This window comes from Mycetocola sp. (genome assembly GCF_046716805.1).
Lineage (GTDB): Bacteria > Actinomycetota > Actinomycetes > Actinomycetales > Microbacteriaceae > Mycetocola_A.
The window spans coordinates 1-42,716 of the sequence record NZ_JBKJWH010000047.1; the positions used below are offsets into that span (position 1 = coordinate 1).

The following is a 42,716-nucleotide window of genomic DNA, read 5'->3' on the forward strand; positions in this document are numbered from 1 at the left end:
GGAACGACAACGGATACGACCGGCTCCCACTCGCGGTCCGGCCGACAATCATCATCTCGCTCATGTTCTACTTCGCTTTCCCCACACCCTCACCAGATGTCTCACGACCATCCTGGCAAGCAGCGAACTTCACGCGCGCTCGGCGGATTCACCCGCGCGAGCCTTCGCGGGCGAGACATCGTCGGCCCCGGCCGGACGAGTGCGGCGCTTCTGCCCGGAGAGAGCCGGCAACGAGATCGGCGAGGTGAACGCGATCTGCTCGGAGAAGTCCTCTGGCACGATCGATGACACCGGCAGCGTCCTGCCGGCGTGCGTGACGACGAGCCGCCACCGGGAGTCCGGGTGCAGCTGCACCCGCAGGTTCCGTGCCATCACTGCCCAGGTCAACGCGAACACGCAGGCGAGCAGGGCTGCGACGCCCGCCGCGGCCAGCGCCCAGCGCGGTCCCCAGGCGTTCGCGATACCACCGACGATCGGCGCCCCGAACGGTGCGCCACCCATCAGCACCGCCATGTAGAGAGCCATCACGCGGCCGCGCACCGCGGCATCCGATGTCGTCTGCACGAAGGCGTTGGCGGTGGTGAGCATGGTGACCGTGGCAAAGCCGATGAAGATGAGGGCGGCGGCGAAGGTCCAGAACGTCGGCATGACGGATGCCACGAACGCGGCAACCGCGAACAGGCCGACGGCCCCGATGATGACGCGCATGCGGGCCCGGTCACGCCGGGCGGCGAGCAGGGCGCCGGTGAGCGAGCCGATCGCGAGGATGGAGGAGAGCAGGCCGTAGCTGCCGGCGTCTCCGCCGAGCTCGACCGCCATCGTCGACGCGAAGATCGGGAAGTTCATGCCGAACGCGCCCATGATGAAGACGATGATGAAGATGACCAGGAGGTCAGGCCGCGACCGCACGTAGCGGAACCCCTCGGCGAGCTGACCCCGCTGGCGCGGTGCCCGGGGGTGGGTTCGCAGCTCGCTTGTGCGGAGCTTGTACAGGGCGAAGAGCACGGCAAGGAAGGTGGCGGCGTTGACGATGAACACCCAGCCCGAACCGATGACCACGATGAGCAGGCCGGCGAGAGCGGGGCCGATCATCCGGGCGGCGTTGAATGAGGCCGAGTTGAGGGCCACGGCGTTCGACATGTTGTGCTCGTCGACGAGGTCGGAGACGAAGGTCTGCCGCGCCGGGCCGTCGAGGGCGTTGACGATGCCGAGCAGGAGGGCGAAAACGTAGAGATGCCACAGTTCGGCGTGGCCGAGCAGCAGCAGCAATCCAAGGCCGACGCCGAGGAGCATCAGCGCCGACTGGGTGAGCATGAGAATCTTGCGCCGGTCGAACCGGTCGGCGATGAGGCCGGTGATCGGCACGAGCAACAGCTGGGGGCCGAACTGCAGGGCCATGGTGATGCCGACGGCGACGGCGTCGTTGTCGGTCAGGACGGTGAGCACCACCCAGCTCTGGGCGGTCGACTGCATCCACGCGCCGATGTTCGACACGAGCGCGCCGATAAACCACAACCGGTAGTTGTAGCTCGAGAGAGAACGGAACATTGCACTCACTGGGTGGCGAGTCTCCTCATCAGGTCTGCGGCTTTCGCCAGGGTTTCTCGGTCGGTGGGGTCGAGGGCTCGCAGCTGGTGGTGAAGCCAGGCGTCTCTCTTCTTGACGGTTTCCTTGACGATCGCCGTGCCGGCATCCGTCAGTTCGATGGTGACCCGGCGTTTGTCTGCCGGGTCGGTGATCCGGGTGAGGTAGCCCTCTTCCTCGAGGCAGTTCACCGTGCGGTTCATCGACGGCGCCGAAACGTGGTCACGTTCGGCCAGGCCGCTCAGGGTGTGGGGTCCGTGCGTGTACAGGCCGCCGAGCACCGAGAACTGCCCGTCGCTCAGTTCGTCGTTCGCACGTTCGTTGCGAAGGCGTCGAGCGAGCCGGAAGGTTCCCATGCGCAGGTCTGCCGCCTGCTCCGCGATTGTTTTTGCCACGGAAGCCAAGTCTAGCAAATTCATTAGCAAAGGTAAAGGTGTGCTTAGCGATGCTAATTAAGCACCGGATCTGCCGGTCGACGTGGCCGGTTCACTACGCTGGGGGAATGGCCGATGACGATCAGACAGGGGCGGATGCCTCGGCGCCCGAAACCCGGACCCTCACCGACGCGCACGGGGTCACGATCTACTACTACCTGTGGCCGACGGTCGACGCGAAAGCGGTCATCCACCTGAGCCACGGCGTCGGCGAGCACGCCCGCCGGTATGCGGCGCTCGCCGCAGACCTCAACGCCGCGGGGTACACCGTCGTCGCCGACGACCACCGCGGACACGGCCTGACCGGGCTGAACCATCTCGGCGTCGGCAAACTCGGCGAGCAGAGCACCAAGGCCGCGATCGCGTCGGTCCAGCTGGTCGGCGAGCGGCTTCGGGCCGACTACCCCGACACGCCCCTCGTGCTTCTCGCCCACAGCTGGGGTTCGCTGATGGGCCAGAAGATCATCAACCGCACGAGTATCTACGACGCCGTCGTGCTCAGCGGGTCATCCCTTGCGGTGCCCGGCGTCATCGGCACGGGCAACTACAACAAAAAGTGGACCTCTCCGACGGCTACCGGCCTGGAATGGCTGAGCCGCGACGAAGCGGTCTGGGCTGCGTTCACGGCGGACGAGCACAACTTCGACATCGCCGTGACCCCGGCGTGGACCCCGGTGCAGGCGTTCGCGTTCCTCGGGCGTCCGCCGAGAACGATGCCACGCGACATCCCGATGCTCATCCAGGGCGGTGCTGAGGACCCGCTCGGCGGCACCCGTGGCTTGACCCTGCTGCGCGACGCCTACATGAAGCGGGCGAAGCTCAGTGATGTCACCCTCAAGATCTACCCGGGCTGCAGGCACGAGATCTACAACGAGACGAACCGCGACGAGATCATCGCCGACCTCGTGGACTGGCTGGATCGGCACACGGCGCCGCAGGCTTGAACCGGCGCCGGTCCGATCAGTACCGGTGGGCGGCGACGTCGGCAGGCACGTTGAACGCGTACAGCCGGGCCGCGCCGTCGATGTAAGAGATCGCCGTCACCGCACAGTTCTGCACAGCGGGCATCAGGTCGCGGTAGCGGTTCGGGTCGATCCCGAGCAGCGCGCAGAGGGTGAGCCGCAGCGCAGTGCCGTGGCAGGAAACGAGGACGCGGCCATCGGGGAAGGCCGCTTCGATCCGATCGAAGGCCCGCAGGTAACGGGTGATCCCGTCCACACCGCGCTCACCTCCCGGCAGGACAGCTTCCGCCGGGCGCGCGACGAACGCGTCCACGGCATCCGCATACTCCGGCCGCAACTCGTCGAGGGTCCGCCCTTCACCGACGCCGAAGGCGACTTCGCACAGATCCGGGTCGGTTTCGACGATCTCGCCGAGCACCCGTGCGCTCGGTTCCGCCGTCAGCACAGCGCGGCTCAGGGTCGAAGAGTACACCGCGTCGAGTCGCGCGTCTGCCGCCCACAGCGCGAGGGCCTCAGCCTGGCGCACCCCGTCGTCGGTCAGTTCGACGTCTGCCATCCCTGCGTACCGGTGTTCTGCGTGCCAAACGGTTTCGCCGTGCCGGGCCAGGAAGAGTGTCGTCATGTACCCATTCTGCTCCCGTCCGGCCCGGTCCCGCCCGGAGCGGCCGAGACTAGGCTGAACGCATGCATGGTGAGTATAAGGTTCCGGGCGGAAAACTCGTCGTCGTCGACCTCGACATCGTCGACGGGCGAATAAGCAATTTCCGGCTCGCCGGTGACTTCTTCCTCGAACCGGATTCCGCACTCGACGCGATCAACCGCGCCGTTGAAGGACTTCCGGTCGAAACGGATGCCGCGTCGCTGGCGTCCGCGATCCACCGGGGGCTCCCCGACGGGGCGACGTTGCTGGGCTTCAGCCCGGAGTCGGTCGGCACGGCCATCCGCCGGTCGCTCGCCGGCGCTGCGGACTGGAAGGATTTCGACTGGCAGCTGATCCACTCAGAGGCTGTCTCTCCACGGGTCCACCTGGCGCTGGACGAGGTGCTCACGGCCGAGGTGGGTGCCGGAAGGCGCGGGCCGACGTTGCGGATCTGGGAGTGGGACGAATCCGCTGTGGTGATCGGCAGCTTCCAGTCGGTGAAAAACGAAGTCGATCTCGAGCAGGCCAGAGAGAACGGCTTCGAGGTCGTCCGCCGGATCTCCGGCGGCGGCGCCATGCTCATGAAAAAGGGGCAGGTGATCACCTACTCGCTCTACGTGCCCGCCGAACTGGTGCAGGGCATGACCTTCGCCGACAGTTACGCCTACCTCGACGACTGGGTCCTCACCGCGCTGCAGTCCCTCGGGATCGACGCGCACTACCAGCCGCTCAACGACATCACCAGCACCGCGGGCAAGATCGGTGGTGCCGCCCAGAAACGCCTCGGCAACGGAGCAGTGCTGCACCACGTCACGATGAGCTACGACATGGACGGCGAGCTGATGGCTCGGGTGCTGCGGATCGGCCGTGAGAAGCTCAGCGACAAGGGCACAAAATCCGCGGCCAAGCGGGTCGACCCGCTCCGCAGCCAGACCGGACTCAGCCGGGCGGAGATCATCGACCGGATGAAGAACACCTTCGTCTCGCTCACCGGGGCGACGAGCGGGGAGATAACACCCGAGGAATATGCTGCCGCTGAGGGCCTCGCCGAGTCGAAGTTCGCCTCCGAAGCCTGGCTGAATCGGGTTCCGTGAGCGAAGATCTGATTCCGGACGAGAAACTTCCGGAGGAGTACACCCCGAAGGCGCGAAAGCGCCCAAGAGGCACCACAACCGGTAGCGCGCTCGGCGTGATCGACGAGGTCTTCGCCCCGACCCGGCAGGTGGCGCGGATCGAACGGGACCGCGAAACTCGCGCCCCGGCGCCCGCCCCGATCCCCGGGGACGGACCCGGAAGCATCCTCGACCCGACCGTGTCGATTCCCGCGGACCTGCCGGCCACAGCTTCGGCCGTGAACGTCGTGTATGTCGGCGACAACCTGGACATTCTGCCGACGCTGCCCGACGAATCCTTCACCCTCGTCTACATCGACCCGCCCTTCAACACCGGGCGCCAACAGCAACGCCATGAAACCAGCAGCGTCCGCGCCGAACCGGGAGCCGGTGGCACCGTCGGGTTCAAGGGCCAGAGCTACGAGCGCATCCGTGGCGCGCTGAAACGCTACGACGACGCCTTCGACGACTACTGGGCGTTCCTCGAGCCGCGGCTTGTCGAGGCCTGGCGTCTGCTCACCGACGACGGCACCCTGTACCTCCACCTCGACTACCGCGAAGCGCACTACGCGAAGGTGCTCCTCGACGCGATCTTCGGTCGCGACGCGTTCCTCAACGAGCTGATCTGGGCCTATGACTACGGCGCCAAGTCCCGCAGCCGCTGGCCCACCAAGCACGACACGATCCTCGTCTACGTGAAGAATCCGAAGCGGTACTACTTCAACTCGGATGCTGTCGACCGCGAACCGTACATGGCTCCCGGCCTGGTCACCCCAGAGAAAGTCGAGCGCGGCAAGCTGCCGACCGACGTCTGGTGGCACACCATCGTCTCGCCGACCGGCAAAGAAAAGACCGGGTATCCGACGCAGAAGCCCGTTGGGGTGCTTCGACGGATCATCCAGGCCTCCAGCCGTGAAGGCGACCGGGTGCTCGACTTCTTCGCCGGGAGCGGCACCACCGGGGCAGTGGCTGCCGCACTCGGGCGCGAGTTCGTCCTCATCGATCAGAACCCTGAAGCGATCACCGTCATGCAGAAGCGGCTGGCCGGCATCCCGGTCGAGTGGATCGAGGCGCCCGAGCCCGAGGAGGAACCGACCGCGTGAGGTTCCGGATCTTTTCCGAACCCCAGCAGGGTGCCAGCTACGACGAGATCCTCGCTGTCGCGCAGGCCGCCGAGCGGCTCCGCTTCGATGCGTTCTTCCGCAGCGACCACTACATGCTCATGGGCGACCACTTGCTACGTGTGAGGCCATCGAGCGCAACCCGGACGAGCTGGTCTACTCGGCGCCCTTCGTTGCCGCCGCCGGGGTGAACGAGGCGGAGTACGTATGCCGGGCCGGGGCGATCGGTCGTGAACCGGCCGAGCTGCGCCGAACGGGCTCGCCGGGACGGCGTCTGAGGTCGTGGACCGCCTGGCTGCATTGCAGGACGATGGCGTCGAGACCGTCTACCTGCCGATCCTCGACCTCAGCGACCTCGACCACCTCGAGTTCCTGGCGGCGGAGGTTGTGCCGCACCCCGGCTGAGCGGCGCCGAGTGCGTTCGCGCGGGTGGATTTGCCGCCCGCGGGTGCCGTGACACCAGCGCGAGGCAAAACCTCCCGCGCGAGAAGCTGAGTTCGGCTGCCGACCAGGTGTGCGGCGGGCTGCGCCGCCGTGCCTAGGCGGCGTCGAGCTGCGCCAGGTCGGCCTCGAGCGCCACCCAGGCGAGCATCGCGCACTTCACCCGGGCCACGTATTTGGAGACGCCCTCGAGCACGATGGCATCTCCGAGGAGTTCGTCCTCATCCTCGACACCGGCGCCGCGGGACTGCATGAGCTCCCGGAAGAGGGCGATCCGTTGCCGCGCATCGACGAGGGTCAGCCCTGGCGCAAGATCGTGAAGGAGCGACGCGGAGGCCATGGAGATCGAGCATCCGGCGCCTTCCCAGGTCACCGAGCTGATCACGCCGTCGGAGACGTGCAACTGCAGCGTGAGTTCATCGCCGCAGGTCGGGTTGAGCTGGTGGCTCGAGGCATCCGCGGAGGGTGCCAGACCGAAACCGTGCTTCTCCTTCGAATGGTCGAGAATCACCTGCTGGTACAGACCCGCCAGGTCGCCGCTCATGACGTCACCCCGAAGAACGAACGCACCGCGGCCATGCCGTCGATGGCGGCATCCACGTCGGCGGTCGTGTTGTAGAGGTAGGCGCTTGCCCGCGTCGACGCGGTTACGCCGAATCGGCGGTGCAGCGGCTGGGCGCAGTGGTGCCCGACGCGCACGGCGATGCCGCGGTCGTCGAGGAATTGGCCGACGTCGTGCGCGTGCACACCGTCGACGTCGACGCTCACAAGCCCGGCACGGTGCGCACCGGCCGCTGGGCCGAGCACGCGAATGCCGGGGATCGCGCTGAAGCCGTCGACCAGCCGGGCGCCGAGCTCCGACTCCCACTGCTCGATCCGGTCCATACCGACGGCTGAGAGATAGTCGACGGCGGCAGCAAGGGCGATGGCCTGTGACACCTTCTGGGTGCCGGCTTCGAATCGCTGCGGAGAGGGCAGGTAGCCGGATGCCTCCAGCGTCACGGTCGTGATCATCGACCCGCCGGTGAGGAAGGGCGGCAGCGCGTCCAGGAGTTCGGCACGGCCGTACAGCACGCCGATTCCGGTCGGCGCGAGCATCTTGTGGCCGGAGAAAACGGCGAAGTCGACGTCGAGCGCGGCCAGGTCGAGAGCGCGGTGCGGCGCTGACTGGCAGGCGTCGAGCACGACGAGCGCCCCAACGGCGTGGGCTCTTCGAACAAGATCTTCGACCGGGTTGATCACACCGGTCACGTTGGAAACGTGCGTGAATGCGACCAGCTTGGTCCGCTCGGTGATCAGCTTCTCGGCCTCGTCCATCCGGAGACTGCCGTCGTCGGCGACGGGGATGTGGCGGAGGGTCGCACCGGTCCGGGCGGCGAGTTCCTGCCACGGCACCAGGTTGGCGTGATGCTCTCCCTCGGTGGTGAGGATTTCGTCACCCTCTCGGAGGACGAAGCGCGCGGCATCCGCCCCACCGCGACCGAGGCTTGCGTTCGACATGCCGTAGGCGATCAGGTTGAGGCCCTCTGTGGCGTTCGAGGTCCAGACGATCTCGTTCTCACGGGCGCCGACGAACCGGGCGACGGTGGCTCGTGCGTTCTCGAACAGCTCGGTGGCGTTCGCCGCGAGGGTGTGAGCGCCGCGGTGCACGGCCGAGTTGTCGTGCTCGTAGAACGAGCGCTCGGCATCGAGGACGCTGACGGGCTTCTGCGAGGTGGCACCGGAGTCGAGGTAGACGAGGTCGCGGCCGTTCACCTGCTGGTTCAGGGCGGGGAAGTCGCGGCGCAGAAGCAACACCTCGGCGTCTGCCAGCGGGCGTGCCAGCTCCGTTGTCGTTCCGGTCGGATGGGGCATTGCGCAACTCACGATCTGTTTTGGGGGAACGGATGTCGCCGGGGCGGTCACATCCGTTCGCCAGGGGCTCCTCCACTTCAAGAGCGGAGCGCCGTGGGGTATTCCTCCATTCTCCTCTGCTTAGCCGTCCCCCGCCACGCGATTCGCTGACTTTGAGGCGGTCCAGGGTGGGTGAAACCGCTGTAAACAGAGCAACTCGCGGCGGAAGCTAGGCCGACTCCCGCACCACGAGCTTCGTCGGCATGATCGTCGCCGTGTCGACCTGTTCGCCGTCGATGAGCCGCACGACGATCTCCGCCATTTTGGTGCCCATCTTGACGGGGGCCTGGTTCACGGTGGTGAGGGTCGGGCTCACGGCGGCGGCATACCGGTCGTCGTCATAGCCGACGACGGCGATGTCGCCGGGGATCGAGAGTCCCGCTTCGCGGATCACCGAGTAGGCGCCGGCGGCGAGCTGGTCGCTGAACACGAACAGCCCGTCGATCGGGACCTGTCGGTCCAGCAGTCGTCGCATCGCGGCTGCTCCGTCGGCCGGTGAGTAGTCGCCGTACTCGACGAGGGAGTCGTCCAGACCGGCCGCGGTGACGGCATCCCGCCACCCCACGAGCCGGTCGATGCCCGCGGGCATGTCCTGTGGGCCGGCGATGGTCGCGATGGACCGGCAGCCACGTTCGATCAAGTGCCGGGTGGCGAGCTGACCGCCGAAAACGTTGTCCACGTCGACGTAGTGGCCGGGCGTCGAGTTCGAATTGAGAGGCCGGCCACCGAACACGATCGGGAGTTTCTGGCCCAGGTGGGTGTACGAGTGGTCGCCGGAGTGGTGGGAGACGACGAGGGCGCCGTCGACGTTACCGCCGAGCAGGTAGCGCCTGGTCTTGTCCGACGTCATCTCGGATGCGATGAGCAGGTTGAGTGTGTAGTCCGTGTCAGCGAGATACAGGGCCACGCCCTGCACCACCGAGGCGAAGAACGGGTCGGCGAACACCTTGGCCGTTGACTCAGGCACGACGAGCGCGATCGCCTGCGTCTTGCGGCTGGCCAGCGAACGCGCCGCCCGGTTGGGGACGTAATTCAGTTCGGAGATCGCCGCACGAACGACCGCCGCGACCTCAGCAGTGACGGTGGGCGAGGCATTGACGACGCGCGACACGGTGGCACGCGAAACGCCGGCGCGCGCTGCGACCATCTCGAGGGTTGGAGACTTCGCCGGTGTGTTCATCGTGCCGCCCCCTTTACGGCATCACTTCATTGGGCCGGGATGCCGGTTCTCGCGTCGGCGATAATTCGCGCGTAGGCGAGCCCGGAGTCCTTGATCGTGCGTTTTTGGGTGTCGTAGTCGACGCGCACGATGCCGAAGCGCTTGTCGTATCCCCAGGACCATTCGAAGTTGTCGAGCAGCGACCAGACGAAATACCCACGCACGTCGGCGCCGTCAGCGATGGCATCCGAGACGGCCTGCACGTGGTCGACGATGTATTTCGTGCGTTCGGTGTCGTGCACGTGGCCGTCCTCGGAGACGTCGTCGTATGCCGCGCCGTTTTCGGTGACGAACAGCGGTGGCAGGTTCGGGTATTCGCGGCCCAGGCGCACAAGCAGCTTGTGCAGTCCCGACGGGTTCACCTCCCAGTTCATGGCGGTACGAGGCAGCCCGCGGCTGGGGAAGGTGATGTATTCGGAACCGATCCAGCAGGACCGGGTTTCCCTTTCGGTGGCTCCGGAGTGGCCGTCGGCTCCTGAGTCGTCCGGGTGCCCCGAAACCTGGTCGTCGTGGTAGTGGTTGACGCCCAGGAAGTCGATTCTCGTGCCGATGACTTCGAGGTCGCCCGGCTGGATGAGTTTGCGGAGTCCGAACTGCTCGAGGTCGGCGAGGGCGTCCTCCGGGTAGGCGCCGGTGACGATCGGGTCGAGGAAGACCCGGTTCTGCAGCACGTCGAACCGGCGGGCCGCCTCAATGTCGACCGGGTCGTTGGCGTCGAGTGGGATCGCGTTCGAGAGGTTGAGGGTGATGCCGATCTGCTCCGCGCCGAGCTCCCGCAACCGGTTCACTGCCAGACCGTGGCCGAGATGCTGATGGTGGATGGCGGCGACCGCCGCTGCCGGGTCCTGCCGGCCGGGCGCGTGCACGCCGGCGGCGTAGCCGAGCAGTGACGAGCAGAACGGTTCGTTGAACGTGGTCCAGTTCTTCACCCGATCGCCGAGCGTGCCGTACACCGTTTCGGCGTAGTCGGCAAAACGCAGGGCGGTGTCGCGGTTCGCCCAGCCGCCCTTCTCTTCGAGGGCCTGCGGCAGGTCCCAGTGGTACAGGGTCAGCCAGGGCAGGATGCCTGCACCGAGCAGCTCGTCGACAAGGCGCGAGTAGAAGTCGAGGCCGGCCGGGTTCGGTTCGCGGTCGCCGGGCACGATGCGGGCCCAACTGGTCGAGAAGCGATACGAACCGAGGCCGAGCTGCTTCATGATCGCGACGTCACCGGCGTAGCGGTGGTAGTGGTCGACCGCAGTCTCGAGGTCGTCGCCGTTTGCGATCGCCCCTGGGACCCGAGCGAAGGCATCCCAGATCGAATCCTCTTTGCCGTTCTCGTGCGCTGCGCCCTCGACCTGGGCGGCAGCGGTCGCCGACCCCCAGAGGAAGGTGGAAGGAAAGTTGGAGGTCACGGACGCAGCTCCTTTGCATGGGGTCCCGACAGGCTGAGAGCGCTCTCAAGAATTCCCGCACACGCTACGGCGCGAACCCGCTCGTTGTCAAGCGAGTCATCAGGAACAGTCCACTTCCCTCGCCTACCATGGAGATTCACCGCAGTTTCTTTGAAGGATGTACCGTGCCGAGTAGCGCCCGCAGACCAATCAGCCCCCGGGTTCGATCCCGCCGCACCGCGGCTGTGGCCATCGTGGCGAGCTCGGCGCTGCTCTGGGCGGGATGCTCAGCATCGGTCGCCCCGGAAGAACCACGGCCGACGGCGAGCAGCACGTCCACCCCCGCCGAGGTGAGCACAGTGACCGCGATCTCACCGGCGAGCGGATCGGTGACCGGCGGAACGCCGATCACCCTCACCGGAACGGGGCTTGCGGATGTCACGAACGTCACCATCGGCGGCGTCCCGGCCTCGGACGTGACCGTCACCGATGATGGCACGGTGACCGCGGTCGCGCCTGCCGCCCTGCACTACCAGCCGACGGATGCCGCCGTCGTCGTCTCCAGCGACGACGAGGTGATCGAACAGGCCGCCCCGCTGAACTACGGCTACGCCGTCGAAACCGGAGTGGACGCACAGATGCAGTACGCGCTGAGGCACTGGAACGACTACAACTCGGACGAGTGGGGCAACCTCAACCCGGTCGGCGGGGACTGCGCCAACTTCGTCAGCCAGACGCTGATCCAGCGGGGCTGGACGCAGAACGACACCTGGTTCAACAAGAACGCCGCCGCCACTCTCGCCGACTGGAGTCCCGCCTGGGGATATGTGCCGGCGATGGACAAGTGGCTCGCCAGCGACGCGAGCCTCGGCCTGACGAAGCTGACCATCGACCAGCGCGATCAGGTGAAGGTCGGAGACATTGCGATCTTCGACTGGAACCTCAACGACATCCCGGACCACGTGATGCTCGTCTCAAGTGTGCAGGTTGTCGATGGCGAGACAAAAATCGCCTTTGTCAGCCACAATAAAGACGGCGATTACCGCGACCTCGACACCGTCATAAACGCCGAGCACCCGGGTGGGACCGCCTGGTTCTGGAGCATTCCCGCGTAATCGGTGCCTCGGCGCCCACCTCAGAACGGAACGGGAGCGAAATCGCATGGCGGCACCTGCAGCAACCCGGCTCCTGGCCGCGCTCGCGCTCGCACTCGCAACGTCTTCGCTGGCCGCCTGTTCGCTGAGCGGCCCAGACGACGGTGGCGGAGCGTCTCGCACACCGGGGCAGCCGGTCGCGGCGTTCTACGGCGACTCGTACACGCGGGGCACCGGCGTGAGCGACCCCGCCTTCCGGTGGTCGACGCAGGTCTCGAAGGATCGAGGCTGGGCCGAGGTCAATCCGAGCGTGGACGGGCTGGGCTACGTCATCAACCGCGATCTGCTCGGGGACGACCTGGTCGACCTCATCGTCGCCGAAGATCCCGACATCGTGCTGGTCACCATGGGTCTCAATGACAACTTCGCGATGCCGGGCCAGGCCTCGGAAATTGAGACAGCCATCCGCGATGACCTGGACACCTTCGCCGACGAACTGCCCGACGCACGTCTCGTCGTCGTTGAGCCGTTCTGGTACACGGACGAGCGGCCGGCATCCGTCGACACGATCATCGGCTGGGTCCGGGATGCCGCTTCCGACGTCGGCGCGGATTACATTCCGGGAGCCTCACGCTGGCTCGAGGGGCACCCCGAGTGGATCGCCGCAGACGGGATCCACCCGAACGACGCCGGGCACACCGAGATCGCTGAACGGATGGACGAGGAGCTCGAGAAGCTCCGGCTGTGAGCGGCTGCCCTGAGCGCCAATTTCGCTGCACGGGCTGTCGCGCACGCGAAAAGGGGCCCGCCTTCCGGCGGACCCCCTTCGTGTCACGGTCAGCGCGTCGAAACGGCCTCGGCGACCACCGGGTCGCCCGTCTTCCAGGTCTCCCAGCGGCCTGATTTCTCGAAATCGATCGACAGTGGAATGTCGTTGCGCTCCTTCAGCAGCAGCGTGCCGATCACAGAGATGACGACGGTCGCGAGCAGATAGCCGATGATCGCCCACGTGGAGCCGGTCGCCTGCAGCAGCGCCTGGGCAATCGTCGGCGCGAAGGCGCCGCCGATGACCGCACCGATCGCGTAGGCGATCGAGACGCCGGAGAAGCGCACCGATGCGGGGAACGACTCCGCGTACCAGGCGGCCTGTGCGCCGTAGGTGAGACCGAGGCCCGCGCCCAGCAGGATGGTCCCGAGGGCCACACCCCAGACGCCCTGCTGAACGAGCAGGAACAGCGGGACGGTGCACACCGCCAGCACGCCCCAGCCGATCAGGTAGAGCTTCTTGCGGCCGATGCGGTCGGATGCCCAGCCGGCCACGAAAGTGAACGCCAGCCAGGAGAGCGAGCCGGCGAAAGCGGCAAGCTGGACGCCGACGGGGTCGAATCCGAGGCCGGGCGGGGTTGCGTCGACGGGGCGGGATGCCATGCCCTGCACGAAACCACCGGTCGTCATGTAGCCGATGGCGTTGTTCGCCATGAACACCAGCGCGCAGAAGATCACGACCTTGCCGTACTTGCGGAAGACCTGCTTGATGGGCGCTGACGCCTGGTGAGCGGTTTCCTTGATTTCCAGGAAGACCGGAGACTCGTCCACCGAGCGACGCACGATGTAGCCGACGACGACGAGCAGGATCGACACGAAGAACGGGATGCGCCAGCCGAACTCGAGGAATGAGTCGCCGGGGAACAGCGCGCGGATCGCGGCGAGCACGCCGGTCGCGAGGAGCATGCCGAGCGGCACGCCTGCCTGCACGAACGAGCCGAAGAGGCCGCGGCGGCCCGTGGGGGCGTGCTCGATGGCCATGAGCACAGCGCCGCCCCACTCGCCGCCCGCCGAGATGCCCTGCAGCACGCGGAGAAGGATGAGGAAGATCGGCGCGAACCAGCCCGCCTGCTCGAAGGTGGGAAGGAAGCCGACGAGCGTCGTTGCGAGGCCCATGAGCAGCAGCGTCAGCACGAGCATCGGGCGACGCCCGATCTTGTCGCCGAAGTGGCCGGCGAGGACGGCGCCGAGCGGGCGGAAGAGGAACGAGATGCCGATCGTGATGAGCGAGAGGATCTGCATCATCGCGGGGCCAGCCGGCTGGAAGAACAGCTGCGCGAAGACAAGGTTCGCCATGAAGGCGTAAATGAAGAAGTCGTACCACTCGATCGTGGTGCCGACGACGACGGCGCCAAGAACCTTGCGGCGTTCGTTCTTCGCTGGGGGATGCGTCCGGGACACGCTGACTCCTTCGTCAGAAAGGGCGGGTCGACGGTTCGACCCGGTAGGTTCCTCGAACGTATATGATTTCGTCTACGACAGCAACACCGCTCTCCGGGAAGCGAGCCGAGCCGCTACCCGCCGAGGGCCGCGTCCACGATCAGCTTCGCCTCGGCCTGGACCTGCTTGAGGTGCTCCTGGCCCTTGAACGACTCGGCGTAGATCTTGTACACGTCCTCGGTTCCGCTCGGCCGAGCCGCGAACCAGGCATTCGCGGTGACGACCTTGACGCCGCCGACGGCCGCTCCATTGCCGGGGGCCTTGCTGAGCTTGGCGAGGATCGGATCTCCGGCAAGCTCCGTCGCCAGGATCGCTTCGCCGTCCAGCTTGCCGAGCGCCGACTTCTGCGCCGGTGTCGCCGCGGCGTCGACGCGCTCATAGACCGGGTCGCCATACTTCTCGGTCAATTCCCGGTACAACTCGGACGGGGTCTTGCCGGTCACAGCGAGGATCTCCGCCGCGAGAAGGCAGAGCAGGATGCCATCCTTGTCGGTGGTCCAGACGGTCCCATCCTTGCGGAGGAAGCTCGCCCCGGCGCTCTCCTCCCCACCGAACGCGACCGAGCCGTCGACGAGCCCGGGTACGAACCACTTGAAGCCGACAGGCACCTCCTCGAGCCGGCGCCCGAGCGACTCGGCGACCCGATCGATGATCGAACTGGAGACGAGGGTCTTGCCGATGGCGGCATCCGCTCCCCACCCGGAGCGGTTGCGGTACAGGTAGTCGATCGAGACGGCGAGGAAGTGGTTCGGGTTCATCAGACCACCGTCGGGCGTGACGATGCCGTGCCGGTCGGCATCCGCGTCGTTGCCGGTGAGGATGTCGAACTCGTCGCGGTGGGCGAGAACGGATGCCATCGCCGACGGCGACGACGGATCCATCCGGATCTTGCCGTCCCAGTCCAGCGTCATGAACCGCCAGGTCGGATCCACGTGAGGGTTCACCACGGTGAGGTTGAGGTTGTACCGGTCGGCGATGGCCTGCCAGTAGCTCACACTTGCGCCGCCGAGCGGGTCGGCGCCGATGCGGATGCCTGACTCGCGGATGGCATCCATGTCGATGATGGTGCCGAGGTCCTCGACGTATCTGCTGCGGAAGTCGTAGGTCTCGACGGCGCTCGGCTCGGCCATGTTGACGTCGATCAGGCCCGCTTCGATGATCTCGTTGGCACGGTTGGCGATCCAGCTCGTGGCGTCGCTGTCGGCAGGGCCGCCGTGCGGCGGGTTGTACTTGAATCCGCCGTCCCCCGGCGGGTTGTGGCTGGGCGTGACGACGATGCCGTCGGCCTGCTCTTCGACGCCCGAGTTGTTCCAGGCCAGGATCGCGTGGCTCAGCGCCGGCGTAGGAACGTAGTCGTCGAACTCGTCGACGAGCACCCGCACATCGTTGCCGACGAGCACTTTCAGGGCGGTGGTCTGTGCGGGGTGACTCAGGGCGTGGGTGTCTGAGCCGATGAACAGAGGCCCGGTGATGCCCTGGTCGGCCCGGTATTCGACGATCGCCTGAGTCGTGGCGGCGATGTGGTGCTCATTGAAGGCGGTGTTGAGCGAGGAGCCGCGATGCCCGGATGTACCGAACACCACTCGTTGTTCAGGGATCGAAACATCCGGCTTCAACTCGAAGTATGCATGGAGAAGAGCGGGGACGTCGACGAGGTCGGACTCGGCTGCTGGGGTTCCTGCGCGGTCAGTCATGCACCCATTGTGGCATCACGCCATCGGCATCGGTCGGGGAATTACTTCGCAGCGGAGGCGAGGATGGTCGAGCCGGTCGACGGCGGTGCGACGGGGGCGACGTCGTACTGCTGGCCGGTGACGATTTTGCGGATGCCGTAGAGGCTTTCAGTGCCGTCGCCCAGGTACTTCTCTGAGTCGGCTTCGTGATCCGCGCCGACGACATCGTGGGCTTGCACGGCCGCGAGGATCGTTCCGTCGGCGAGGGTGGTCCCGTTGCTGCTGAACAGCTGGGCGCCCCACTCGACCGACGCCGGGTTCGTGCGCCCCGACCAGAACTGGCCCTTTGCGGCGAGCCCGTCGGCCGTCGCTTCGGACGCATAGACACGTCCAGCCGGCACCTGGAGGTCCCCGACCCTGATGTGGGAGGGGACGCCGGCCGAGCCGATCATCACGAACGAGCTCACCGAGTAGTCCGCGCCGGCGAGGGCGATGGCTGCCGTGGTCGAACCGTAGGAGTGGGCGAGGACGGTCAGCTCGGAGTCGAGGCCGACGGCGTTTCGGTAGGCGTCGTATCCGTCGAGAGCGGCGCCGAGCAAAACGGCCCCGGCCTCTGCGCGCGCCGTCGATACGGTTTCGACGGGGCCGGGGCTCTCATAGCCGAGCCACAACACTGCGGCGCTCGCCGCGGAGGCCTGCTGGATCCGCGTGACGCCGCGCAGGTAATCTTCGGCCTGGAGCACGCTGCTGTTCATTCCGGGCACGAAGTAGGTCGTGTACAACGCCGTGTCGGGGTTGCCGACGGAGATCGCGGCGAGGGGCGGGCCGTCGACGGAGGCGTCGAGGCTGAGCAGGTAACGGCGGGCATCGTTCGATGGTGCGTCGCTGAACAGCCCGAGCAGCACGTCGATCGCTTCGACCCGCGCGGATGCCTCAGCTACCGTCAACGCGGAGGCGTTCCGTAAGGAGGGGGAGCGAAGCTGCGAGAGGGCCAGCTGCTCGGCTGCGACAGCGTCTCGCTGCACCGTGGCCAGGCGGCGGATGTTCGCGCGGTCCCGGTCGGCGTAGCTTGCCCCCTCGAGATTGCCGATGACATCCGGCCGTTCCTCGATCAGCTCGCCGGCGAAGTGCCGAGGCAAGTCGGTCCACAGCGCGGCAACCTGAGCGGCCGGCAACGTAGCGAGGATTTCGGCGGCGGCGGATACCCGACCGCCGAACTGAACAGCGAAATCCGTGCCGGTCGACGGCACCTGTTCCGTGGCGACGAGGGCCGAAGGGGCGTCAGAGGCTCCGGGATCCGGCAGCATTCCGAGCGCGGCAGTTCCGACAGCGAGCGCCGTCGCAGCCCCGCCGAACGCACGCAAAATCGGGGCGATACGGTGCGAAACCGTCCCCCTGGCTACCCCCCACAAACTCACCGAGTTCCACCCTCAGTTCCACGACGCCCGAATGTCGCTCCCGCCGTTCAAAGATTCGGCGGGTACACTCCCGCAACTCTACCGGTCGGAGCCCCGCACGCACACTCCCCATTCGGGCGTGACGAGTAGGCTGAAGTCCATGCCAGAGACCCGCCCCGCGCCCCGTACCTACAGCTATCTCGGACCTCGCGGCACATTCACCGAGGCGGCTCTCGCCCAGGTCCCTGAGGCGGTCGGCCAGAACTGGCGGTCAGTGAACAACGTGGGAGAAGCGCTCGACGATGTTCTCGAGGGTCGCAGCGACGCTGCAGTCATCGCCATCGAGAACTCGATCGAGGGCGGCGTGTCCGTTGCCCAGGACGCCCTCGCCACCATGCCGGGGCTCCGGATCATCGGTGAATACCTCGTGCCGGTGAACTTCGTCCTCGTTGCGCGCCGCGGCACGGTGCTCGCCGACGTCAAGGTGGTCAACGCCCACCCGGTCGCGTACGCGCAATGCCACGCCTGGATGGATGCGACCCTGCCGGAGCACGGGCACATCCCCGCGACGAGCAACGTGGCCGCAGCATCCGCTCTGCTGGAGAACGACCTCGCGGATGCCGCCATCGCGCCGCCCGGGATCGTCGCCCACTACGACGTCGACGTGCTCGCCGAAAACATCGGTGACAACCCGAACGCGGTGACGCGGTTCCTCCTCGTCAGCAAGACGACCCAGCTGCCTGAGCCGACCGGTGCCGATAAGACCAGCCTGATCGCCGAACTGCCGGTTGACCGTGCCGGCGCCCTGCTGGAGCTCCTCGAACAGTTCTCGACCCGCGGCGTCAACATGAGCCTCATCGAATCGCGTCCGATCGGCGACGAGCTTGGCCGGTACCGGTTCATCATCGACGCGGACGGCCACATCCGCGACGAACGAGTCGCCGACGCGCTGCTCGGCGTGCGCCGCTTCAGCCCTGGGGTGATCTTCCTCGGGTCCTATCCCCGGGCAGACAAGGCATCGATCAGTTTCGATCCGAAGTACTCCGACGACGTGTTCGTCGAGGCCCGCGACTGGCTGCGGGGCCTGATCACCGGCGAACCCGAGGCCTGAGCGCTCGCCGCGGCTGCCCCTGTTCGCTAGGCTCCAGACAGATCGTCGAAGGAGCATCGGATGGACCGCGCAGGTTTCGACCCCCGCTACAGCCCCGAATTCCAGCGCGGCTTCGACCCCTCCGTACACGACGGGATCTCAGCCCCGACCGAGCCCCACGAGCGTATCGAGCCTGTCCCTGATCCGATCACGCCCGTTCCAAAACCGGTCGTGCGGCGTGTTCCACCGGCACCGACGGATTCCTCCGATCAGTCGGCCATGGCCTGGGCGGACGACATGTTCCGGTCCGCGGACGTGCCCGCTTCCGAACGAAACGGCGAGGAGCCCGGGCCTTCGGCTTTGCCCGTGTCACCCTGGCGGAACCCCTACCTGGTTGCGCTCACCGTTGCCGGTGTGGTGCTCATCGCCGGCGGCATCGGTGCCTTCCGGTGGGCGGTCAAGCAGGTCTTCGGCGGCGCGGTCTACGAGAGCGGAGCCACAGAGGAGGACATGCAGGAGGCCATGCTCGCGGCCCAGTTGGCGTGGGGACTCTCACCGCTACTGGCGCTGGCCGGCGCGCTCACCCTCCTCGGCGTGTTTTTCTTCGCCGCCTGGCGGTGGCGGCCGCGGCGCCGGCACGCCGACGATGACCCCGATGCTGCTCCGAACGGGAACTCGTCGAACTGATGCTCGCATCGCTCCGACGCTGGGGTCTGGCAGGGCTGGCCGCCGCCGTCGGCGCGCTCCTGCTCGTCTGCGGGATCGCCGTGGCGGTCGTGGACGCCCAGCTGCGGAGCGACGCGGCTACGGCGGCGGTGACACCGACCGCTGAGCAGCGCAGGCAACTCGAGGAGGTGGGGATCGATGAGTCCGTGGCGGCGGACGCAGGCTACTTCCGCCGATCGCTCATCATGCAGAACCTCTCATCGGGAGGCGACATGCCCGAGCAGGCCTTCCAGATCGATGAGAGGGAAGACGGGAGCGTGTCCCTGTCGTGGGGCTGGTTCAACGAAGGGTTCACCGTCAGGTCGTGGGGCGGATGGCAATTGCAGCCGATCGGCATCCTGAGTTTCGCCGGACTTGCCCTGATTCTCGGGTCCGTTTTCGCTGGTGCCGCACGCTGGGAATCGAAGCATCCGCTGGGCTGAAATTGACGGATGCCTCCCCCGCAAGTCAAACTGTCGGGGGCCGCACAACGGCCTTTCTGCGCGTCGCGCCACGATGAATCCCGAAATCGAGCGCCCGCGTTCCCTGCGTTCAGCGTCGTTCGCGATTTTCACGCTCCCAGAAAGTTCCTCAGTGCCCTCATCGTCCACGCCGTCCGAGCTCGTCCACACCGTTTACGAAACCGCTGTTTCGCGTAACCCGGGGGAGCCGGAATTCCACCAGGCCCTGCACGAGGTGCTTGAGTCGATCGAACCGGCACTCGCCGAGCATCCGGAATACGGCGAAGCAGGAATCCTCGAGCGCCTGGTCGAGCCGGAGCGCCAGATCATGTTCCGCGTTCCGTGGACCGATGACAACAACCGGGTGCAGGTCAACCGCGGATTCCGGGTGCAGTTCAACTCGGCGCTGGGCCCGTACAAAGGCGGCCTGCGCTTCCACCCGACGGTGAACCTGTCGATCATGAAGTTCCTCGGCTTCGAGCAGATCTTCAAGAACGCGCTCACCGCGCAGGGCATCGGCGGCGCCAAGGGCGGCAGCGACTTCGACCCGCACGGCAAGAGCGAAGCAGAGATCATGCGTTTCTGCCAGAGCTTCATGAACGAGCTGGGACGGCACCTCGGTGAGCACACCGACGTTCCCGCCGGCGACATCGGTGTCGGCGCGCGCGAGATCGGGTACCTGTTCGGTCAGTACCGCAAGATCACCAACCGTCACGAGTCCGGAATGTTCACGGGCAAGGGCACCGGTTGGGGTGGTGCGGAGGTTCGCACCGAAGCAACCGGTTACGGCGCCGTCTTCTTCACCGAAGAGATGCTCGCGACGAAGGGTGCGGCGATCGACGGCAAGACCGCTATCGTCTCCGGCTCCGGCAACGTCGCAACGTACGCCATCGAGAAGGTGCACCAGCTGGGCGGGCGTGCGATCACGGCATCCGACTCATCCGGTTACATCGTCGATGAGAAGGGTGTCGACCTCGAACTGCTCAAGCAGATCAAAGAGGTCGAGCGGTTGCGGATCTCCGAGTACGCCGAGCGGCGCCCCTCTGCCCGATTCATCTCGGGCGGGAGCGTCTGGGATGTTCCCGGCCAGATCGCCCTGCCGAGTGCGACGCAGAACGAACTCAACCTCATCGACGCGAAGGCACTCATCCGCAACGGTGTCGAGGCCGTCGCCGAGGGTGCGAACATGCCCTGCTACCCGGATGCGGTTCACGCGTTCCAGCAGTCAGGCGTGCTCTTCGGGCCGGGCAAGGCGGCGAACGCCGGCGGTGTCGCCACGAGCGCCCTTGAAATGAGCCAGAACGCGTCGCGTCAGCGTTGGAGCTTCAGCGACAGCGAAGACCGACTGCACCACATCATGCGGGGCGTGCACACGTCAGCGTATGAGGCTGCCGAGAAGTACGGCCGCCCCGGTGACTACGTCGTTGGCGCGAACACCGCCGCGTTCGTCAAGGTTGCGGATGCGATGCTCGCGCAGGGCGTCATCTAGGCTGCCGACTTTCCGCCGGGTGGAGTTCGCGGCATCCGTTTCGTTGCGGCGCCACAAACGGTTGGACTTTCGCAAAAATCACGACCCATCGTGGCGAGGCAAGACCGATTGCGACCGTTTGCGGCAACGCAAGGGCTGCGGCGGCGGATGCTGCGGTGCAGCGGTGGCGTGCCGGCTGCGAGTGGGCACTCGTTTCGTTGCTGTGCCGCAGACGGCCGGACTTTCGCAGAATGCAGGACCGATTCTGGCAATGCGGGGCCGGTTATCACCGTTCGCGGCACAGCACCAGGCCGAGCAAAAGACGCGCCATCGCTAGCCGTTCCATCCGAGTGATCGCAGGCGTCGCTCAACCCGGCGCCGTAGGCCGGGGAGATCAGCGAGGTCGTCGCCTGTGAACTGCAGCGTTTGCCACCCCTCGTCGCCGATGTCGTTAGCTCGCCGCACATCACTGCGCCATTGCCGAACGTCGGTGCGGTGCTGGTCGCCGTGGTACTCGAGCTCGAGCTTGTATTTCGGATACGCAAGGTCGAGGTAGACCGTTCGACGCGCGATCGTCAAGTACACCTCGTGGTTGGCCTGAGGGGTCGGCAGGCCGCTGAGCGCCAGGTCCACGCGCACGAGCGATTCTGGTCGGGAACGCGAGTGATCCGAGCTGAGGGAGAGGCTCCGACGAAGCACACGGCGACCCGCCCGGGACGAATAAGAATCGATCGCGGCGGTCAGCCGCTCGGCTGTCGTTCGCGGTGCCTCGTGCCAGAGGAGGAAATCTGCCACCGCTACAAGGTCGGGCAGATCGAGAACCATCGCGAGGTCACACCACGTCCGTTCGACGGTTGTGACCCGTAACGGCCCGAGCAACTCGATCTCTTCCCCCACCATCAGCGCTCGGTGCCCCCGAGTCCCGCGGTGGCGGATCGCTCGCCCTGGCACCGGCGTCGTTACGTCGAGCGGCCCGCCTACCTCACGCAGCGGAAGCGGCATCCCGTGCAAGAGGGCAGCCGTTCGATGGCTGAAGGTCGCGCCAAGTGGGATCCGTGTGGCGAGTGCGCGGCACCTCAGTTCGAAATCGATCGCGTTCGCGGCGGCGACCCGTGTGCCGTGGAAAGGAGCGGCCAGAGAACGATTGCGCATCTGGCCCCTGGTAAATCCGCGAGCGTAGGCATCCGCAACGGAGAACGCCGCGGGAAGCGGAAGCGGCAGAGGCTTTCGAAACGTCACCGCTCGAGGATGTCGCATCCACGCATCCCCTATCGTCGTTGTCCACAGGGCTGCGCGCCTGTGCGCGGGCGCTGCATTGCCGCATTTGGCTCTGATGCCCGTCGATGTGCGGCCGTTTGTGGCAACGGAACCAGAGTTTCGGCCATCTGTGGCACAGCCAAGGGGGTTTGCGGAGGATGGGGCGTGCCCGATTATGCGTACCTGTGGAGGGTGTTCCAGTGCAAAAGTGACTGCCTGGCGTCGCGTTGCCAGATTTGGCTGTGGTTTCTGTCGATGAGCGACCGTTTACGACAACGCAACGAGGACTTCGACAGTTTGCGGCACAGCAACACGACGGCGCTGCGGGAAGGAACGAGCGTGCGAGGGTGCGCTACCGCACCCGAACCGCGAGCGCACCGGCATCCGCCGCGAAACGCACTCCAGCGATCACGCCGAACCCGTCGCCGTCGAGCTCGACGGCGCGCGGCTTGTCGAGCGACACGGTGACGCCGCTCGAGCGCAGGTAGGTGATCGTCGACGCGTTGCCCGAGGTCGCCCGGATGATGCGGCGCCCGATGCTCGACCGGCGCAGGAACCCGTTCTCCCAGCGCAGCTTGCGCCAGATGTCGATCCAGCCCAGTGTGCCCTTCGGCTGCAGCACCGCGACGTCGAGCTGTCCGTCGTCGACGATGGCATCCGGCATCATCTCCAGCCCGCCGGTGAGCGTTCCGCAGTTGCCGAACAGGATGCCGGAGACGTGGGCGCTGTGGCTCGGTTTATCGTCGAGCTGGTATCGAATGCGGAACGGGCCCGCGTTCGGGATCACACGGATGCCGGCATCCACGTAAGCGAGCCAGCCGACGGTTCGCTTGAGGGTCTCGTTCGTGTTCGCCATGATGTCGGCGTCGATGCCCATCCCGGCCATGACGAGGAAGCCGTGTTCTTCGATCGTGCCGTCGACGCGGCTGAGCGTGGCGATCCCGAGGTCGATGTGACGCGTGCGACCGGTGAACGCGATGGCGACGGCATCCGCCACGTTGCCGACCGGGAGGTTGAGGTTCCGCGCCAGGAGGTTTGCGGTGCCCAGGGGAAGAAGAGCGAGCGCTGCCCCGGAATCCCGGAGGCCCTCGGCCACGGAACGAACGGTGCCGTCGCCGCCGGCCGCGAAAACCATGTCTGCCCCGGCGCGAATCGCCGCCCGGGTCAGGTCCTTGCCCGAGTCGTCGATCGTCGTCTCGAACCAGAGCGTCGGGCCCCAACCGGCGTCAGCTGCTGCTGGATCGATGATCGCGCGCAGTGTAGCCGCGGTGACCCTGGTGGGGTTGTACACGACCGCCGCACGCTTGGGGCCGGACTTGCTCATACCTGCAACCGTACCCTGCGCGGTTAGACTTGCTCGCGTGATTGATCCAGTGCTCCTCCGCGAAAATCCAGACCTCATCAGGCGTTCGCAGGAGGCGAGGCGATCGCCTGTCGACCTCGTCGACCGGGCCCTCGACGCCGACCGTGACCGCCGTGCCGCGATCACGTCGTTCGAGGAGCTCCGCGCCGAGCAGAACGCCTTCGGCAAGCGGGTGGCGAAGGCTGCGAAAGAGGAGAAAGCCGCCCTCGTCGCCGAGGTCAAGGGACTCTCCGACCGGGTCAAACAGGCGCAGCAGCAGGTGACGGATGCCGAAACCCGCTTCTTCGAGATCGTCGGCGCCATCCAGAACCCCATCCTCGACGGCGTCCCAGCCGGTGGCGAGGACGACTTCATCACCCTGCGCGAGGTCGGCGAGAAGCCCGCCTTCGACTTCGAACCCAAGGACCACCTCGAACTCGGCGAGATTCTCGGCGCCATCGACATGCAGCGCGGCACCAAGGTCTCCGGCTCGCGCTTCTACTACCTGCGCGGCATCGGCGCGCGGCTCGAACTCGCGATCATGAACATGGCACTCGACCGCGCACTCACCGAGGGTTTCATCCCGCTGATCACGCCGACCCTCGTCAAGCCGGAGATCATGGCGGGCACCGGGTTCCTCGGCGCGCACGCCGACGAGGTGTACTACCTGCCGGCCGACGACCTGTACCTCACCGGCACGAGCGAGGTCGCGCTCGCCGGCTACCACGCCGACGAGATCATCGACGTCGCGGATGCCCCGATTCGGTACGCCGGATGGTCCACCTGTTACCGCCGCGAGGCGGGCTCATACGGCCGGGACACCCGCGGCATCATCCGCGTGCACCAGTTCAACAAACTCGAGATGTTCGTCTACACGACGCCGGAGGAATCCGAGGCCGAACACCTGCGTCTTCTCGGCTGGCAGGAGGGAATGCTGCAGGCTCTCGGCCTCAGCTACCGCGTGATCGACACCGCCGCCGGCGACCTGGGCTCGAGCGCTGCCCGCAAGTACGACGTCGAGGCGTGGGTGCCGACCCAGGACGCCTACCGCGAACTCACCTCCACCTCGAATTGCACCACGTACCAGGCGAGGCGGCTGAACATCCGTTACCGTGCGGGCGAGGACGGCAAGACCACGCCGGTCGCGACCCTCAACGGCACGTTGGCCACCACACGCTGGATCGTCGCCCTGCTCGAAACGCACCAGCAGGCCGACGGCTCGGTGCTCGTCCCCGAGGCGTTGCGCCCCTACCTTGGCGGGCTCGACGTCATCACGCCGCTGTGACCAGGGACGGGCTGCTCGTCGCGCTCGACATCGACGGCACGCTGCTGCACGAGGACGGGACGATGTCGGATGCCGTGATCGAGGCCGCACAGGCGGCATCCGTTCGCGGTCATCACCTGATGCTGGCGACTGGACGGAGCTGGGAGACCACGCACCACATCCTGCAGCAACTGGACATCGCGCCTGAGTACGTCGTCTGCGCCAACGGCGCGCTGGTCATGCGCCGCGACGATGCCGAGCCCACCGCGTACCGCCGGCATCTGATCGAGACGTTCAACCCGCGCGAAGTGCTGACGCGAATCCGGTCGCACCTCTCCGACGGCCGGTACATGGTCGAGTACCCGAGCGGCTACCGCCGGTACACCCAGGGCATGACCGACTGGAATCTCGAGAACGCCGAGGAGGTCGAGTTCGAGCACCTGCTGTCAGAACCCGTCACTCGCGTCGTGGTCGTCTCTCCGGAGCACGACGAGGTGGATTTCCTCGACATCGTCGAGAAGATGGGGCTGCACTCGGTCACCTACGCCATCGGCTGGACCGCGTGGCTCGACATCGCGCCGCTCGGCGTCAACAAGTCGACGGCCCTCGAGCGAGTGCGCGAATGGCTGAAGGTTCCCGCGGAGCGGCTCGTGGCGGTCGGTGACGGACGCAACGACATCGAGATGTTCCAATGGGCGGGGCGGTCGGGCCGCGCCGTGGCGATGGGGCAGGCTCCGGACGAAGTGAAAGCAGCGGCGACCGAAGTCACCGGCAGTGTCGACGAAGACGGTCTTGTGACGGTTCTCCGGTCTCTCTGACCATTCAGCCTCCTGTCAGGCCATCCTGTCAGTCTTGTCGAGTCCCCATCGGCTACAATCGAGCGTTGCCTGCTGTTCTCGTCAGTACGCATGGAGGGCTGTCCGAGCGGCCGATGGAGCCAGTCTTGAAAACTGGTGGGCAGAAATGTCTCGTGGGTTCGAATCCCACGCCCTCCGCTCCGCAAGGATGGACGTGGAACAACTGGGGCACGGATTGCATAAGTGACAGGTGCGGTTCGAATCCCACGCCCTCCGCTCCGATTCCACACCTGCCTGCCGCGAAAGGAACGTAGCTTGAGCGAACCCGTCCGCCGCTCCCGGCGTTCCTCCTCGACCGCGAGGCACGGCCGGCTTCGCAAGTCGAGCACAGCGGGAGTGATCGCGAGGTTCGTCGCGGCAATGCTCGCCGTGGTTCTCGTCAGTGGATCCGCCATCGCCGCATACGCCGTGTGGGACATCGCGTCGAGCGTCGCTCCGCCCGTCACCCTCGCAAATGAGGAACCCGGGGCTGACGCTCCGAACATCGACGCCATCGAAGGTGGCGTGAACCTGCTCCTCGTGGGCAGCGACAGCCGCTCAGGGCAGGATGCCGTTTTCGGCGATGAGAAAGAGGAAACCGCAGTCCTCAACGACGTGACCATGCTCCTGCACATCTCCGAGGATCACACCTCGGCGACCGTCGTCAGCTTCCCTCGCGACATGTTCGTTCCGATTCCCGCCTGCCCGAAAGAGGACGGCGGAATCTACGAGGCGAGGACCGCCGCCAAGATCAACACGACGCTCTCCTACGGCGGGCTGGCGTGCACCGTTCTCACCGTCGAGAAACTCACCGGACTGAGCATCCCGTTCGCCGCCGAGGTCGAATTCAACGGAGTGATCGAGCTGTCCAACGCCGTCGGCGGCGTCGACGTCTGTGTCGCGGAACCGATCAAAGACGACTACACCCAGACGTACCTCGACGCCGGCACCCACACCCTTGAGGGCATGGCAGCGTTGCAGTTCCTGCGCACCCGCCACGGTGTCGGTGACGGTTCCGACCTCGGTCGCATCAGCAACCAGCAGGTTTTCCTTTCATCGCTCGTGCGCACGCTCAAGAGCAGTGACACGCTGACCGACCCGTCGAAACTCTTTGGCATTGCCAAGGCGGCGGCGAGCAATATGACGCTGTCGACGAGCCTGTCGAACATCAACACGATGGTGTCCATTGCGATGGCGCTGAAGGACATTCCCCTCGACCAGGTGGTCTTTGCGCAGTACCCGACCGAATACGGCGACATCAACGGCTATGAAGGCGTGCTCCCGTTGAAGGGTCCGGCTGAAGAGCTGTTCGACGCTCTTGCCGCCGACGAACCCCTGTCGCTCAGTGGCGAGACCGGTCCCGGTTCGGTGATCGACCCGAACGCGCCCGTGACGGAGGCCCCGGCGCCAGAGACGGCTCCCGCTCCAGAGGAGACGACACCCGTGCCAGAGGGCACGACCCCGCCGACAACCGAAGCGACCGCGCCCGGCGTCGTCCTCGACGAGTCCGTTCAGGGTCAGACCGCCGGTGACTACACCTGCTCGAAGGGCAACGAGTAATACCTCCTCCCGGGGGATTCCGCTGCGCGCTCCGCGCTCTAGAGTGGCTCTGTGAGCAGGTCGGCACCAGCTGGGAAGGTAATCAGGCATGGTCGCCAGCCGCGCCACGGCGCTGTTGCCGTGTTGCTTCGCAGCCTCGCCATCGCGCTGGTCGTCGTGTTCGTGAGCGGAGCATCCGTCGCCGCGTGGGTGTTCTGGGACCTGACCTCGAACGTGAACTCCAACGCCATCGACATCAGCCGCCCGGACGGCATCCCGCTGCCCACCGCCCCGAACATCGACGCATTCGAGGGCGGCTTCAACCTCCTCGTCGTCGGTGCGGACAACGACCCCGAGCAGGGGAGCGCGTTCGGGGAGCGGGAAGTCACGCTCAACGACGTCAACATGCTCCTGCATGTCTCCGAAGACCACTCCAGTGCGGTGGTCGTCAGCTTCCCCCGCGACCTCGTCATCCCGCACCCGACCTGCACCGACCTCGAGTCCGGTGAAATCCATGAGGCTCGACGCGCCCTCGCCCTCAACGCGGCCTTCGAGCGCGGCGGTCTCGCCTGTGTCGTCGCAACGATTTCGGATCTCACCGGCCTCGACATCGAATACGCCGCGCAGATGTCATTCGCGTCCGTGGTTCGCATGACGGATGCCGTCGGCGGCGTCCCCGTCTGCCTCACCGCTCCGATCAAGGACTCCCTGTCCGGACTCGACCTTCCCGCCGGCACCAGTGTCATCTCCGGAGCGAGCGCGCTCGCGTTCCTGCGGAACCGTCACGGCGTCGGCGACGGCAGCGACCTCTCCCGGATCGCCAATCAGCAGCAGTACATCTCCTCCCTGATCCGCAAGATCAAGAGCGATGACACGTTGACGGATGTGACGAAGCTCTACTCGCTTGCCCAGGTGGCGGCGAAGCATGTGTACCTTTCCACGTCGCTGACGAACATCACGCAGATGGTCGCGATGGCGCGCACACTCCAGACCATCGACCTCGACAAGCTGAATCTCATCCAGTACCCGGTGATGTACGACCCCGACAACCCCAACCGTGTCATCCCGTTGCAGGATCTCGCCGACGAGCTGTTCGAGCGGATCGCCGCTGACCGGCCATTCCTCCCCGATCCCAACACCGAGCGTGAGGGCGTCGAGCAGAACCCTGACGCGGCAGCCCCGACGATGCCGCCGGAGACCGCCCCAGCGACGCCTCCAGCGACATCCGGTCCGGTGCCGACCGGGACCCCCGGCGCCACGCCGGCTCCCGCCCCGACGACGGATGTGATCGAAGGCCTCCAGGGGCAGACCGCCCTCGACGAGACGTGTTCGGTCGCGAACTGAACGACTCAATTCGGTCGCTGGCGATTTGCCCGTTATGATTAAGCCCGTGCATCCGCCAGTCGGTCGCGCATGGAGACGTCGCATAGTTCGGCCTAGTGCACCACCCTGCTAAGGTGGAGTCCTCGTAAGGGGACCGCGGGTTCAAATCCCGCCGTCTCCGCCACTTACGAAATGGTTGCGGATCGCAGTAGCCTCCCCGAGATTACCTTGGTTGGGGCTGCCGCCTTTCGCGGAGCTTCGCTCCGCGCGGGTTCAAATCCCGCCGTCTCCGCCACTTAACCCTCGCTGATCAGCGAGGGTTTTTTGTGTTTCAGAGCGCTGTTCCAATGGTTCGAGTTTCGCGGTGCTCGGAGCGTTCTTCGTCCCAGCACGGACTTACCCGACCCGCCGTCCACGGAGGGAGTATCCCGCATCGGAGCGTGCGTGAAGCCCGATCGGGGGCTCACTGCGCCGCGAGCGGGCCGCTACGTTAAGGGTCTGAGGGCCTGCAAACCACTCCAGGAGTGTGAACGATGACTGAACAGTTACCGCGTTTATCGCACGGCGAGTTCCCGGCCGTGTACGGGTCGAGGTCGACGAGGACCGGACGCAACCCCTACTTCCGGATGCTCACACTGCTGTCAGCGTTCCTCCTTGCGCTCGGGTTGATGCTTCTGTTCATCGGCGAAGTGTCGACCGGCGGTATCCTCCTCGGTATCGGATTCTCCGCCCTGATCGCCGTTCTCATCACTGGGGCGATCACCTGGCAGATCCGTCAGACCGCAAGCAGTCACGATTAACGCCTGACACTTCTCGGCCGTTTCTCACCGGCGGCAGCGTTCTCAGGCAAGCCCCGAGCAGGTATGGCAGACTGGCCGCGTCCGTCCTGGCATCGTCGGAGTTGTCGTTGCCGCAGTCCCAACCACTGTGGAGACAACGTCCATGCCTTTGCTTTTCCGTACAGACGTCATCGTCGCGGCCTCAGTGGACCCCACCTCGGCTGGCATCGCTGACGGCATCGCCCAGTGGGCGATCCAGATCATGGAAGCACTCGGTCCGGTCGGGGCCGGCCTCATCGTCTTCCTCGAGAACGTGTTCCCGCCCATCCCCAGTGAAATCATCCTGCCGCTGGCCGGATTCACCGCCAGCCAGGGCTCGTTCACCATCGCCGAGGCAATCTTCTGGACGACACTCGGATCCGTCGTCGGCGCGTTCATCCTCTACGGCCTGGGCCGCTGGCTCGGCCACGACCGTACCGTCTGGCTCGCAACCCGCATCCCGTTCGTCGACCCGGACGACATTCTCAAGACCGTCGCGTGGTTCGGCCGCCACGGCAAGAAGGCCGTCTTCTTAGGACGGATGCTTCCCATCTTCCGCAGCCTGATCTCCATTCCCGCAGGGATCGAGAGGATGAACATGGTGGTTTTCGGGCTGCTCACCGCGGCCGGCTCCCTCATCTGGAACAGCATCTTCGTGATCGCGGGCTTCCTCCTCGGCGAGAACTGGGGCGCTGTGCTCCAGTACGCCGATGTGCTCAAATACGTCGTCGTCGCGGGTGTCGCGCTGCTCGTCGGATGGTGGGTCGTGCGCACCGTTCTGCGGCACCGGGCACGCCGGCGTGCGCGCGACCTCGAGCGCGTCGGATAACCCCAGCTTCGCCGGCACTGTCGGCCGCGTAATCACTCGTTGCGGACCAAGACACTCGGCGCACCGGATGTTTTCGTCCGGAGCGTGTGAGTGGACACGCGAGATGCCCGCCCGCCCGGCGGCATCTTTCGCGCACCCTAATGGTGCCGTGCGTGACCGTCGAGAGGCCCGCGAGCGAACATCGGACGAACTTCTGTCGATCGTCCCTCGTTCGGGGTTCACCGTCCCCTAGGTTGGGAAACACTGTATTTCGCATGATCAGCAAGAGGCGACCCGGGGGGTCTGTCGTTGCTCGAAAGGACTGACCATGAAAAAGCGCAACCTGAGATCAGCGGCTCTCGCCGCCGTCGTCGTAGGATCCATCGGACTGGCCGGATGCTCCGCTGCGGCGGCACCGTCCTCCTCCGAGAAGCCGGCGGAGTCGACAGGCACCCTGATCGTCTATACCAACTCCAACTCCGACGGCCGCGGCGAGTGGATCACCGAAAAGGCAGCCGAAGAAGGAATGACAATCGAGATCGTCGGTCTCGGTGGGGCTGACCTGGCCAACCGCATCGTCGCAGAGAAGAACAACCCGGTCGGGGACGTCGTCTTCGGCCTCAACAACATGTTCTTCGAAACGCTGAAAGCCGAGAAAGCCATCACGGCGTACGAGCCGTCCTGGTCTGAGGAGGTCGACAAGAACTCCGGCGACCCGGACGACGGCGCCTTCTGGCCGCTCGTCGAGCAGGCGATCGTCACGGTCTATGACACGAACAAGGTCTCCGAATCGGATGCTCCCACCGACACCAGCGAGCTGTGGAAGGACGACACCTACAAGGGGCGCTACGAGGTCAATACAGCCCTTGGCCAGGCGACCCCCCAGCTGATCCTCGCCGGTCTGCTCACACAGCACCTCGACGAAGACGGCGACCTCGGTGTCTCTGACAAGGGCTGGGAAGAAGTGAAGGCGTACTACGCGAACGGTTCACCGGCCGTCGAAGGTACCGACCTGTACGCCCGTATCAGCCGCGACGAGGTCGACTTCGGCGTGATCCCGTCGAGCGGCATCACCGCCCGTGACGCAGAGTACGGAACCGCAACCGGCGTGATCAGCCCCAAGGTCGGCGTGCCATACGTCACCGAGCAGATCTCGGTGATCGCCGGAACGAAGAAGCAGGACCAGGCAGAGAAGTTCATCGACTGGTTCGGCAGCGCTGAGGTCCAGGGCGAGTTCGCCCAGGAGTTCTCGGCATACCCGGTCAACGAGAAGGCCCGTGCTGTGGCTCTCCCCGAGGTCGTCGAACTCGTCGAATCGCTGAAGAAGCAGGACATCGACTTCGGGTTCGTGCGCGAGAACATCAGCGGCTGGGTCGAGAAGACCGAGCTCGAGTACCTGCCCTGACCACGAAGTAATCCCCGGCTTTGGCGGTCGCGGGGCGTTGTGCCCCGCGACCGTCACCGAACAGAAGTCTGCCGTTCACCGCCGAACGGACCGGCTGGAGCGCAATGATCACATACGACAACATCGAAGTCCGCTTCGGGGAGCACGCTGCCATCCCGGACCTCAACCTCGAGATCACGGAGGGTGAGTTCTTCACCCTGCTCGGCCCGTCCGGCTGCGGTAAAACGACCGCGCTGCGCACGCTCGCCGGCTTCATCGAGCCGTCGCGCGGCAAGATCCTCATCGACGGCAAGGATGCCACGCGGCTGCCCAGCGAGAAACGTCGCGTCGGCATGGTGTTCCAGAACTACGCCCTGTTCCCCAGCATGAGTGTCGGTGAGAACATCGCCTTCGGCCTGTCGGTGCGCAAGACGAAGAAGGCGGAGACGGATCGGCTCGTGGCGGAGATCGCGGATCAGGTCGAACTCACCCGCGGTCAGCTCGACAAGAATGTCTCTGAACTCTCCGGCGGCCAGCAGCAGCGCGTCGCGATCGCTCGCGCGCTGGTTCTGAAGCCACGGATCCTGCTCCTCGACGAGCCCCTGTCCAACCTCGACGCCAAGCTGCGTGTGCAGTTGCGGGAGCAGCTGAAGAACCTTCAGAGCGAGCTGGGCATCACCACCGTGTATGTCACGCACGACCAGGAGGAGGCCCTGACGATGAGCGACCGGATCGCCGTCTTCAACAAGGGTGTCGTCGAACAGGTCGGCACACCCGAGCAGATCTACGACCGCTCGGGCACCGAATTCGTCTGCACCTTCGTCGGTGCCATCAACACGTTGTCACGCGAGTTCGTCCAGCGGCTCGTCGACGCCGGAGCCACCGGCCTTGACCCGTCGAAGCCGTCGTATCTCCGCCGCGAGAAGGTGTCGCTGTATCCGCCCCGGACCGGTGAGCCGGTCAGCCGGCTCGACGGTGTCGTTGCCGAGCGCACGTACCACGGGGCGTACAGCACCTATGTGATCGAGTCGAGCGGCACCACGCTCCTGGCCATGGTGACGGAGAACGGTGAAGCCGTGCTGCAGCCGGGAGCGACCGCCGACCTGTACATCGACCCGGCCTCGATCCTGCAGTACTGACTGAGATGCGTTCGAAATCGCTGCGGGCCATGTTCCGCTCACCGCTGGTCCTCGTCGTCTCGGTGGTTCTTCTCTGGTTCATCGCAGCGTTCCTGCTGTTCCCGAACATCAACCTGCTCGTATCGACGTTCTTCCCCGGCGGAGAGTTCAGCGCCCGCGCCGTCGAGAAACTGTTCAGCTCCGAACGGGCAATGAAGAGCCTGTGGCACAGCTTCCTCCTGGCGATCAGCCTGTCCGTCACCGTCAACGTGGTTGGTATCTTCATCGTGCTCGTCACGAAGTACTTCCAGATCCGTGGCGCGCGCATCCTCTGGCTCGGCTACGCCACCACGCTGATCTACGGCGGCATCGTGCTCGCCGCGGGCTACAACTTCATCTACGGCCGTTACGGGTTCATCACCAACGCCGTGCGGAACGTGTGGCCAGACGTCGACCCGAACTGGTTCTCCGGATTTTTCGCCGTCCTCCTGGTGATGACGTTCGCGACCACCACGAACCACATGCTCTTCCTCTCCTCGTCGCTCGCGAAGATCGACTACCAGACCATCGAAGCCGCACGGAACATGGGCGCCTCGACCTGGAGAATCCTCTGGAAGATCGTCCTCCCGGCACTCCGGCCGATGATCTTCGCGGTCACCGTTCTGACGTTCCTCACCGGGCTCGGCGCGCTCACCGCTCCGCTTGTACTCGGCGGCGCCGACTTCCAGACCATCGCCCCGATGATCGTCACCTTCTCGAAGAGCGCAAGCTCCCGCGACCTCGCGGCGCTGCTCGCGATCATCCTCGGTGTCGCGACGATCATCCTGCTCGCCATCATGAACCGGGTCGAGAAATCCGGTGTGTATTTTTCGGTCGCCAAGGTTGCCACGCCGCTGCAGAAGCAGCGGATCCCGAACCGCGCAGCGAACGTGATCGTCCACGTGGTCGCGTATCTGCTCTTCGTCGTCTATGCCACGCCCGTGCTGCTGATCGTGCTGTTCTCGTTCGTGGACTCCACCGCTGTGCTGACCGGCACGATCACTCTCGGCTCGTTCACGCTCGACAATTACGCGACGGTGTTCGGGTCGCCGGCCGTGCTGCGCCCGTTCGTGGTCAGCGTCGTCTACAGCGCGCTCGCCGCACTCATCGTCGTCGGCGGCTTGTTGTTCGTGGCCCGGGTGATCCAGAAATACCGCAACCCCGTGACATCCACTCTGGAATACCTGCTGCACATTCCGTGGATCCTGCCGACGATCCTCATCGCGCTCGCCCTGGTGATGACGTTCGACCGCCCCAACCCGCTGGTGGGCGGGCAGGTCCTTACCGGCACGACCGTGCTGCTGCTGGTGGCGTACATCATCGTCAAGATTCCGTTCACGCTGCGTCTGCTCAAGGCCGGATTCGCGTCGATCCCCGACTCGCTCGAGGATGCCGCACGCATCCTCGGCGCGAAGTCCCTGTTCACGTTCCGGAAGGTGCTGTTCCCGCTCGTCATTCCAACCGCCGCGGCAATCACGGCGCTCAACTTCAACAGCCTGCTCGATGACTACGACGCCGCCGTGTTCCTCTATCACCCGCTGTACGAACCGCTCGGGATCGCGATCAAGCAGAGTACCGAGGGTGAGAACAACCTCGACTCGATGTCGATCACCTTCGTCTACACGGTGCTGCTCATGATCATCATGGGGCTGACCATGTACCTCGTCTACGGCCGCTCCAGTGGCGCGAAGAAGCGGCGGACGCGGTTCGGCGGAGAAGCGGATGCCGTCGGTGCTGGCCCGCGCAGCCCGGATGCGGTCGGCCCGAAGGTGGTCAGCCAGGACGCCGTCGGCGTGGATGCTGTCACGACAGCAGGCGCGAACCCCCGGTCCTGAGCGCCTCTTCACTCGCGCCGGACCAGAGCACCCGGTGCGCCGGATGCTTTCGTCCGGAGTGCGTGAAAAGGCGGCACAACAAAACGGCCCGGGGCGAATGAAGCTCCCCCGGGCCGTGCCGTTGCGTTGGTACTACTCCTGCTGCTGGCGGTGCCGCTCGGCCTGTTCCGCCTGCTTCTGCTCCTTACGGGCTTTCTCTTCTGCGAGCACGCGCAGGCCGGCATCGCGTTCGTTGACCCGCGTGTTTTCGGCACGAACCGCTGCCTGAGTGGCGCGTTCGGTGACGAGCCAGGCGGGCGGAGCCTCGAGGAGAGCGGTGATCTCGGCCGTCGTGAGGGCGGCATCCGCCATCTCCGAGCGAGCGAGGCCGGACACCGAGATGCCGAGCTTACGGGCGACCTCCTGGCGCGGGTGCGGGCCGTTCTTGCGCAGCTCGACGAGCCACTCGGGCGGCGACGCGAGAAGCTCGTTGAGTGTTTCACGCGTCACGGGCTGGTTCTGGAACTCGTCGGGCGTTGCAGGCAGGTAGACGTTGAGCTTTTTCGCTGCCGTCTCCGGCTTCATGGTTTGGGGGGTCTTGTTGGAAGCCATGCCCCCAGCGTAACCGGTGGGGCCCCGTGCATCACGCGGCGGGCGGCATCCGTAATACCCTGTGAATCGACCGTTCTCGTTCCGAACGGCATGAGGGAGGCACCATGGACGCCGAATCGACGCCCGACCGCCTCTTCACCGTGGCTTTCGTGCCTGGTGTGACGCTCGCGAAATGGTCGAAGGTGTGGGCGGAACGCCGCCCCGATCTGCCGATGGGTTTCGCGCCCACGTCGGAGGCCGAGCAGGTCCGCGTGCTGCACGACGGCGCCGCTGAGGTCAGTTTCGTCCGGCTTCCGGTCGACGATGCCCGGCTGAGTGTGATTCCGCTCTACCGGGAGACCCCCGTCGTCATGGTGCCGAAGGAGCACGAACTGTCGCAGGCGGAATCCGTCACGGTGGCGGAGCTCGCCGGGGAACATCTCCTGCAGGATCCGGACTCCGTGCCGGAGTGGCGCGACGTCGCCGATGAGATCCGTGAGGGGACCCGCCGGCCGCTTCCGAGCATCCGGACAGGCGATGACGCCGCCGAACTCGTCGCCGCCGGGGTCGGCATCGTGATCGTGCCGCAGTCGGTGGCGCGGCTGTACGGCCGCAAGGATGTTGTCGCCGTGCCGGTGACGGATGTCGCCGAGTCGCAGATCGCGCTCGCCTGGCTCGAGGAGAACACCACCGCGGACGTCGAAGAGTTCATCGGCGTAGTCCGCGGTCGGACCGCCCGCTCCTCCCGCGCCCCGCAGGAGGAGCCAGAGAAGGCTCCCGCGAAGGAGCGCAAACCCAAACCGAAGGAGAAGGCGAAGCCATTCACGCCGCGCCCGCACCGGGCCCCGAAGAAGCTCGGCAAGGGCCGCAACCGCGGTCGCGGCGGCCGCTCCTAGGAACACGCTCGCCGTTCGGTGCGCGCAAATCGATCTCAGCACGGCGTTGCGGGTCGATTTGCGCACAATGAAGGTCGCCGGACGCGAGCGATCGCTAGGCGACAGTCGTGCCGAACAGCAGCCCAAGCAGGTACGTCACCGCTGCCGCGCCGAAGCCGATACCCAGCTGGCGGAGGGCCCGTTTGAGCGGTGAAGCGCCGGAAAGCACGCCCACGACGGCTCCGGTGATGAGCAGCGCGATTCCGACGAGAACGGATGCCACGGCAACGGCCGCGAGACCGGTCAGGCCGAACAGGTAGGGGAGCACGGGCACGATCGCGCCCGATGCGAAGAAGAGGAAGCTGGAGACAGCGGCGCCGCGTGCCGAGCCGATCTCCTCGTGCTCGTTCTTCACCGCTGCGACACTTCCCGTGTTGATCCCGACGTGAACGCAGTCGAGGTTGTTGAGCACCTCGTGGGCGTGCTCCGCCGCCTGTTGCGGGGCCATGCCGCGAACCCGGTAGACCAGCTGGAGTTCGTTGGCGTCTACGTCGAGCAGGGGGAGAACCGTCCGGGCAGCCGGGTCAGGAGTGGTCGATTCGAGCAGTTCGCGCTGGGACCGCACCGAGACGAACTCGCCTGCGCCCATCGACAGGGCACCGGCCAGGAGTCCGGCGACACCGGCGGCGAGCACCACGCCGTTGCCCACGCCGGTGGCGCTCATGCCGGCGACAAGCGCCAGGTTCGACACGAGACCATCGTTGGCGCCGAAGACAGCGGCACGGAACATCCCGGACATGCTGTTGCGCCCGCGGGCGGCGAGCCCGCGCACGATCTCTTCGTGCAGTCTCTCGTCAGCCGCCATCGCGTCGGTGGCGTCGACATCCGCTTCATACGGTGAACGGGATTCGGTGCGTTGCATCAGGGCGAGAACGAAGACCGAACCGAACCGTTTGGCAAGAAACCCGAGCAGCCGGGTTCGAAGCGCGGTGCGAGTGGGGTCGTTCGCGTGCTCGCCGAGCAGCGCGATCCAGTGCGCTTCGTGCCGCCGCTCCGCTTCGACGAGACCGAGCAGGATGGCGCGTTCCTCACCGGTGCGGCGGCCCGCGAGTTCACCGTAAACGGATGCTTCAGCGCGTTCGTCGGCGAGGTACCGGCGCCAGCGTTTGATCTCGGCCGGGCTGGGCGCGCGGGTGGTGGGGGATTCGGTCACGGGGTACTCCTGCTGCGGTGGGCCGGAGATCCTCGATATTTCGAGACTTCGGCCATCGTGAATAGGTGGCCGAAGGTCTCGCTCGCCCGCTCGTGCGGGTGGGCTGCCGGGTCGTGAGACCAGTGTGTCGACAGACCGCGTCGCCGTTTCTGGATTGAAACCGGCGGTGGGAACTACTCCCCTTCGCTGGTTCCATTCTATCGCAGGTCAGCCGGGAGGCTTTCGGGCCGCGTCAGGCGCGCTCGTAGGCAGCGCGAAGCCAGCCGATCCGAGGATGGTGAACCACTCCGTCAGCGCTTTACCGGTGTTCTCCGGCAGTCCGTCGATTCTCCTCTGGGTCTCAACGTCCATGCCCGAAGGCTACTCGGTGTCTGCGGTGGATATCGAGCGGTCAGGCCCGGGTTGCCGCCGCGATCACGGTGTGGAGGGTTTCGCGCATTCTCGTCAACTCGTCGACGGACATGCCCAGTTCGGAGATGATTTTCGGCGGGATGCTTTCGGCCTGGTCGCGAAGGTTGCGGCCGACATCCGTCAGGGTGATGTCGAGGACGCGCTCGTCCCGCGTGCTGCGCTCGCGGCGTACATAACCGGTGGCCTCGAGGCGCTTGAGGAGTGGGGAGAGTGTGGCCGGTTCCAGCTGAAGGGCGGAGCCGAGCTCTGTGACCGAGCGCGGGCTGTGTTCCCACAGGGCGAGCATCACGAGGTATTGCGGGTGGGTGAGGCCGAGGGGTTCGAGGATCGGGCGGTACAAAGCGAGGACGCTGCGGCTCGCAACGGCGAGCGCAAAACACACCTGGTTCTCGAGGGCGAGCAGATTTGCGGCGTCGGCTGTTGGGGCCTGGGTCATGGTCGGCCTCCTCTCCTCATTACCATATACACTAATGGTTATGGCACGAACTAAAAAGCCTCGTCAAAGTGTTGCGGATGCCGGCGGCTTCACCAACTGGCTGAACAACCGTCTTCGTCCATACATTGGCCCGCCTCCGCTCGGCCCGTACAACGAAGAGCCGCTGCCGCCCGCCTCCGAATCGGCCTGCCCGCTCTGTGGCCAGGCCATGTCGCTGCACAGCGTTGATCGCAGCGGCGAACGCACCCAGCTGTACTGCCCCACCCCCGCCGCCTGACCCAGGCTCCCTGCCCGCCGATCGCCGGCGTATGATCGCCGCCATGGAGCATCCGCAAGTGGTGGAACCGGGCGACCCGGTCGTCAGCGCTGTCCGCGACATCTGTGCCGACTATCCCGAATTCGCCGAGGTCGAGGCGTGGGGTCGGCCCACCTTTCGTGCCGGGAAGAAGCTGTTCGTCGTGATGGGGTCATCGATGGACCGCCCGGGCACCATGGTGTTCAAGCCGGACCCCGACGAACGGCCCGCGCTGCTGGAGGACGACCGGTTCTTCGTGCCGCCGTATTTCGGTCCAGCCGGCTGGCTCGGCATGGAGCTGGCGGCCGACGCGACGGACTGGACGTTCGTTGCCGAACTCATCGACACCTCCTACCGGCAGGTCGCCCTCAAGCGCCAGCTCGCCGCTCTCGACGAGCGGCACCTGCGATAGCGGCTGGCGGCTGGCGGCGGGTTCACCGTCCCCGGCGCGGGTTGCTTTGCCGCGCGCGGGTGCTTTTTCAACCGCGCCGAGCCAGAAGACCCGCGCCGGCCCTTTTACTCGACGGCGAGGACGTTACCGGTTGCTGTGTCCGCGGCTTCATTGAGCCGCTCCACCTGGGCCGCGAAGTTCTCCAGCTCCTCTTCCGACCACGACGAAAGCAGCCCGTGCATGATTGTGCGGTTCGTTGGGTTGACCGAGCGCATGCGCTCGTGCCCCTTCTCGGTGAGGGCGAGGATCCGCGCCCGGCCGTCATCGGGGTCGGTGCGGGTCTCGACCAGGCCGAGTTCCTCCAGCTGCCGGACCTGCCGGCTGATCACACTCCGGTCGACGACGAGCGTGTCGGCAGCAACGCTGGCCTGGACGGTTCCGCAGCGTTGGATCGTCCGGAGGAGTCGGTAGCCCACGGGCTGCAGTGAGGGGTCGACCGCTGTCGCTGCGTTGCGCACAATCAGATGCAACGTGCGGGCCAAAGTGCTGATCGAGTCTTCGACGGCCAGGATGGCAGACGCGTGCCTGTCCGCGGATGTCGCCACGCCTGTCGGTTCGGCGGTCATCGTTCACCTCTCCGGGAGGCGGGATCGTCCGGCTGGTCAGCCGTGGGGACCGATCCCGTCGGGTGCGCGAGTCCCACCGCGGGCAACGCGACGCTCGCGGTTGCAACGTCGATGAGCATGTCGCTCGCGTCGTCGCGCTCCCGGGCCTTGTCGTCAGCCGAGGAGCGGCCGCCGCCCTGGTTCTTCAATTGGACGGCGTTGAGGCTGCCGAGCGGCGCATTGGGAATGAAGGCGACAGCGATGAGGGTGACGACCGCCAGTGGTACGGCGCAGAGGAAGACGAATCCGACACCCGACCCGTACGCGCTTTCGACGACCGTCTTGAGCACGTCGGGCAGTTCGGAGATCTGCGGGATGGACCCACTGCCGAGGTAGGTCCCGGCCAGAACTTGATCGGCCGGCTTGAGGGCGGCGATGTTCTCCTTGATGCTCTGGGCGACGACCGTGCCGAGGATGGAGCCGAGCATGGAGACGCCGATGGTGCCGCCGAGGCTGCGGAAGAAGGTGATGGCGCTCGTCGCGACGCCCAGGTTCCTCACCTCGATGGAGTTTTGTACGACGAGGACGAGGTTCTGCATGAGCATGCCGATACCGGCGCCGAGTACCGCCATGTACACCCCGACGAGGATCAGGTTCGTGTCGTAGTGCAGGGTGCCGAGCAGGGCCGAGCCGACCACCGTCAAGACCGAACCCGTCACCATGATCGCCTTCCATTTGCCGCGTCGGCTGATCAGGCCACCGAACACGGTCGAGGAGATCAACAGGCCAGCCATCATCGGGATGGTGAGCAGGCCGGATTCCGTTGGAGTCGCTCCGCGGGCAAGTTGCATGTATTGGGCGAGGAACACGGATGTCCCGAACATGGAGACCCCGACCGAGACGCTCGCGATGACGGAGAGCGTGAAGGTGCGGTTTCGAAACATCCCGAGAGGGATGATCGGTTCAGCTGACTTGAGCTCGACGATCACAGCTGTGACGAGAAGCAGGATCGAGCCGACGACCATCAGCAGGCTCGGCACCGACACCCACTCGAATTGAGTGCCCGCGAGTGAAACCCAGATCAGCAGCAGCGAAACGCCCCCGGCGATGAGGATCGCACCGAGGTAGTCGATGCGCACGGTGCGCTTCGGATGTCTGGGCAGGTGCAGCGTGGACTGGAGGAGGATGATCGCCACGATCGCGATCGGCAACGCGATGAAGAAGTTCCAGCGCCAGCCGAAGGCATCCGTCACCAGTCCGCCGAGAAGCGGCCCGCCGACCGTGCCGAGCGCCATGACGGCACCGAAGAGGCCGGCGTACTTGCCGCGGTCCCGCGGGCTGATGATGTCGGCCATGATGATCTGGCTGAGCGCGGCAAGCCCGCCGCCGCCGAGGCCCTGGAAGACCCGGAAGAGAATGAGGGTGTTGGTGTCCTGGGAGAAGCCCGCCGCGGCTGAGCCGATGACGAAGAGGGCGAGGGCGAGCTGGATCAGCAGTTTGCGGTCGAAGAGGTCAGCGAATTTTCCCCAGAGCGGTGTCGACACCGTCGTCGCGAGAAGGGTCGACGTCACGACCCACGTGTACGCCGACTGGTCGCCGTCGAGGTCGGAGATGATGACGGGCAACGATGTCGCCACCACCGTTCCGGCGAGGATCGACACGAACATACCCAGCAGCAGGCCGGACAACGCCTCGAGCACCTGGCGTTGGGTCATCGTGCCGTCGGCAGAAGCTGTGCGTTTGGGTTTCGGGGTGGTGCGGCGTGCTGATCGAGGCATTCGACTCCGGGGTTGGATCATTGACAAACATCAACTATACCTCAGGCTGACGCCGGTTCGGGTCTTGCGAGCCCGGGGTGGCCGCTCGATTGGCGCCCGGCGGCACGGTCATGTAGTCTCTAATACGGCCTGCGAGCGACTGTCGTTCTGTAAGGCCAAGCCCATGCGCCCGTAGCTCAACGGATAGAGCATCTGACTACGGATCAGAAGGTTGGGGGTTCGAATCCCTTCGGGCGCACGGTATGCCCCGGAAAGACGCCAGTTCTGGCTGTCTCTCCGGGGCTTCTTCGTTTGCGCCCGAGAGCGTCCAGTCTGGCGATTGTAGACCTGGATTAGAGCCCCGCCAGCAAACTCACCGCGATGGCGAACATCACGACGGCGATGAGGCCATCGAGAATGCGCCACGACGCCGGCCTCGCGAAGAGGGGCCTCAGCAAGCGCGATCCGAATCCAAGCGCCGTGAACCAGGCGACGCTGCCGAGTGCGGCTCCGAGGCCGAACCACAGCTGGCGACCGTCATAGGTGGCGCTGATCGATCCCAGCAGCACGACGGTGTCGAGGTAGACGTGCGGATTCAGCCAGGTGAGCGCCAGCGCGGTCGCGACGGCGGTACGCATCGGGATGGGGGCGCCGCCAGGGTCAGTGTCCAGAGTGTTCGGGCGGCCGGCGCGAATCGCCGAACGGATGCCATACCACAGAAGGAACGCCGCCCCGGCGATGCGGACCGCGGCGAGCAGCCAGCCAGCCTGTTCGATGGGCGCGCCGAGCCCCCACACTCCCAGCGCGATGAGAACGGCATCCGAAATCGCGCAAATGGCGACCACCGCGACGAGATGTTCGCGGCGAAGGCCCTGCCGCAGAACGAAGGCATTCTGGGCACCGATCGGCGTCATGCACCACCGGCCGATGGCCACACCCGGCTTCACGAGCCGTTGGTTCGATCGGGGAGTGGATGCCAGCAGCCTTGCCGTCGCGCCCGTGGTGATCTTCGACGAGAAGGACGACATCCAGCACCGCTACCTGCGCTCGTTCGCGCGCGCCCCGCTGAGCCCGCCGCGGCATTTCGTGCCGGTCTCCGCAGATTTCGCAGAGGCCGTTCGGCTTGGCTTGGGCTGGGCGATGCTTCCGGACCAGCAGTCCGAAGGACCCGTGTCCCGGGGCGAGCTCGTCGAGCTGCCGGCCGGCCACGCGGTCGATGTGACGCTCTACTGGCAGCAGTGGGCTTTGCGGATGAGTGCCCTCGATCGGGTCGCGCAGGTGATTCACGACGCCGCGGAGCGTCTCCTGTCGAAGTCGTCTTCTCCGACAAGACAGCAGCCCAGCTGACCTCGTCAGGGTGCCCGCAGTGCATCGGGAAATCGCCTTGCCGCCGCCGTGCCCGGCCGGACCGCCATCGACGAACGCAAGAAACGTCGCCCACACTATCCCGGCTGCCCCGTTGCCTCACCGAAGGCATCCGTGAGCGCCGTCCCGCAAGGGAGTGCGGCGCTCACCGTGTTGTTCGTGGACCCGACTCGTAGCGGACGCGCCCCATTACTCTTCACCATTGCTGCCGGAGAGCACTCGGCTCGCGCCACGATCACCCGGGCGGACGAGGCGTTGCGTGAACCCGCGAAGCTAGACCCTTGCAACAGGGCGGACGGGGAG

Annotated in this window: 42 protein-coding genes and 3 tRNA genes; 26 read left to right on the forward strand and 19 right to left on the reverse strand. The window is 66.0% G+C overall.

Features of this window, described 5'->3' with window-relative positions; genetic code table 11:
- Positions 1-129: 129 nt before the first annotated feature.
- Complete coding sequence (locus tag ACLQ62_RS03815) at positions 130-1,548, reverse strand: MFS transporter (RefSeq protein WP_411720386.1); 1,419 nt, start codon at positions 1,546-1,548, stop codon at positions 130-132.
- Between the two features lie 5 nt (positions 1,549-1,553).
- Positions 1,554-1,979: a MarR family winged helix-turn-helix transcriptional regulator gene (locus ACLQ62_RS03820; RefSeq protein WP_411720345.1), complete on the reverse strand. Its 426-nt coding sequence runs from the start codon at positions 1,977-1,979 to the stop codon at positions 1,554-1,556.
- Positions 1,980-2,086: 107 nt separating this feature from the next.
- Here ACLQ62_RS03820 and ACLQ62_RS03825 point away from each other — a divergent pair, with 107 nt between their 5' ends.
- Positions 2,087-2,962, forward strand: coding sequence for an alpha/beta hydrolase (locus ACLQ62_RS03825; RefSeq protein ID WP_411720346.1), 876 nt, complete (start codon positions 2,087-2,089; stop codon positions 2,960-2,962).
- Positions 2,963-2,978: 16 nt separating this feature from the next.
- Here ACLQ62_RS03825 and ACLQ62_RS03830 read toward each other — a convergent pair whose 3' ends face one another.
- A complete protein-coding gene (locus tag ACLQ62_RS03830; protein WP_411720348.1) occupies positions 2,979-3,602 on the reverse strand; it encodes a histidine phosphatase family protein in 624 nt (207 codons plus the stop codon).
- A gap of 62 nt (positions 3,603-3,664) precedes the next feature.
- Here ACLQ62_RS03830 and ACLQ62_RS03835 point away from each other — a divergent pair, with 62 nt between their 5' ends.
- The 3 genes from ACLQ62_RS03835 (at position 3,665) to ACLQ62_RS03845 (ending at position 6,258) form a co-directional block, all read left to right on the forward strand.
- Positions 3,665-4,714 carry a biotin/lipoate A/B protein ligase family protein gene (locus ACLQ62_RS03835; RefSeq protein ID WP_411720349.1) on the forward strand — a complete coding sequence of 350 codons (1,050 nt, stop codon included), beginning with the start codon at positions 3,665-3,667 and terminating at the stop codon, positions 4,712-4,714.
- 224 nt (positions 4,715-4,938) lie between these two features.
- Positions 4,939-5,835 (forward strand): DNA-methyltransferase, encoded by an 897-nt coding sequence (locus ACLQ62_RS03840; RefSeq protein ID WP_411720387.1) that lies wholly within the window; start codon positions 4,939-4,941, stop codon positions 5,833-5,835.
- Positions 5,836-6,135: 300 nt separating this feature from the next.
- Positions 6,136-6,258 carry a hypothetical protein gene (locus tag ACLQ62_RS03845; protein WP_411720350.1) on the forward strand — a complete coding sequence of 41 codons (123 nt, stop codon included), beginning with the start codon at positions 6,136-6,138 and terminating at the stop codon, positions 6,256-6,258.
- Between the two features lie 133 nt (positions 6,259-6,391).
- On the opposite strand, the gene sufU is transcribed toward ACLQ62_RS03845, so the two are convergent.
- The 4 genes from sufU to ACLQ62_RS03865 form a co-directional block, all read right to left on the reverse strand.
- A complete protein-coding gene (sufU, locus tag ACLQ62_RS03850) occupies positions 6,392-6,838 on the reverse strand; it encodes a Fe-S cluster assembly sulfur transfer protein SufU (protein WP_411720351.1) in 447 nt (148 codons plus the stop codon).
- Positions 6,835-8,148: a cysteine desulfurase gene (locus ACLQ62_RS03855; RefSeq protein ID WP_411720352.1), complete on the reverse strand. Its 1,314-nt coding sequence runs from the start codon at positions 8,146-8,148 to the stop codon at positions 6,835-6,837. The genes sufU and ACLQ62_RS03855 overlap by 4 nt, the downstream gene beginning before the upstream one ends.
- 208 nt (positions 8,149-8,356) lie before the next feature.
- Positions 8,357-9,367, reverse strand: a complete 1,011-nt coding sequence (locus ACLQ62_RS03860) for a LacI family DNA-binding transcriptional regulator (RefSeq protein WP_411720353.1) — start codon at positions 9,365-9,367, stop codon at positions 8,357-8,359.
- A gap of 26 nt (positions 9,368-9,393) precedes the next feature.
- Positions 9,394-10,800: a GH1 family beta-glucosidase gene (locus tag ACLQ62_RS03865; protein WP_411720354.1), complete on the reverse strand. Its 1,407-nt coding sequence runs from the start codon at positions 10,798-10,800 to the stop codon at positions 9,394-9,396.
- Between the two features lie 164 nt (positions 10,801-10,964).
- Between ACLQ62_RS03865 and ACLQ62_RS03870 the strand changes: the two genes are divergently transcribed.
- Both ACLQ62_RS03870 and ACLQ62_RS03875 read left to right on the forward strand, forming a co-directional pair.
- Positions 10,965-11,894 carry an amidase domain-containing protein gene (locus tag ACLQ62_RS03870; protein ID WP_411720355.1) on the forward strand — a complete coding sequence of 310 codons (930 nt, stop codon included), beginning with the start codon at positions 10,965-10,967 and terminating at the stop codon, positions 11,892-11,894.
- Positions 11,895-11,940: 46 nt separating this feature from the next.
- Positions 11,941-12,621, forward strand: a complete 681-nt coding sequence (locus ACLQ62_RS03875; RefSeq protein ID WP_411720356.1) for an SGNH/GDSL hydrolase family protein — start codon at positions 11,941-11,943, stop codon at positions 12,619-12,621.
- An 89-nt stretch (positions 12,622-12,710) separates the two neighbouring features.
- On the opposite strand, the gene ACLQ62_RS03880 is transcribed toward ACLQ62_RS03875, so the two are convergent.
- From ACLQ62_RS03880 to ACLQ62_RS03890, 3 genes are all read right to left on the reverse strand, one after another.
- A complete protein-coding gene (locus ACLQ62_RS03880) occupies positions 12,711-14,099 on the reverse strand; it encodes an MFS transporter (protein ID WP_411720357.1) in 1,389 nt (462 codons plus the stop codon).
- Positions 14,100-14,212: 113 nt separating this feature from the next.
- The gene (gene pgm, locus ACLQ62_RS03885) at positions 14,213-15,832 is read right to left on the reverse strand and encodes a phosphoglucomutase (alpha-D-glucose-1,6-bisphosphate-dependent) (protein WP_411720358.1); all 1,620 of its coding nucleotides are present in this window, start codon (positions 15,830-15,832) and stop codon (positions 14,213-14,215) included.
- A gap of 41 nt (positions 15,833-15,873) precedes the next feature.
- Positions 15,874-17,229 carry an alpha/beta hydrolase gene (locus ACLQ62_RS03890; RefSeq protein ID WP_411720359.1) on the reverse strand — a complete coding sequence of 452 codons (1,356 nt, stop codon included), beginning with the start codon at positions 17,227-17,229 and terminating at the stop codon, positions 15,874-15,876.
- Between the two features lie 139 nt (positions 17,230-17,368).
- Between ACLQ62_RS03890 and pheA the strand changes: the two genes are divergently transcribed.
- From pheA to gdhA, 4 genes are all read left to right on the forward strand, one after another.
- Entirely contained in the window at positions 17,369-18,319 is a 951-nt protein-coding gene (gene pheA, locus ACLQ62_RS03895) for a prephenate dehydratase (RefSeq protein WP_411720360.1), read from the forward strand.
- A 60-nt stretch (positions 18,320-18,379) separates the two neighbouring features.
- Complete coding sequence (locus ACLQ62_RS03900) at positions 18,380-18,985, forward strand: hypothetical protein (RefSeq protein ID WP_411720361.1); 606 nt, start codon at positions 18,380-18,382, stop codon at positions 18,983-18,985.
- Positions 18,985-19,446: a hypothetical protein gene (locus tag ACLQ62_RS03905; protein WP_411720362.1), complete on the forward strand. Its 462-nt coding sequence runs from the start codon at positions 18,985-18,987 to the stop codon at positions 19,444-19,446. Before ACLQ62_RS03900 ends, ACLQ62_RS03905 begins: the two co-directional genes overlap by 1 nt.
- 151 nt (positions 19,447-19,597) lie before the next feature.
- Positions 19,598-20,953: an NADP-specific glutamate dehydrogenase gene (gdhA, locus tag ACLQ62_RS03910; protein WP_411720363.1), complete on the forward strand. Its 1,356-nt coding sequence runs from the start codon at positions 19,598-19,600 to the stop codon at positions 20,951-20,953.
- A 312-nt stretch (positions 20,954-21,265) separates the two neighbouring features.
- Here the strand turns inward: gdhA and ACLQ62_RS03915 are convergent, their stop codons facing one another.
- Together ACLQ62_RS03915 and ACLQ62_RS03920 are read right to left on the reverse strand one after the other, a co-directional pair.
- The gene (locus ACLQ62_RS03915) at positions 21,266-22,171 is read right to left on the reverse strand and encodes a hypothetical protein (RefSeq protein ID WP_411720364.1); all 906 of its coding nucleotides are present in this window, start codon (positions 22,169-22,171) and stop codon (positions 21,266-21,268) included.
- A 370-nt stretch (positions 22,172-22,541) separates the two neighbouring features.
- Positions 22,542-23,513, reverse strand: coding sequence for a diacylglycerol/lipid kinase family protein (locus tag ACLQ62_RS03920; RefSeq protein WP_411720365.1), 972 nt, complete (start codon positions 23,511-23,513; stop codon positions 22,542-22,544).
- Positions 23,514-23,550: 37 nt separating this feature from the next.
- Between ACLQ62_RS03920 and serS the strand changes: the two genes are divergently transcribed.
- The 11 genes from serS (at position 23,551) to ACLQ62_RS03975 (ending at position 34,495) form a co-directional block, all read left to right on the forward strand.
- Positions 23,551-24,816, forward strand: coding sequence for a serine--tRNA ligase (gene serS / locus ACLQ62_RS03925; RefSeq protein ID WP_411720366.1), 1,266 nt, complete (start codon positions 23,551-23,553; stop codon positions 24,814-24,816).
- On the forward strand, positions 24,813-25,613 hold the full coding sequence (locus ACLQ62_RS03930) for an HAD family hydrolase (protein WP_411720367.1): 801 nt from the start codon (positions 24,813-24,815) through the stop codon (positions 25,611-25,613). Before serS ends, ACLQ62_RS03930 begins: the two co-directional genes overlap by 4 nt.
- A gap of 92 nt (positions 25,614-25,705) precedes the next feature.
- Positions 25,706-25,790: transfer RNA gene (locus ACLQ62_RS03935), tRNA-Ser, on the forward strand.
- Positions 25,791-25,907: 117 nt separating this feature from the next.
- Positions 25,908-27,191 carry an LCP family protein gene (locus ACLQ62_RS03940; protein ID WP_411720368.1) on the forward strand — a complete coding sequence of 428 codons (1,284 nt, stop codon included), beginning with the start codon at positions 25,908-25,910 and terminating at the stop codon, positions 27,189-27,191.
- A gap of 120 nt (positions 27,192-27,311) precedes the next feature.
- Positions 27,312-28,514 carry an LCP family protein gene (locus tag ACLQ62_RS03945; RefSeq protein ID WP_411720369.1) on the forward strand — a complete coding sequence of 401 codons (1,203 nt, stop codon included), beginning with the start codon at positions 27,312-27,314 and terminating at the stop codon, positions 28,512-28,514.
- Positions 28,515-28,585: 71 nt separating this feature from the next.
- A tRNA-Ser gene (locus ACLQ62_RS03950) sits at positions 28,586-28,677 on the forward strand.
- Between the two features lie 349 nt (positions 28,678-29,026).
- Positions 29,027-29,293: a hypothetical protein gene (locus ACLQ62_RS03955; RefSeq protein WP_411720370.1), complete on the forward strand. Its 267-nt coding sequence runs from the start codon at positions 29,027-29,029 to the stop codon at positions 29,291-29,293.
- A gap of 142 nt (positions 29,294-29,435) precedes the next feature.
- Positions 29,436-30,140, forward strand: coding sequence for a DedA family protein (locus tag ACLQ62_RS03960; protein ID WP_411720371.1), 705 nt, complete (start codon positions 29,436-29,438; stop codon positions 30,138-30,140).
- 307 nt (positions 30,141-30,447) lie between these two features.
- Entirely contained in the window at positions 30,448-31,524 is a 1,077-nt protein-coding gene (locus ACLQ62_RS03965; RefSeq protein WP_411720372.1) for an extracellular solute-binding protein, read from the forward strand.
- Positions 31,525-31,628: 104 nt separating this feature from the next.
- On the forward strand, positions 31,629-32,642 hold the full coding sequence (locus ACLQ62_RS03970; RefSeq protein WP_411720373.1) for an ABC transporter ATP-binding protein: 1,014 nt from the start codon (positions 31,629-31,631) through the stop codon (positions 32,640-32,642).
- Between the two features lie 5 nt (positions 32,643-32,647).
- Positions 32,648-34,495, forward strand: coding sequence for an ABC transporter permease (locus tag ACLQ62_RS03975; protein WP_411720374.1), 1,848 nt, complete (start codon positions 32,648-32,650; stop codon positions 34,493-34,495).
- A 132-nt stretch (positions 34,496-34,627) separates the two neighbouring features.
- Here the strand turns inward: ACLQ62_RS03975 and ACLQ62_RS03980 are convergent, their stop codons facing one another.
- A complete protein-coding gene (locus ACLQ62_RS03980) occupies positions 34,628-35,086 on the reverse strand; it encodes a DUF5997 family protein (RefSeq protein ID WP_411720375.1) in 459 nt (152 codons plus the stop codon).
- 104 nt (positions 35,087-35,190) lie between these two features.
- On the opposite strand from ACLQ62_RS03980, the gene ACLQ62_RS03985 reads away from it, so the two are divergent.
- Positions 35,191-35,961: a LysR family substrate-binding domain-containing protein gene (locus tag ACLQ62_RS03985; RefSeq protein ID WP_411720376.1), complete on the forward strand. Its 771-nt coding sequence runs from the start codon at positions 35,191-35,193 to the stop codon at positions 35,959-35,961.
- Between the two features lie 94 nt (positions 35,962-36,055).
- Here the strand turns inward: ACLQ62_RS03985 and ACLQ62_RS03990 are convergent, their stop codons facing one another.
- The 3 genes from ACLQ62_RS03990 to ACLQ62_RS04000 form a co-directional block, all read right to left on the reverse strand.
- Entirely contained in the window at positions 36,056-37,153 is a 1,098-nt protein-coding gene (locus tag ACLQ62_RS03990) for a VIT1/CCC1 transporter family protein (protein ID WP_411720377.1), read from the reverse strand.
- Between the two features lie 207 nt (positions 37,154-37,360).
- Positions 37,361-37,504 carry a hypothetical protein gene (locus ACLQ62_RS03995; RefSeq protein WP_411720378.1) on the reverse strand — a complete coding sequence of 48 codons (144 nt, stop codon included), beginning with the start codon at positions 37,502-37,504 and terminating at the stop codon, positions 37,361-37,363.
- A 40-nt stretch (positions 37,505-37,544) separates the two neighbouring features.
- A complete protein-coding gene (locus tag ACLQ62_RS04000; RefSeq protein WP_411720379.1) occupies positions 37,545-38,000 on the reverse strand; it encodes a MarR family winged helix-turn-helix transcriptional regulator in 456 nt (151 codons plus the stop codon).
- A 40-nt stretch (positions 38,001-38,040) separates the two neighbouring features.
- On the opposite strand from ACLQ62_RS04000, the gene ACLQ62_RS04005 reads away from it, so the two are divergent.
- Complete coding sequence (locus ACLQ62_RS04005) at positions 38,041-38,277, forward strand: hypothetical protein (protein WP_411720380.1); 237 nt, start codon at positions 38,041-38,043, stop codon at positions 38,275-38,277.
- A 43-nt stretch (positions 38,278-38,320) separates the two neighbouring features.
- Complete coding sequence (locus ACLQ62_RS04010) at positions 38,321-38,707, forward strand: MmcQ/YjbR family DNA-binding protein (protein ID WP_411720381.1); 387 nt, start codon at positions 38,321-38,323, stop codon at positions 38,705-38,707.
- A 104-nt stretch (positions 38,708-38,811) separates the two neighbouring features.
- On the opposite strand, the gene ACLQ62_RS04015 is transcribed toward ACLQ62_RS04010, so the two are convergent.
- Together ACLQ62_RS04015 and ACLQ62_RS04020 are read right to left on the reverse strand one after the other, a co-directional pair.
- The gene (locus tag ACLQ62_RS04015) at positions 38,812-39,312 is read right to left on the reverse strand and encodes a MarR family winged helix-turn-helix transcriptional regulator (RefSeq protein ID WP_411720382.1); all 501 of its coding nucleotides are present in this window, start codon (positions 39,310-39,312) and stop codon (positions 38,812-38,814) included.
- Entirely contained in the window at positions 39,309-41,006 is a 1,698-nt protein-coding gene (locus ACLQ62_RS04020) for an MDR family MFS transporter (protein ID WP_411720388.1), read from the reverse strand. Before ACLQ62_RS04020 ends, ACLQ62_RS04015 begins: the two co-directional genes overlap by 4 nt.
- A 228-nt stretch (positions 41,007-41,234) precedes the next feature.
- On the opposite strand from ACLQ62_RS04020, the gene ACLQ62_RS04025 reads away from it, so the two are divergent.
- Positions 41,235-41,307, forward strand: a tRNA-Arg gene (locus ACLQ62_RS04025).
- 94 nt (positions 41,308-41,401) lie between these two features.
- Here the strand turns inward: ACLQ62_RS04025 and ACLQ62_RS04030 are convergent.
- Positions 41,402-41,962 carry a LysE/ArgO family amino acid transporter gene (locus tag ACLQ62_RS04030; RefSeq protein WP_411720384.1) on the reverse strand — a complete coding sequence of 187 codons (561 nt, stop codon included), beginning with the start codon at positions 41,960-41,962 and terminating at the stop codon, positions 41,402-41,404.
- Between the two features lie 13 nt (positions 41,963-41,975).
- On the opposite strand from ACLQ62_RS04030, the gene ACLQ62_RS04035 reads away from it, so the two are divergent.
- Positions 41,976-42,395, forward strand: a complete 420-nt coding sequence (locus ACLQ62_RS04035) for a hypothetical protein (protein ID WP_411720385.1) — start codon at positions 41,976-41,978, stop codon at positions 42,393-42,395.
- The last annotated feature ends 321 nt before the right edge of the window (positions 42,396-42,716 follow it).

Coding starts and splice junctions, on each gene's coding strand:
- ACLQ62_RS03815 (WP_411720386.1), bottom strand. CDS start 1,548: ATGTTCCGTTCTCTCTCGAGCTACAACTACCGGTTGTGGTTTATCGGC.
- ACLQ62_RS03825 (WP_411720346.1), top strand. CDS start 2,087: ATGGCCGATGACGATCAGACAGGGGCGGATGCCTCGGCGCCCGAAACC.
- ACLQ62_RS03830 (WP_411720348.1), bottom strand. CDS start 3,602: ATGACGACACTCTTCCTGGCCCGGCACGGCGAAACCGTTTGGCACGCA.
- ACLQ62_RS03835 (WP_411720349.1), top strand. CDS start 3,665: ATGCATGGTGAGTATAAGGTTCCGGGCGGAAAACTCGTCGTCGTCGAC.
- sufU (WP_411720351.1), bottom strand. CDS start 6,838: ATGAGCGGCGACCTGGCGGGTCTGTACCAGCAGGTGATTCTCGACCAT.
- ACLQ62_RS03855 (WP_411720352.1), bottom strand. CDS start 8,148: ATGCCCCATCCGACCGGAACGACAACGGAGCTGGCACGCCCGCTGGCA.
- ACLQ62_RS03860 (WP_411720353.1), bottom strand. CDS start 9,367: ATGAACACACCGGCGAAGTCTCCAACCCTCGAGATGGTCGCAGCGCGC.
- ACLQ62_RS03875 (WP_411720356.1), top strand. CDS start 11,941: ATGGCGGCACCTGCAGCAACCCGGCTCCTGGCCGCGCTCGCGCTCGCA.
- pgm (WP_411720358.1), bottom strand. CDS start 15,832: ATGACTGACCGCGCAGGAACCCCAGCAGCCGAGTCCGACCTCGTCGAC.
- pheA (WP_411720360.1), top strand. CDS start 17,369: ATGCCAGAGACCCGCCCCGCGCCCCGTACCTACAGCTATCTCGGACCT.
- ACLQ62_RS03900 (WP_411720361.1), top strand. CDS start 18,380: ATGGACCGCGCAGGTTTCGACCCCCGCTACAGCCCCGAATTCCAGCGC.
- ACLQ62_RS03905 (WP_411720362.1), top strand. CDS start 18,985: ATGCTCGCATCGCTCCGACGCTGGGGTCTGGCAGGGCTGGCCGCCGCC.
- ACLQ62_RS03920 (WP_411720365.1), bottom strand. CDS start 23,513: ATGAGCAAGTCCGGCCCCAAGCGTGCGGCGGTCGTGTACAACCCCACC.
- ACLQ62_RS03955 (WP_411720370.1), top strand. CDS start 29,027: ATGACTGAACAGTTACCGCGTTTATCGCACGGCGAGTTCCCGGCCGTG.
- ACLQ62_RS03960 (WP_411720371.1), top strand. CDS start 29,436: ATGCCTTTGCTTTTCCGTACAGACGTCATCGTCGCGGCCTCAGTGGAC.
- ACLQ62_RS03965 (WP_411720372.1), top strand. CDS start 30,448: ATGAAAAAGCGCAACCTGAGATCAGCGGCTCTCGCCGCCGTCGTCGTA.
- ACLQ62_RS03970 (WP_411720373.1), top strand. CDS start 31,629: ATGATCACATACGACAACATCGAAGTCCGCTTCGGGGAGCACGCTGCC.
- ACLQ62_RS03975 (WP_411720374.1), top strand. CDS start 32,648: ATGCGTTCGAAATCGCTGCGGGCCATGTTCCGCTCACCGCTGGTCCTC.
- ACLQ62_RS03980 (WP_411720375.1), bottom strand. CDS start 35,086: ATGGCTTCCAACAAGACCCCCCAAACCATGAAGCCGGAGACGGCAGCG.
- ACLQ62_RS03985 (WP_411720376.1), top strand. CDS start 35,191: ATGGACGCCGAATCGACGCCCGACCGCCTCTTCACCGTGGCTTTCGTG.
- ACLQ62_RS03995 (WP_411720378.1), bottom strand. CDS start 37,504: ATGGACGTTGAGACCCAGAGGAGAATCGACGGACTGCCGGAGAACACC.
- ACLQ62_RS04000 (WP_411720379.1), bottom strand. CDS start 38,000: ATGACCCAGGCCCCAACAGCCGACGCCGCAAATCTGCTCGCCCTCGAG.
- ACLQ62_RS04005 (WP_411720380.1), top strand. CDS start 38,041: ATGGCACGAACTAAAAAGCCTCGTCAAAGTGTTGCGGATGCCGGCGGC.
- ACLQ62_RS04010 (WP_411720381.1), top strand. CDS start 38,321: ATGGAGCATCCGCAAGTGGTGGAACCGGGCGACCCGGTCGTCAGCGCT.
- ACLQ62_RS04015 (WP_411720382.1), bottom strand. CDS start 39,312: ATGACCGCCGAACCGACAGGCGTGGCGACATCCGCGGACAGGCACGCG.
- ACLQ62_RS04020 (WP_411720388.1), bottom strand. CDS start 41,006: ATGACCCAACGCCAGGTGCTCGAGGCGTTGTCCGGCCTGCTGCTGGGT.
- ACLQ62_RS04030 (WP_411720384.1), bottom strand. CDS start 41,962: ATGACGCCGATCGGTGCCCAGAATGCCTTCGTTCTGCGGCAGGGCCTT.
- ACLQ62_RS04035 (WP_411720385.1), top strand. CDS start 41,976: ATGGCCACACCCGGCTTCACGAGCCGTTGGTTCGATCGGGGAGTGGAT.